Source organism: Jeotgalibacillus campisalis (assembly GCF_000829515.1).
Lineage (GTDB): Bacteria > Bacillota > Bacilli > Bacillales > Jeotgalibacillaceae > Jeotgalibacillus > Jeotgalibacillus campisalis.
Map to the genome: position 1 here is coordinate 230,687 of NZ_JXRR01000008.1, position 57,671 is coordinate 288,357.

Here is a 57,671-nt window from a genome sequence, read left to right on the forward strand (position 1 = left end):
TATCTTGTTATTGATTCACCTGAAGGCAAAGAAAAGCTTGCCCCAATCGCAAAATTTAATCAGTCTCAGGTCGAAACATCCTCTGCTGTGATCGCGGTTTTTGCAGATATGAAAAGCGATGCGTATCTAGATGAAATCTATTCAAAAGCAGTAGAAAAAGGAATGATGCCTGAGGATGTAAAAGAGCAGCAAACCACTGCCATCAGCGACTACTTTAAAATGATGAGCTACGATCAGCTGAAAGAAATGAATTTGATTGACAGCGGACTTGTCTCCATGCAGCTAATGCTGGTTGCACGTGCACATGGCTATGATACCAACCCAATCGGCGGCTATGAAAAAGATAAAATTGCCGATACGTTTGGCATGGACAAAGAGCGCTACTATCCAGTCATGCTTATATCAATCGGAAAGGCTGCGAACCCTGGCTATTCATCTGTACGACTAGATGTAGACCAGATCACAGAGTGGGCGTAAACGATGATTATTACACATGCTCAATTTCAAATCATGCCCGAAAAAGAAAGTGAATTTCTGCAGGAAATCGCGTCCCTGATCGAAGCGTCGCGTAAAGAAACTGGCAACATTCAATACGAATTGGTGAAAAACTTAGAACAGGACTTCACGTACACGATGATCGAATTATGGGAGAACGAAGAAGCCGTTCAGTCTCATAACGAAAGCGGCCACTTCCAGGCATTCGTGCAAAATGCACCAGCCTATCTTGCGGCAAGATTAAAGGTAGAAAGCTATTCAGGAAGCTTAATTGAAAAATAATAATGAACGATCGGACTAGAGTCCGGTCGTTTTTTTTTTGACAATTGATATTTCTTCCCCACTCTAGAAATTTTTAATTCTCTTTTGTTAATGCGGAGAATATTCGAGAGTATTTGAACATAATTTTAGCAATAAACTGTCAAAGGGTGTGAGTGAATATTAAGAGTAGGATGATAACTATAACTTTTGGCTTAGTAATAATTTTTGTAGCGATTCTTTGTGGAATTTTTTTTTACTTTGAAGGATATGCGGAAGCAACTGTTTCGAATGAAAAACATCAAACAACGATTGATGAGGTAAACAATCTCTCGGTTGAAATTGAAAATAAAAAATTTCTAGAAAAAACAGAAGATGAGTTAAAGGAGAGGGGTTATGAACATAGGGGGTTAATTTTGTTACTGCATTCTAAAAATAATAAAACCTTAGAAGTAAAAAAAAAATCAAGTGCTGCTAACACAGATAATCACCAATTGAAAAAAGACATAGAGGAAATAGTGAATAGTATTGCAGAAAAAAACAATCTTGGGACATTTTTATTGAAGATTAATTAAAACTAAGCAAGTCCACATTCAATTGGTTGAAGTGGACTTGCCTTTTAAAATATTTTTTTGTCATTTGGTTAAACAATTACAATAGTGAATGGTTATGGTGGTTTTACAGCTATGATAATAATGATACTCAACATAGATTTGATAGATTCTTAATTTAATACAACTGGCTGCCAGAAATAGACGAATAGAACAATCACGAAAATGGCAAGGATATTCATCCAGAATCCGGCTTTCACCATATCGTTAATCGTTAGATAGTCCGAGCTGAAAACAGCGGCATTTGGCGGCGTTGAGATCGGCAGCATAAAGGCGCATGAAGCGGTTAATGCCACGATTGCCATTATGGGATAAGGATCAACACCTATGGCAAGTGCGAGCCCAATGCTTATCGGGAGGAGCATATTCGATACTGCCGTATTGGACATGATTTCAGTCATGAATAGAACAATAGCAGCAAGAGCAATCAAGATGACGATGAAAGGCAGAACACCAAGCCCTTCTAATAATCCGCCGAACCATTCAGTCAGGTTTGAAGATTCAAATGCTGCAGCAAGCGATAGTCCGCCTCCAAACAGCAGCAGAATGCCCCACGGAAGCTCCTTCATATCCTTCCATATCATGAGTCCCCCTTTTTCCTGTCTAGCCGGGAAAAGAAACATGGAGACAGCGCCGATCATGGAAATTGAGGTATCAGAAAGCGTATACGCTTCCGGTAAAAATCCGCTGGACATCCAAAGGAAACCAACGACAGAGAAAACGGTTAATACGGCTTTTTCCTCGTAAGACATCGGTCCAAGCTCTTTTAACTGATCTTTCGCAAAGTCGGAGGAGATCTCCTTTTGGTTTTCTACTTTAAATTGAATTTTCGTCATGTAAAAGTACATTCCCGTAAGTAAAATAAGCGTCAGTGGAAAGCCGAATAAAAACCAGTCAAAGAAGCTTACGGTGCGGTCTAAGCTGTTAGAAGCAACCGCAACAAAAACAGCGTTTGGCACAGATCCTATAATCGTCGCAAGACCACCGATGGAAGCGGCATAGGCGACCGTCAGCAGCAGACTCTTCGCAAAACGGTTAAGCGAGGCCTCATCAAAAAAGTTTTTTTCTTTAATTTCTTCTATTAATGCTAAAGCAATCGGGAGCATCATAAGTGCTGTCGCTGCATTCGAGATCCACATCGACAGTCCCGCGGTGGCGATAATAATGCCGAGGATAATCCGCTGACTGCCGGTACCGACATAAGATAAAATAAACATGGCTATTCTTCTATGTAAATTCCATTTCTGAATCGCGAGCGCAATCGTAAAACCGCCCATATACATAAAGACAATCGGATCGGCATAGGCCATCGCTGCCGTACTCTGATCAGCGCCGCCAGCAATCGGAAGCAAAAAAATCGGCATGAGAGACGTTGCGGGAATCGGCATTGCTTCTGTAATCCACCAGGCAGCCACCCAGAGCGTCACCGCAAGCACAGCCCTTGGCTCATCCCCTAATCCCGTGATAGAGGGGATAAAATAAAAAATAGCAAACAGCAAAGGCCCTAAAAACAGTCCTATTTTTTGTCTGGTCTCCACATGATACTCCTCCTTTTTTTGAAAGCGTTTGCGAAAAGGTAAAGGTACCATATAGCTGGAAAAAAGTAAATATACCTGAATACTAGAATGCTAGAGTTGGAGTGCTTAACAAAGGAGATGCAAAAGAATAAAAGATGAAACATTACCGAGATTAGACCGCACGAGCGAAGACTAAAATATTTTTTCCATAAACTGGTATTCTCTTGATTTTGGTATGATAAAGTCTGGGTATAATGACTTATTTTTCTAGTTTGATAGGTTCCTGATTGCCTGCCTAAACCTTCCAATTATAAAATGGAAGAAAATAGTCCAGGTGGTAAAGGAAGTGAAACAATGTCTCAAACTGTCCGATATGATGCTGAGGCTCTGCAGACGACGATGGAGGAACGTGTGAGCCAGTATGAGAGTTTCAAGGAAAAGCTGGTGGTACTGAGGGAAAAGATGTTGGCGGTGACGGAGCTTGGTGATGCGTTCGAAGGAGAAAGCGCAACGAATATTAAGAATCTTTACCGTCACCAAAGTGAGATTGTGACATTATGGATTCAATTAGCAGAGCAACAGATTGCGTTTATGGGTGATGTGGGAGCAATGGCAGAGGACCGAACTTTAGGCGGCAATACCTTTATTGATGTTCCTTTTGCAGACAGTGATCTCCAGACTGCTCATATCAGATCCACCCAAATGGTCAGTCTGCAGCATGAGGATTTATCCGCTATTCTATCGAGCATCAGCGACCTGATTTCGCTTGAGCCCTACTCTCCAACTGAGGTGGAAATGGCCCTTGAAGACGCCAAACACTCACGCTTGGATACCGTGGAGGCAGTAGAGGAATACGATCAGTCGCTCACAAGTGAATATGAGCTTTCTGAAGAAGGACAAATCTATCTTTCTGGTCGCTTTAATGAACTTGTGAATGCTACGATGCAAGGAGCATCCATTGTTCCCATGTCATTTAATGCAGCTTCCATTGAAGCAGGCGAGTTATATCAGGTAAAGGATGAAGTTCAGCAGCGGAGTGTGGACTACATTACCTATAAAGAAGAACAGCAGCAAGTGCGGGAAGCGCAGGCAAAACAGGCAGAACTAGACGCCCGTCCATGGTATGAAAAAGCGTGGGACACAGGCACCGTATTTGTAGGGGAAATCAGCGGGTATTATGACAGCAAACGGGCAGCAACTGGAATTGACCCTGTAACAGGTGAAGAACTGACAGAAACGCAGCGCGCAACCGCAGCAGCACTAGCCGCCGCAGGATTTATCCCCGTCGTCGGCTGGGGAGGCAGGCTGGTTAAAGGCGGAAAAGCTATATACAATACCTCTAAAGGAGTCAATGCAGCCACTCATTCTTTGGATGCCTACAAATCGACTAAATCATTAAGCGCACTCGAAAAAACCGAATTTGGTATCTATGGTCTCGTCAGTGCGAATGGAATGACTGAATATATGACAGGACGCGACCTGATGGGCAACGAACTGACAGATGAACAGCGGAATGCGAGTTTACTTCAAAGCACGCTTTTACTGGGCGGAACGGCATTTGCTATGAGAGGGACTACAAACGTCCTACAGGATATGAAATCTGCTGGAAACACGATCTCATCCGGCTCTAAGCACGTCACTTCGCAACTGAGTAATGCAACTGCCCATTTATCGACGCTGGCTAACCGAGTCGCTCCACAGAATAGTGAAAAAGCGGAGCAGGTCTTGATGGTGAATGGACAAAGACAACATCTGACTAACGTTGATGGTAATCCATCAACATCTCGTGCCAATGATGCAGCCGGAGATATTAAAAGAATTAGTGAAGCAGATCAAAAAAAGCTAGAAAGCTGGAACTATGCTCCTAATGAAGAGAAGTATCTAAAGTATAAGGAAACATTTGATAATCCGAAATATTATAATCAGGAAACAGGAGATATTAACTGGCCGCCAAATGATGGTTTTGAAGGAGAACCAGCAATTATGAAGATTGAAACAGGTACTTTAATAGATCGATATGGCGGACCAGGCGGTAACTTTTTCTCACCTGAAGGAGTACCTTATGACAATAGAGCTTTAGCATTACATAGTGATGAAGCTGACTATTATGTATACAAAGTAATAGAAGAGTTTGAGGTAACGGGTGGAAAAGCAGCTCCTTGGTTTGATAAACCTGGGGGGGGAACTCAATTCATAAAGTATCATGAGAACGGAGAAATGTATTCTATAGCCGAATTAGTCAGAGACGAATATATTGAGTTAGTCTCAATAAGAAAAGGTGGTTAATCATGAAGTTTATTGATCTTGAAAACACTATTTCCGGTAAATACAGTGTAAAGAAAAGAGAAGGAAACGGAGAAACAGTCATTCTACTTTACCCTAATAATCCGGATGGAAGTCCTAATCTTGATGGAGGTTACCATCTGGTAGGAAATCATTCAGAGAAAGATTGGAAACTCTATGAAATTCAAAGAGATAAGAAGTTTTTAAAAGCAGTTTTTCCTCGTGAGGAACCAGGATTATTAGGGCTTTATTTAGCAGTAAAAAAAGTGTATGAACATAAGCAATCCGACTTTGACCGGGAAATGAAAAACAAGTTGAGAAATATAAATCAACCTGGAGAAGGCATTGATTTATTAGAGCAGCAGTTTGATAAAAACCTATTTTCATTTAATAAAGAAACAGAGGGAGCAATTACTATTTTTCAAGAAGGTACGGAATTTAGTGTGTGCTATATTTCAACTTTAGGAGAGTGTGTTCCGATCACGAAGAACAGACCCCTGCAGAGTGCATTTTCGGCTGCTTATAATTATTGCCAGCTGCTTACCGTGTTTTCAGAACTACTTAAAGATTGGAAGGGAAGTCTTCAGCTAACATTGGCCGAAGAAGAAAAAGTGAAGAGAATTTTTCTGGGTAAATAAATTGGCAACAAGGCGAATCAGGTCACAATCCCTTTTCTAACAGACTGTAAGTGATTATCCAGAAAGCTTTAATCGCTATAATAAAGGTTGACGTTAAAAGCTCCCTATGGCAAAATAATTGTAATTTTAAGAAAAAAGGCTGGGAAGAGAAGAGTAGGCAAGGCTGCGTTGACAAAGAGAACTCCGGTTGCTGGGAAGGAGGGAGACGGGCTTGCTGAACAAAGACTTGGAGCTGCGCAGGGAATCTGTTTTTGCAGAGGATGATGCGACGGGATCTCCCGTTATAGAGATAAGGTATACGCTGAAACCTGGCCGTACCTGATGAGGTTGATATGGCGATGTATCAATAAACTGAGGTGGTAACGCGGAAACTTCCGTCCTCAAGATAATTTTATCTTGGGGGGCGGGAGTTTTTTGTTGTACAAAAAAAGGGAGGGATTAAGTTGAATCCATTATTAATTGAAGTACCGGAGAGAATCGAGACAGAGCGATTGGTATTGCGGATGCCACGGCCGGGTGACGGAGAAAAAGTAAATGAAGCGATCAGGCATTCGATCCATGAGCTGCGGCCCTGGCTGGGATTTGCACAAAGCATGCCAACTGTGGAAGAAACGGAAATCAATACACGGGAAGCGCATATAAAATTTTTATCCAGAGAAGCACTAAGGTATTTGATTTTCTTAAAAGACACAGGGGAGTTCGTTGGTTCCTCCGGCTTTCACAATATCAGGTGGGAGATGCCGAAAGTGGAATTGGGATACTGGATGGACACCCGTATGAGCGGAAAAGGGCTTATGACAGAGGCGGTCGGGGCATTGACACAATTTGCCCTTTCAGACCTGGGATGCAAAAGGGTGGAAATTCAGTGTGAAAAAGAAAATCTGAAAAGCCGCAACCTGGCAGAAAGGCTTGGATTTGATCTGGAAGGGATTCTTAGAAATGAAGACCTTTCTGTGGACGGAAAAAGACTGACGGATACTTATATTTATGCAAGAGTACAGGATTTAAATCTTTAGATTTTAAGCTTAGCTATTTCAATTAACTGCAATCGTTTATTTCAAGAGGTTAACAAAATAAATTTATAGATAAAATTATTTCATGGCATACAAATATATAGTAGTATGCTATATTATATCTAAAAGATATATCTTTTAGATAGTAAGGGTGATAGGATGAAAAAGGAAAATTATACTCCATATGTAATATTGGGATTACTTACGACAGGTTGTTCAACGGGTTACTCCATAAAGCAAATGATTGATAAAAGCCTTAACCATTTTTGGAAGATCAGTTATGGTCAAATCTATCCCACATTAAAAAAGTTAGTGAAAGAAGAACTTGCTACAGTAAGTGTCACATCTCAAGAAGATAGACCAGAAAAGAAAGAATATAAAATCACTGCTAGAGGGAAACAAGAGTTGCTTACATGGCTTCAAAATCCTATTAGGGAGCTAACCACTGAAAGAAATGAGGTTTTGCTTAAAATATTTTTTAGCCGACATCAGGAAATAGATAACTCAATCGAACTTCTTGATCATCATTACTCTATGCTTCTGAATCGATACAATATATTAGTAAGCATAGAAAAAAATGTGAGCACTCAATCTAACAATGATGAAGATTCTGTATATTGGATCATGACTCTTGATTACGGATTAAAGACAACTAAAGCTGCGATGGAATGGTGCGAAGAAACGAAGGTGAAACTACTTCGTAATAAGGGGGAATAGTTTTGGGACCAAAAGTTTTTCCAGGGCGTTTTACCGTTGAAAATGAAGGTGATTTTACAGTATTTTTAATTGGTATGCGAATTAATAAATTGAGTGCTATTCATAAGTGGCTGCCTGTTGTGTTAGCAATGCCGCCAATGATTCAAGAACTTTACACAAATAAAAATATAGGCTGCTTAGGTATGGAGAACTTTGCAAATTTCCGCACGGTGCTTATGGTTCAATATTGGCGTTCTGAGGAAGATCTGATGAGCTATGCGAAAAGTGGTAGACATTTAAAGGCTTGGGCTAATTTCAATAAAAAGGTAGGCAACAATCATGCAGTAGGAATCTATCATGAAACATATAATGTTACAAAAGAAAATTTTGAAGTATTTTATGGGAATATGCCTAGATTTGGATTGGGTAAGGCGATGAATCACACACCTGTTACGGCTGATACTCATACTGCAAAAGATCGCTTAAGAAAACAGCGTATGTAACTTTATTAATGATAAGAGACGCATATCCTTATAGGATATGCGTCTTTCTTGTGGTTCACCGATTTACTAAAAGTTCGTTGAAAGAAACTTCCTCGAACGACGCAGGAGGATATACCACGCCACTGCATATAACTAAAATGTATTTATCTGAATAATAGTAAGTATTAAAATAATAGTTTACTCCTTGATAACAAAGCTCATTTGTTAAAAACTTCTCTTCTTCGTGATAATGAACAACCGAAAAAGAATCTAAAGATAGGGATAACCCTGCGCCAATATTCTTTATAAGGCTTTCTTTTCGAGTCCAAATTTCAAAAAAAGCCTGCTTTTGATATTGCGAAGGTAAATTTAGAATGTAGTTCTTTTCAAGTTGAGTAAAATTACTAATAATTAACGGGATATCAATAGACCTTATAAATTCAATATCTATTCCAACAGCCATATTAGAATAGCAAACTGTCACGATTTCATGAGAATGAGAGATATTAAAGTGTATATTATCGTGACTTAACAAATAAGGTTTTCCATAGTAATTGTATCCAAAAATTAGTTCTCTCCTTGGAATATTTAAGTGTTGACTAAGCTTTTCTTTTATAAGTATCTCACCAAGTAATGTTCTAATTCTATCTTTTTTGTTATAGTATTTCAGTACTTTTATTTTTCTTGAAACAGGAATTTCATCTAAAAGGTAGTCAAATATCTCATCATTTATATCACTGATCTTCATTACAAATATTTTCATTGTGTAGACCCTCTACTTTACACCACATATAGCCAAAAGGATTGTTGTATTAATATTATTTTCATCCTGTTCATACTATATCCATGAAAAATAATTCAAGAGACGTTTGATTCACTCTTGTTTTTGTGTTCCTTAAGATACCAGTCAATCGTTTCATCAATGGCTTCTTCATATGGGGTTACATGAAACTCAAATTTACGTTTAAACTTGTTGGAATCTACGGTAAAATCGTTCACATGCTGGTACATTAATTCCTTAAATTCCTTCATATCGGCGTTGAATAATCCTCCCATTGTGACGATAAACTTGTTGGCCACACGATACTTGGGCTGTTTATTTAATTTGTGCGCCACTTGTTCGACTAATTTTCTCGTCGTTGTCGGTTTAGGGTGCGGTATATGCCAGATCTCTCCATTTGCACTGCTTTGATCCCCAAGAATAACTAACCCTCTAGCAAAATCTTTAATGTAAATATGAGCATGTACGGTATCGGGGTCACCGATGAGTTCAACGGGTTTGCCCTCAAGAAGATGGGTGAAAACCCGTTCCCCAAGCATCGCATTTTTAGCTCTTGGTCCAAAAAAATCAGATCCTCTGCCAATCGCGGCCTGAACTTTTCCTTCCTCTGCAGCTTTCATCAGACTGGCTGCAACCTCAGCTCTAACTTTTGTTTTTTTACCAACTGGCTTATACGGCATTTTTTCGTGGAGGGCACCTTTTTGAGGGCCATAGCCATAAAGATTGTCTCCATATACAATTTTAGCGTCAATTTCTGAAGCCGCCTGGATAATATTTTCCATCATTGCAGGTAAATGAGTCTGCCAATCGGGATAGGGGAGACCGAGACAATGGTAGATCATGGTTGCATTATGTACGGACCTTCGTAATTGATCGGGGTCTCTTACATCACATTTTATATACTCAACCCCATTTGGCAATACGGGCTTGCCGCTCTTATTAACCACTCTCACTGATTTTCCCTGCTTAAACAATTCCTCCATTACAGCCAGACCAAGCGGACCTGTACCTAAAACCACATGTTTTTTTACCAAGTAAATTTCCTCCTAAATTTTATTTATTTCAGGTTCATATAAATATAGTACCAGAAAATATTGGATAAAATTATAAATTTTTTGTATATTGTAAATATTTTATTTAATTTATCCAACTCTATTGTATTAAATGGAATTTTTAGTTTAATATGTTATTGAATATATGTTTTTACATTTATTCATAATAAGGGGGGTTTCATATGTTGACAAATGAACCAATTGCGGTAATTGGAATGGGCTGCAGATTTCCGGGTGGTGCTTCGAATCCAGAAAAATATTGGGAGATGTTACTGGCTGGAAAAGATGCCATTACAGAAATTCCTAAAGACCGTTGGAATATTGAAAAGTATTACGATCAGGAAACTAGTAAACTAGGAAAAACCAGAACAAAATGGGGTGGGTTTTTAGAAGACATAGATCAGTTTGATGCAAACTTTTTCGGAATATCTCCCCGAGAAGCAAGTTTGCTTGATCCACAACAAAGATTATCATTGGAAGTGACGCACCAAGCTCTTGAAGACGCCGGTCTAGTAAAAGATGAAATTAAAGGCTCAGATATCGGGGTATTTATGGGTGCCTTTACTCTAGACTGGAAACTCCTTCAATTTTCAGAGAGTAATAGAAATAATGTTGACTCGCATTCAGCAACTGGTTCAATGATGACATTGATATCTAATAGAATTTCTTATCACTACGACTTCAAAGGACCTTCAATGTCGATTGATACGGCTTGCTCCTCTTCCTTAGTTGCTGTGCACCTTGCTTGTCAAAGCATTTGGCAGAAAGAATCTTCTATGGCGATTGCTGGCGGAGTTAATGTAATGATTAAGCCAGAATATTTTATAGCAGAATCAAAAGCAGGTATGTTATCTCCGACAGGACGCTCAAAAACCTATGATAATAGTGCAAATGGCTATGTACGTGGTGAAGGTGCCGGTGCAATTGTTTTAAAACCTTTAAGCCAGGCTATAGCCGACAATGACTATATTCATTCTGTCATTAGAGCAACAGGATGTAACCAGGATGGACATACATCAAGTATTACTATTCCAAATGGTAAAGCTCAAGAACAACTAATGAATACTATTTATAAAAAAGTGGACATTCCTACATCTGAGGTTCAATATGTTGAAGCTCATGGCACAGGAACTCCAGTAGGAGATCCAATTGAAGCCAATGCGATAGGAAACGTTTTTTCACAAGGAAGAAGAGAAAACCAATATTGTTACATAGGATCTGTTAAAACGAACATTGGGCATTTAGAAGCTGCAGCTGGAATAGCTGGTCTAATTAAAGCGATTCAATCTGTTAAAAACGGAATCATTCCACAACATTTGCATCTCAAGGAACACAACCCTGATATATCTTTCGATAAATATAACCTCAAAGTCCCTACAGAAAAAACTGCTTGGCCTAAAATATCTGGTCTTCGCCGTGCAGCCGTAAATTCTTTTGGTTTCGGTGGTACAAATGCGCATGCAGTTATTGAACAATATGATACCCCGTCCCTGAAGATTCCTAATGATATTGAAAACATAAGCATTAATCAACAAGCTATACTACTTCCATTGTCTGCGAAGAATGAGAACGCATTAAAGGAATTTGCTGGAAGTTTAATAACGGAAATAAATGAGAGTCCTGATCATAATCAATTGCCACGATTAGCCTATAGTTTGGCTAGGAGGAGAGATCATTATCTTTCACGCTCAGCCTTCGTTTTCCGAAATAAAGAAGAATTGATTGAAAAATTGGAAGAGCTTAGGAACGGAAATTCTTCAAACCTTCCAACTATAGGCTCAGATCTTCCCATCGTTTTTGTATTTACTGGAATGGGTCCGCAATGGTGGGGGATGGGTCAGGAGTTATACAATAACGATTCCGTTTTCAAAAAGACACTAGATGAAATTGATGAAATATTTCAAATGAAGTCTGGTTGGTCCATTCTTGAACAGATGCTAAAAAGTGAAGAAGATTCAAAAATGGTGAGAACGGACATAGCACAACCTGCCAACTTTTTGTTGCAAATTGGATTACTTGAACTATGGAAATCAAAGGGAGTATTCCCATCGGCAATTATCGGTCATAGTGCAGGGGAAGCAGCTTCTGCATTCGCTTCCGGAGTATTAAGTCTGGAGGATGCAGTCGAAGTTATTTATACACGTAGCAGGTTACAGCAACTGACTTCTGGTGAAGGAAAGATGATGGCAGTAGGTTTATCTGAAGAAAAAGTAATATCTTACATTGAGAATCATGCTCAAAGTATTTCTATAGCAGCAATTAACAGTCCTAACTCAGTAACTTTGGTTGGAGAGGAAAACTCTTTAAATCTTCTGCAAGAAGAGTTAACTGTAGCTGGTGAATTTACAAAATTTTTAGAAGTACAAGTTCCGTACCACAGTCATTTCATGAATAAGATTAAAGCTGAGTTATTAGAATCTTTAAAGAATTTGAAAATAAATAAACCAATCATACCAATCTATTCGACTGTGACAGGAAAAAAGTACCAAGAAGATGATTTTAATCAGCTATATTGGTGGAGAAACGTACGTGAACCAGTACGTTTTGCAGAGGGATGTTTTGAGCTGTTAAACGAAGGTTATAATGCTTTTCTTGAAATTGGTCCTCACCCTGTTTTACAAAACTCTATCAAAGAATGTATGAACAGTTATGGTGCAGAGGGGTTTACATTGTCTTCATTAAGAAGAAAGAGCCCGGAAATGAATGAGATAGATGCTACATTAGCCAATTTGTATATTCAAGGTGGAAAGATAGCTTTTAATCAGCTATTTGATAATAAAAAGTTTGCAAAATTTCCAATGTACCCTTGGCAAAAAGAAAGGCATTGGATAGAAACAGAATTGGCAAAAATAGATAGATTAGGTATCAAATCACATCCCTTGCTTGGTCGCAAATTAAACTCTCCACTTGATGTATGGGAAAATGAATTTAATTTAAATGGTTTGCCATTTATTGAGGATCATAAGATTTCCGGCACAGTGGTATTCCCGGGAGCTGGTTATGTAGATATGGCTTTGTCAGCTGTTAAAGAGCTCTTTGGTGGAGAGTCTAATGTGTCTGTTAGAGAGATAAAATTTAAAAAAGCGCTTTTTCTAAACCGGCACCAAAATATTCAAATGAGGCTTGAGTATAAAAGGGAAAACGGGGAGTTTCGTATTTTTAGCCGTTTAATTCAAAAAGATGAGAGCAACCAATGGGAAGAGCATTCCTCTGGTTTTGCTCTGCCTTCAAGTAAAAGCAATAATGAAAAGTTTCAATTGGATTCAATTAGAAAAAGTATGGAAGAAACAGTTTCTAAAGAGAAGTGCTATCAGCATTTCGGTAACCTGGGACTGGAATATGGTCCCACTTTCCAAGGGATAGAGCAGTTATGGCGAAAATCTAATGCAGCAATGGCCAAGGTTAAAGTGAAAACAGAATTTATTGATCAATTGTCAAACTACACTACCCACCCTGCAATTTTAGATTTATGTTTTCAGGTTATGGCTGCAGCACTGCCTTTTGATGAAAATCCTAAAGTCTATATGCCAACTGAAGTTGGTGATGGATGTGTATTTAATAAGTTAAGTACGGAAATGTGGATCTATTCAACTGTGAAAGAAAGCAAAGACTCTTATTTGTTAGGAGATATATACCTTATCGATGAGCAGGGTGAGATTTTAGTTCAGATTAAAGATTGTATGGCTGTTTCCTTGAGCAATGAAAAGGAGAGGTTCAATAAGCAACAAGAGTTATTTAATGTTGTCTGGGAAGAAAAAGAAAATGTGAAGTCGATTGCTGAGACCAGCAAGGAGACATACTTAATTTTAGCTGATAGTCAAGGATTTGCTCATAAATTGGCAAGTGTATTAAAGAATAATGGACACATTGTTAAATTGGCTGGTCATACTTGCGCAACTTCAGAAGTTGACTATGAAATCGACCCCCAAAATGGAAATGATTATTATAATATTTTGCTTCAAAGTGGATGCACTAGAGTTATTCATGCATGGAGTCTTGATATCCCGTCTGTGGAAGATTTAACGGTAGATGGACTTTTGCGATCTGAAGAGATCGGTGTTAATTCTGCATTATTATTGCTTCAGGCAATGGATAAGGAGCGGATCGGTCCTTTTGGAGAAAATTCTCTTTGGTTTATTACAAGAGGAGGACAAAAACTGAGTCAGTACGAGGATAGCATAGAGATTGGTCAGTCCAGTCTTTGGGGGATGGCCAAAGTTATAGGCCATCAGGAGTATTATCACTTATTTGGGGGAATTATTGATTTGCCATTGAAGGATAATGGAGAGGAAGAACTAGTTTATAACGAATTGACATTCAATGATAAGGAAGATCAAGTTGCCATACGCGATGGGAAACGCTATGTTGCCCGTCTTGCTCTCTCGGAAATAGAGAAGGAACCTAATAAGATGTATCCCCTCACCTTTAAAGCAGATGCAACGTATTTGATAACTGGTGGTTTGGGTGCTTTAGGGATTGAAACCGCGAAATGGATGATACGAAATGGGGCGAGACGTTTTATAGTAATGGGGAGAAGTCAATTGCCTCATAGAAAAACATGGGCAACCATGGAAACGGATCACTACTATTATTTAAAAGTACAATCCATTTTAAAGCTTGAACAATTAGGAGCCAATATTCATATTGCTGCTGTAGATATTACAAACCAAACAGAATTAACTGAATATCTAAATAACTATGAACAAGAAGGCTGGCCTGAAATTCGCGGGATCATTCATTCTGCTGGTGTAGCCACACCTCAATTGATGAATAAGATGACAGTTGAACAGTTTAATCAGGTCCTTCGCCCAAAAGTGTTGGGAAGCTGGAATTTACATCACTATTTTGAGGATCGTCACTTAGAGTTTTTTGTTCTTTATTCTTCTGTGGCATCACTTGTTGTTTCCCCAGGCCAAAGTAACTATTCTGCTGGAAATGCCTTTTTAGATGCTTTATCACAATATCGCCAGGCACAGGGAAAGCACTCACTATCAGTGAACTGGGGTCCATGGGGCGATATTGGAATGTCCACACAACTTGATTTAAATAAATTTTTCGTAGAGCGTGGTTTATATCCAATGAGTACTTATGAAGGATTGAACGCTCTTCAAATTGCATTATCTCATAATGATCCGCAACTGGCTGTAATAGGGGCCGACTGGAATCGTATTAATGAGTATAACTACCCGGTAGGCTTTCAACCCAATTTTTTAGATAGTGTGAGCTCTAACGGTGAAGAAACAGATTCAAAGAGTGAGACAAGCTCTTTATCTGTATTGGAGAAGCTCAAAGAATATACAAATGATGAAGATCGAATTGATACGCTCAGATTATATTTGATTGAATGGGCATCAGCAATACTTCGAATAGAAGCCAGTAAACTAAATCAAACAGAACCTTTAACAAACTGGGGACTCGATTCAATGGTAGCCATTGAATTAAAAAACCTTATAGAAAGAGAATGTCATGTAAGTATTCCTGTCGTTGACTTATTGAAAGGAACAAATATCCATGATTTATCTATTACCATTTATGGGAAATTAGCGGAAAGTTATCATGGATCTGAAGATGAGGAATTATCAGATATCTATGACCAATTAGAAGGATACTCTGAGGAAGACTTACAAAAAGTTTTACAATCAATCAGTGGTAAAGAGTAAGGGGGAAGAAAATGAATGAACTCACTAACAAATTGATAAATTTGTCAGAAGAAAAAAGAGAACTTTTGAAGAAACAAATTGCAATACAGCTTGCAAAAGCAAAGGAAAAAGTTGTTCCAGTTTCACGCGAAAAAAATGAGTATTCCCTTTCTCTTCGTCAACAAAGACTGTTCATTCTAGATCAAATGGATCAAGGCAATCCTTTTTACAATATCCCCGCAGGTTTAAGAATAAAAGGGGATCTGCAGTTAAAACAATTAGAAAGAGCGATAAATATCATAATTGAAAACCAGTGTGCTCTACGTACCATATTTAAATCCGATGAGGATGGTAACCCTTTTCAATTTATAAATCAGTATGTACCATATAAGTTAGAAGTCTTTCCAACGAAAGATGAAATGGGGGCAAAAGATACTTTGATACGTGAGATCGTCCAAACTCCCTTTAATTTAAAAGAAGGTCCTCTATGGAGGATCTCTCTTTTAAAAGAGGGTGAAAGAGAGCACCTGTTAATACTAAGCTTTCATCATATTCTATTTGACGGTCGGTCTTTAGATTTGTTTATTAAAGAACTCAGCACTATTTATAATAAGCTTACAAATGGACAACGTTTGAATAATCATATACAGGATATTCAGTATGTGGATTATGCGGAATGGGAAAGGAAGTATTTTAATAACACTATCATGGATAAACAATTATCCTATTGGAAAAATGAACTGAGTGGCTGTACGGATTTTCTCCAACTACCGTTGGACAAATTACGTCCTAAAACTCAATCATTTCAAGGAAGTATTTATACAATTGAATTACCTGCAGCTATTCATCGCAGTTTAATTAGAGTGTGTCAAACTCACAAGACTACTTTATTTATGGTGACGCTTGCTGCTTTTCAAACACTATTAAGCAAGTACTCAAACCAGGAAGATGTTATAGTCGGCTTTCCTATTTCATGTCGTGATCAACCAGAGTTAGAGTCATTAATGGGTCTATTTGTAAATACACTTCCTTTAAGAGCCGATTTATCTAATAATCCATCTTTTATAGACTTATTGGACCAAGTTAAGGAAAAAAGCTTGCAAGCGTTTAATAATAAACATATTCCTTTTGATTTAATTGTAGAGCACTTACAACCTAAAAGAGATCTAAGTTTCAATCCTATCTTTCAAGTTCTTTTCTCCTACCAAAATGCTATTTTACCTATGGAAATTGGAGAGCTCAATCTTGAATTTGAAAATATAGATCCCGGAACCTCAAAGTTTGACTTATCCTTAGATATTTTTGAAGGAACAGATGAGATTCCTCCAAAATTAGTATTCGAATATAATACTGAATTATTCAATAAAGAAACCATTCACCAGTTTGCTAAGCATTATATACATATTCTCAATCAGGTTTCTTCGGATCCCAGCCAACGTATTGGAGAATTGTCTTTGCTTACTTATGAGGAGCACGAAGAAAAACTTAGCTTTTTAGCTGCTGAAGACCATTCTATTGATTCATCAATTGTTTCTTTATTTGAAAAACGTGTATACGATTCTGGTAACTTACCTGCAGTTACCCACCAGAATAAGTCATGGACTTACAATGAAGTAAATAATAAAGCCAATGCTTTAGCAAGGTTTCTAAAAGAGCAGGGTGCTGAAGAAAATGATTATATTGGTATATGCTTAGACAAATCCATTGAAATGGTGATAAGTGTCCTAGCAGTATTGAAGTTAGGTGCTGCATACGTACCGATTGATCCCCATTATCCTAAAACCCGTATAAACCATATGATAAAGGAAAGTCAAGCAAATTTATTCATTACTAACAGCGGGTTGAATACACCGGAAATAGACGCACAGGCAATAGTAAATATTGACTTAATAGAAGAACAAATTAAGCAATTTTCTGAGGAAAACTTGAACATGGGAATTAATGGAGATCAGTTGGCGTACATTAACTTTACATCAGGAACGACTGGTAATCCTAAAGGTGTGATGATCTCCCACTACAATTTAGTAAACTCGTACAATGGCTGGGAAGAAGCTTATGAGCTTTCTATTAATACTACTAGTCATCTTCAAATGGCCAGCTTTTCATTTGATGTTTGTACTGGTGATATTGTGAGGGCTTTATTGTCAGGCTCTAAGCTTGTCTTATGTAATAAAGATGACCTGTTGGATCCTTCTAAACTCTATCAACACATACTTGATCACGAAATAGATTTTGCTGAATTTACTCCTATAATTTTCCGACAGCTTGTTCAGTATATAGAGCAAAAGGGATTTAAGCTTGATATTGCTTGTATTGTTTTAGGATCTGACAGTTGGTACATGAGTGAATACAAACACTTTCTTTCTCTTATGGAGCCCAAAACACGCTTGATTAATTCTTATGGTTTGACAGAAGACACCGTTGATACCTCTTATTTTGAATGGAACCAACAGGATGTAGCCAGTGATACTGTGCCTATCGGGAAAGCTCTATTAAACAAACAGCTTCTAATAGTAGATCAGTATGGTAATTTAGTGCCAAATGGAGTCCCAGGCGAAATATTCGTTGCTGGAAAAGGAATTGCACGAGGTTATATCAATCGTCCGGATTTAACAGAGGAGAGATTTATTCCGAATCCATTTGACGAAGGCAAAACTAAAGTATATAAAACTGGAGACATTGGACGATACTTGCGTGATGGAAATGTTGAATTGATTGGCCGTCTCGATGATCAAGTTAAAGTTCGTGGTATTCGAATAGAAATTAGTGAAGTAAATAGCATATTAATTAGTCATCCAAACATTAAAGAAAGCTGTGTAATCGAGCAACACCGAGATGGTGTGAATCATTTGATAGGCTACTATACAACAAGAGGAGAAGAGTTAACGAGTATCGACTTGAGAAAATATATGAAAAAAACCCTCCCGGAATATATGATTCCGTCTCATTTAATAGAAGTTAATCATATACCTATGTCTCCAAATGGGAAGGTTGATAAAAAGTCTTTACCGAGTCCGGATTTGTCTGAAATACGAATAACCAATTATGTAGGAGCTACAACACTTGTTGAAAGTATGGTTCAAACTATATGGGAAGAAGCTTTTAAAACTTCACGCATAGGAATAAATGAAGACTTTTTTGAGCTGGGAGGACACTCACTTCTAGCAATCCAAATAAAAAATCAGATCCAACAAACATTTTCTATAGAGTTACCTGTACAAACATTATTTCAATCACCAACCATTATGGAAATAGCAAAGATTATCGAAATAAAAAAGAGGCATGTTAAAGAAAATGTCCTTGATATACCGATTGCGGTTCCTGATCCAGTTAATCGTTTTGCGCCCTTCCCTATGACTGATATTCAACAGGCTTACTGGGTTGGAAGAAATGATGTATTTGAATTTGGAAACATTTCTACGCATAGTTATGATGAAATGAAAGCATTAGATTTAGATATTAATCAATTTGAGTATGCTTGGAATACAATGGTTCAACGTCATGATATGCTGCGTGCAGTAATAAATGAAGATGGTACTCAACGAGTTCTAGAAGAAGTTCCTTACTACTCTATAAAAACGTATGACCTAGAAGAGGCAGATGAAAATATAATAGAAGAAAAGATGAAAGAAATACGTAATGAAATGGCCCATCAACAGCTGCCTGCTGTCTCATGGCCGACATTTGATGTCCGTATTACAAAATTGCCTGGTTCAAGAAGAATTCACTTTTCAACAGATGCTATTTTTTGGGATGCCTGGAGTTTTGTTACCGTGATTAAGGAATTAGTGATGGTTTATCAGAGACAAGAATCAGAGCTTAAGAAACTGGATTTTACGTTCCGTGATTATGTGTTAGCTGAAAAAAATATAAAAAATACAGTAGCTTACAGCAAAGCCAGAAATTATTGGAAAGCGAAGATTAGTAGTCTTCCACCTGCACCAGAGTTGCCTTTAGCTATAAATCCAGCATCTATAAAAAGGCCAACCTTTACTAGGCTTCACAAAGTGTTAAATAAGGAAGCATGGGCTGAACTTAAAAAGAAATCAATGAAACATGGCTTAACACCTACAGCTTTATTGCTTGCAATTTATGCTGAAGTGTTGAGTGAATTCAGTAAGACCCCTTCTTTTTCATTAAATCTAACATTTCTTAATAGGCATCATGTACATCCACAGGTTAATGAGGTCGTGGGAGAGTTTACCTCACTTATGCTATTGTCTGTTACGAATGATTTATCAACTTCTTTTGTGCAACGCGCAAAAAAAATTCAAGAAGAACTATGGAATGATCTTGAGCATAATTATATTTCGGGAGTTGAAATTCTAAGAGAGATAACCCGTATACAAGGATCAGCAACACAAGCAAAAATGCCTGTTGTATTTACATCAGCTTTGGTTGTGCCAGTCCCGGATCAAGATGAAGCCCCAATCCCTTTTCGCCCTATTAATGAGGATGGTGTAACACAAACATCACAAGTATGGCTTGATTGTGGGGTTTGGGAAGATACTAAACAGCTAATGTGCAATTGGGATGTTGTTAAAGAAGTTTACCCTGATGGTTTTGTAGAGGAAATGTTTGAGGCGTTTTTTAACTTAATTGAACTTCTAGCCGACAGTGATGAATGGTGGGATCAAGTGTCACTTCCTATACTTCCACGTTCTCAAATGATAATAAGAGAAGAAACGAATGCAACAGAAAAGGAGTACAATGCTCAGTTTCTTCATTCTTTCATGGAAGAGCAGTTAAGAGTTAGGCCTAATGAGGTATTCCTTCAAACAACAAAAGAACAATTGACATTTGCTGAAGTAGATCGAAAATCTAATCGTGTGAGTCAATGGATAAGTAGTCAGGGAGTTAAACCAGATCAATTAGTAGCGATCGTGATGGAAAAAGGATGGGAGCAGATTGTCGGCATCTTGGGTATTTTAAAAGCTAATGCTGCCTACGTACCCATAAGTCCTACGCTTCCAAAGGATAGAATTCATAACCTGATAGAGATTAGTGATACTAAGATAGTTCTTACTCAATCAAAATTAACGCATTTTACAGATGAACTATCTGATATCAGTCTTATATATATTGATGATGAAGCAAGGTATTCTCAATATGATGCTACTACTCCAACTAATTTGATTCAGCCAAGTAATTTAGCCTACGTCATTTTCACTTCTGGTTCTACTGGCACCCCAAAAGGAGTTATGATTAGTCATGAAAGTGCCGTTAATACAATCCTGGACCTAAATGAGAGATTAGCTGTTGATGCAAATGATAGAATTCTGGCGCTATCTAATCTTAACTTTGACTTAAGTGTGTATGATATTTTTGGAGCATTACAAGCAGGAAGTACAATAGTCATCCCTGACGAAGAGTTGACGTTAGATCCCGGCCATTGGTATAACCTAATCGTTAAATATGAGGTAACAGTTTGGAATTCAGTACCTCAATTAATGTCTTTGTTAACGGAGAGTGTCTATAGAAATGGCAAGGAAATCCCGTTGTCACTTCGTATTGTTATGATGAGTGGTGATTGGATTCCGCTGTCTTTACCAGATCAAATCAAGAATGTATCAGCAAATAATAAAATGGAAATTTTTTCATTAGGAGGAGCAACTGAAGCGTCTATCTGGTCTATTCTTTATCCAATACAAACAATAGCAGATGAGTGGAAAAGCATCCCCTATGGAAAACCAATGAAAAATCAACAAATTTTTATTTTAAATCATAAACTTGAATACTGCCCGAATTGGGTGCCAGGTCATATATATATAGGGGGAAAAGGACTGGCTCAAGGCTATTGGAAAGATAAAGAAAAAACCAGAGCAAGCTTTATTTTTCATCCGAAAACGGGGGAAAGACTCTACCGAACTGGGGATTTAGGACGGTACCTGCCTGATGGAAATATTGAATTTCTTGGTCGTGAAGATAGTCAAGTAAAGATACAAGGTTATCGCATTGAACTTGGAGAAATAGAGTCGACACTTTGTTCATTTCCAACAATTAAAAAAGCAGTTGTATTAGTTCAACAACAACATAATGGAAATAAGGGTTTAATAGCATTTTATGAAAGTGAAGATGGAGAATCGAGCGATAGTATTAAGCTATTTCTTGAAAAGAAGCTACCTGCCTATATGATTCCAGGTCAATTTATCGAAATTAATGAAATTCCTCTCAGCGCAAATGGAAAAGTGAATAGACAAGCATTATTCAAACTTGTAAAAAATTTCGCTACTTACCAAAAGGTATGGAAAAAACCATCAACTGAATTGGAAAAAAGTCTAGCTTTAATCTGGTCTGAATGGCTCGATGTAGAAATTGAAACAATAGGAATAGAGAATAATTTCTTTGAATTGGGCGGAGATTCGATGCAAGCAATTAGAATGATATCGGACATTCAGAATAGTTATTCTCAAAGTATTCCTTTGCGACAATTTTATCAAAAACCTACAATCAAAGATTTAACTGAATTGATAAGCAGCAGTCAAAATGTTCTACTATAATATTCATTTTTTCCAAATAAAATAGTGAAAAAACTGATCACTACGAAGGAGTTAATCATCTTGTTAGACAATAAGTGGATTACAGTAAATGATTTGAAGCCGGAGGCCAAGTATCGCATATTTTGTTTTCCATACGCTGGAGGGTCTTCTTCAATCTATAATAGTTGGTACAAGCACCTGCCTGATGATATTGAACTCTTTTCTATTGAATTGCCGGGCAGGGGCCGCAGAATATCAGAGCCCCCAATACGCAACATGAATCTATTAATAAGAACCATGGTCAAGGAGTTATTACCTTACTTTAAAGAGAAAAGGTTTATATTTTTTGGGCATAGTATGGGGGCATTAATCAGCTATGAGCTAGCAATTACTTTGTTGAACAGCGAGGGGATTAGTCCTGAGAAATTATTTGTCTCTGCTCATCGTGCTCCGCACATTCCAAGAGTCTCTTCTCAAACCTTTAAACAATCTGATGAAATATTAATTCAAAAGTTAAAAGAATTAAACGGAACTGCAGAGGTTATTTTAAATACACCTGAATTATTGGATTTAATACTTCCCATAATGAGAGCAGATTTGGAGTTATGTGAGACTTATAAATTTAATCATTCCTATCCACTTCCTATACCGATTACAGCATTTGCAGGTGATAGTGACAAAAATGTATTAATTGACTCTGTAACAAAGTGGGATGATGTAACCTCAGATAAATTCAATCTAGAAATAGTGAAAGGCGATCACTTCTTTATCAATGAACAATCAGAAGAAATTACTAAGAAAATAGTGGAGCTATTATCAGTTCAAAACTATGTTAAATAAAGTGTTAGGTCCTATTGTTTAGTTGAGCGATTTTGTAACAGCAAAGATAAATCTTAAAGAATGAAAGAGGATCTAAGGAAACCAATTTTCACTGTAATTGTAAAGGATGACTTGCTTCAATTGTATAAGATCACTGACGCACTGGCTTTACCGGGGCTGCTTCTCTTTTTAGCAGTAAACGTCACGGACTACAAAGTAGCTAAAAATATGGCAACGCGACTCCGCAGTGGTTAATAGTCGGTTCAGTCCTGCTTGTTGCAGTACTTATGACCCTTTGATGTAGAAGCTTAAGTATAGGTTGTCCTATTAGATTTAATTGAACAAACAGAACTAAGAAAAAGCGCAAATCCTCAGAGGGTTTGCGCTTTTTTTAAGAAATTCTTAAAGAAATAATACAAGTCATCCTATCAGCCAAATTCAAAATACGCGGGATCAACTGCATTTTAAAGGAAATTGGTTCTGTTTTTGTCTTAAAATAAGAGCTTCTGTCGAGTCTATTCCGAAATGTTCAGGTTCAATTTATAATTGGGTTAACGGGTTTGGGGGAACGAAAGGCAAGGGGAAATCTTATAAATAGAGAAAATGGTGCGAACTTCCCTTTTGGTATTAGAATTAGCAACACAACCACTAAAATCAGCAAAGGCGGTGAAGAAACATGGAAATGCGTCCTGTTAAATCTTCTCTAATTACAGCAATCGGCTACGATCAATTTAATGAGATTCTGCGCATCCAATTTCGCACGGGAACATTCGATTACTATAGAGTGCCCAAATACATTTTTGAACACCTGATGAGTTCATTTTCAAAATCACGCTACTATGCAAGCTATATAAAAGATTCTTATACCTATTTAAAAGTAGTAAAAGAGCGGGAACTTACGTATTAGATAAAGAGAAAAAAAGGTTCGTAAATGAGAGAGAGGGGCTCTCGTTTGCGGGCTTTTTTTATTGTGAGATTAGTTATGAAAAAATGGTACAATTGAATCATGGAATTGAAGCTTTCTTTAGAATGAAAGGAGTTATGTTATGCCTAAATACAATAAATTAGTTAGAGATTATATTCCCCAAATAATAGAGCAGTCTGGAAGTAAATATTCAGTCAAAACCTTGGGTAATGAAGAATACATAATAGAGTTAAAAAAGAAAATGCACGAAGAGATTGCTGAGTATGAGGAAGCAAAGAATGATCAGGATGCGGTAGAGGAGCTGGCAGATTTACTGGAACTGGTGTATGCAGCTGCTGAAAGTCATGGTACTTCTGTTGAGCATTTGGAGAGGGTTCGTATGACGAAAGCTGAGAAGCGTGGAGCCTTTAAGGATAAAGTATTTTTGATTGAGGTAGAGGATGAGTAATCTTAAGCTAATTACCAATCAATTGCTTGATGAGTTAGTTTATTCAATTGATCGAGCAAAGGAAATCTATATACTCACTGCCTTTACCATGCGTACGGGCATTGAGAAGTTGTTGCCAGAGCTGATTCAAGCTTCTGAACGTGGTGCCGATATTAAGATTTTGACTGGAGACTACCTTTGCATTACACAGCCTGCTGCACTGCGCAAAATTCTTACGGAGCTGCCGGAAATAGAAATCAGGCTCTGGCTGAGCAAGGGACGATCTTTTCATCCGAAGGCTTATTTATTTGGTTTAGAGCAGGAAGACCATGTGATTGTCGGTTCATCTAACTTATCAGCTTCTGCTTTAACACATGGAGTGGAATGGAATTTATCTTCGCGATCAGAAGATGGCAATTTATTTGATGAGTCTGTCATGCAGTTTATGTCTTTATTCTACAATGATCAAACGGTGCCTTTAAACATGGAAACAGTTGACCTCTATGAAAAACGATACGAGAGATTTCATGAAAACTCTAACACTGCGAGAGATTGGACTGAAATAGAAGAAGTAGAAGTCATGTATGGGGACTCGGAAAATAAAGATCTTATCGTTATTGAACCTCAAGAAACCTATAAATTGCCGACGCCTTCTCCGCGTCCTGCTCAGGAAATGGCACTCTCTAAACTGGAAGAAACCAAGGTGCTTGGTTACGAAAAGGCATTGGTCGTTATGGCGACTGGACTGGGAAAGACGTACCTTGCTGCGTTTTTTGCAAAATCATTTTCTCGGGTTTTGTTTATCGCTCATAGAATAGAGATACTAGAGCAAGCAAAAAAATCTTTTAACCACGTGATGCCAGATAGATCTTTGGGAATTTTGAATGGCTCTTTAAAAGAAAAAGAGACAGAATGCGTTTTTGCCTCGGTTTCAACGCTATCTTTGAAGAAACATCTAGAATCGTTTGATCCTGATCACTTTGATTTGATTGTTGTGGATGAATTTCATCATGCAGCAGCAAAGTCTTATTTGAAAATTATAGAGCACTTCAACCCTTCGTTTATGCTTGGTATCACTGCGACACCGGATCGGCATGATGGAAAGGATGTATTTGCTTTATGTGATGGGAATGAAGCGTTTCGTCTTAACTTTTGGGAAGCGATCCAGCAAAAGTGGTTAGCACCTTTTCATTACTATGGAATCTACGATGAAACGGATTATTCTCAGATAAGATGGCTTGGAAATCAATACGATGAAGAACAGCTTCTTCAACTACAGCTTCGGGAAGAAATGGCAGAGAAGATTTTTCATGCCTGGGAGAAACATAAGCAAACTAGAACAATCGGTTTTTGTTCTTCTATTAGACAAGCTGAATATTTAGGTTCCTACTTTAAGCAGATGGGAATGCGAGTTGCAGTTCTGCATTCCAGATCGGTTGTTTCCAGGGGAAGTGCGATTGAACAGTTGCATAACGAAGAATTGGACATTATTTTTACAGTAGATTTGTTTAATGAAGGCGTGGATATTCCCCCAGTCGATACCTTGTTATTTGTCCGGCCAACGGAATCATTAACGGTATTTACTCAGCAATTAGGCCGTGGCTTGCGTTTATTTGATAACAAGGAACATTGTACAGTTATTGATTTAATCGGAAACTATCGAAATGCTGACATAAAATTAAAAGTATTGGATCGCGATCCGGAGAAATACGGCGAAAAAACAAAAAAAGTAGAACCATTCATTCCTGATTTGTGTGAGTTAAATCTGGATACAAGATTAATTGATTTGTTTAAAGAGATGAGAAAACAGAGGTTAAACGCTAAAGAAAGATTATTGCATGAGCTCAGTGAGCTGACACTTGAACTGGGAAGAAGACCCTCGTATCTGGAGTTTCACCGATTATCTGGCGGTGATAGTTCAAATGTGAAAAGAGAGTTTGGATCATACCCTGCATTTTTGATAGAATCAAACTCTTTATCTCAAAACGAAAATGTAGTGGCTGACAATTACAGATTGTGGTTAGAGGAAGTAGAGAAAACGATAATGACCAAAAGCTATAAGATGGTTCTTCTGCTTGCGATGATGGAACGTGGGGAATCAGAGTGGTTCAAACCGATAACTGCAACAGATGCAGCTTTCTTTTTCCATGACTATGTTACGGCGAAACGATACCGTTTAGTTGATTTCAGTGATAAACAAGGTAAAGATCTGATTGAGTATAACCAGAAGAAAATTGCTAATTTAATTAAAAATATGCCAATGGATAAATGGGCAGGTTCATCGATAGGAATTGCTATGAAAGATGGCGACACGTTTTGGTTTGAACTTGGGGAGGTTAAAGAAGAGCATAAACGATCATTGTATGAGTTCACAAAGGAGATTTGTGAGTACCGAGTTGAAAATTATTTTGAGAGAAAATCTGAAAGCCGATAGTTTCCACATTCTTTAAGCTCAACCAAGTGTATAGTACACCGCAAGAACCTTTCTCCTTGTGCTTTTTGGCAATTGAAGAAAGGTTTTTTATGTTTATTGCTATAAATAATGAAATTTTTTTATTTCAGGACTACTCATTTTACCTCTTTCTCGGAGTCTCAGGAATCATTTTGGTTTCATTGGTCATGACCATCCTGTTTATAACAGACCGCTATGTGGTTCCGCAAATGGAATCCTCACCTGTCGGGAAAAAAGGGTCCATTTCGAGTGTGTGGCATATTTATTTACAAGTGCTGAAAAATAGGGTGTTTGCTGCGCTGGCCGTAGCCAATCTGCTTTTTATTTCTGTCGACGAGCAGCTGACCAATTTTATTGGCATCCGCTTATCCAATGAGTTCGCGGATCCGGTTCCATTGGTTTCATTTCTTTCCATGCAGGTGAAGGGGGTTAATTTGCTAGGGATTTTAAAAACAGAGAATACATTGATCGTCGTTGCCATGTCATGATTCATTGCCTTTCTATTGAAAAAGCTGCGGGATCGTTCAGTGCTGCTTTGGGGTACGGTGCTGTATTTTCTTAGTTTTGCAGTGATCAGTTTTCATAATACGCCGATCGTTTTAATCATTTCGATGCTGATTGCAACAATTGGGGAGTTGATGCATATACCAGTGAAACAGACCCTTTTGGCCAATATGATTCCAGATCATGCAAGAGGGGTATACTTATCCCTATATGGTCTAATGGCAATCGGCGGTTCAGCTTTGGCGGGGCTGTTTTTTTCGGGAGTGGGCTCATTTCACCCTATGAGCTTACTGGATTCATGTTACTGTCAGGGATTTCGGTGGTTGGGATCTATGGTCGGCTGATGAAGAATGAGCGAAGGGAAACTGTGGCCAGCCTTCAGCAAAAGAGCGCATACAAAAACACATAAAAGTAAATTTAATTAAAACTTTTACAAATCCTTTATAAATTGATCGAATTGTCTGATATAATAGATTTACTTTTCAGTTAGAGGAGGATGCGATTATGACAAACGGTAAAAACTTCGTAGTAAAAAAGCAGTCCGGTCACCTTAGAGTGAGTAAGTCCTCGTTTGATTTACTGAAGGAACGACATGAAAAAGAAATGAATGATCTATATGAAAGGCTCCAGGAATTACTGGAGGAGTTTAAGACGTGCCATTACTTTCACGAACAGCGGGAAGTGCAATAGTTAGAAGTGTAGAGCCTGGGGAGCACCGGGCTTTTTATTTTGGATTGTAAGAGGTGGCTTGTAATGATTATGGAACAATATTGCCCAAGTCTTACTCCCCTCCTGCCAACAAGTAATACCGTATGTTTTTGTTACGCCATATTTTTTTATAAATAACCATCACCTCAAGCTCTATCATAGAGGGAGATCAAGGGTGCGTCTGTCCGATTATTGCTGTGAAAACAGACAATTTTTCTAACAGGTCAGCCACTGCGAATTGGAAGGTGAAACCATTTCTGTTCTCAGTCGTAGGTTAACTATACATACCTAAACGGATAAAAGAAGGGAGTTTTACTTGGATGATCTGGTTTCAGGCGATTATTAATATCATCCTGCCCGTTTATTTTTTGTGGTGGGCGTATAAGACCGATCAAGTCAGCAGGCGGTTATGGTTTGCAGAAGTGCTTTCTGGAGCGATGTTCATCGGGTTTATTTTTGTGATCAGCCCATGGCATATCTATTTTTATTATTTACGTTACGTTTGGCTTCTGCTATTTGTCATTGCAGTGGTTTTATCGTATCAAAAGGTGAAAGATAAACCTTTAAAAGGTCCGAAAAATGACGGCAGCTATAAATTCTCAATGGGTCTAAATGTAATACTTGCGGTGTACTTCGGGGTATTTTTAAGTCAGGGTATTTCCGGGTATTTCCTTAACAGTAGTGATCGGGAGGAAGCCATCGAGCTTGATTTCCCTTTAAAAGACGGTGTTTATTCTGTTGGGCAAGGCGGAGCACACACAGCAATCAATTATCACCATTCGCATCCTTCCCAGGCCTATGCCTATGATATTCTTCAAATTAACGGATGGGGCTTGCGCGCGAATGGCCTGACCCCGTCAGAAAATAGCGCGTACCATATCTACGGTCAGTCTTTGTATAGTCCCTGCACAGGCACAGTCACAGCGGCAGTGGATGAATATGAAGACATTCCACCTTTAGAGCCGCCTTCTGAGGTGGAGGAGCCAGCCGGCAATCACGTTATTATTAACTGCAAGGATACAGAGGTCCTGATCGCGCATATCAAACCGGGTACTGTTGCTGTTGAAGAAGGCAATGAGGTAGAGAGCGGTGACATACTCGGTGAAATTGGGAACACAGGCAATACAACAGAGCCGCATCTGCATATTCATGCGGAAAGAGACGGCGAAGGGGTTCCTATCACATTTGATGGGCGGTTTTTGAAGAGAAACAGTCTTATTTTTAATTAGTCTGTCTGATTTAAAAACTATGAGACTGGATATCAATTTGTAGAACATTGGTAGATAAAACTTGGATCGAATCCTTTGAGACTATATTTATTAAAGGGAATGAGAGAGGGAAGCATCATCACATAATATTGGAGGATATACAGTATGGAATTTAACATTGGAGACGCTATTACGATCTTCCTTCCCTCGTTACACATTACCATTATGGCTATAATAATTATCTTCTTATTAGTAAGGTGGAGTAAACAAGTAGAGACAGGCCGCTTCAAAATTTTCTTTTACTTTCTGATCAGCACTTACGTTGCTCCAGTTGTTAATCTAAGTACAGAAGATGGTGTCTTTAAACTATGGATACCCTTGGGGTTTACAATCGTTTTTATATACCTGATTCGCAGCAAAAGGAACCATCCATCTAAAATAAAAGCAAGTATTTTAGGGCTTTGTATATCAATTTATCAACTAGTTCTTCAGTATGTCGGATAGTTTTTAAAAATCATTAGGAATAAGAAGCAATCGTTTTTACTACGTCTTTTGCCTCGTCTAAAATAGTATTCATAAAGAAAGGAAGAATAATGGTGACAAAATTACTTTACAGTGGTTTAAAACATGGAGAAACTGATGTAGAAGTGAAAATACTGGTGGATATACAAAATGATTGGTTTGAGGTGACGCATACAAAGGAAGTGTCTCAAGTAATGAATAAATCAACAGGTAAATACATCATAGTAAAACGAAACACTCTGAAATTTGAGGTTGTTTCATAGGCTGTTATACATTGTACTTTTAGTAACGGGGGCATTCCTTCAATAACAAATGGAGAGGAGACTTACGATTAAAAAATCAAGGTTCCGTGGAATAGGAATTGTCCTTGGTATAGCGATTGGTACCAGCGTAGTAGTATCTGTTGATTAAGTAGGAAGGCAGGGAAATACATAATGAAAAAAACTGCCATTTTATTATATCCGCAATTCAGCGAATATGAATTAAGTGTAGCGTTATCAATTTTAATGCAAGGTAATAAACCAAGTGTTACTGTTGGACTGAATCATCAGCCGATTAAAGGTGAATCTGGATTGTCTTGTTTAGTTGACTCTTCTGTTGACGAAATTAAATTCTCGGAATTTGATAGCCTTTTGCTGCCAGGTTGTATGGATGTAATGACGTTTATTAAGGAGCCAAAACTAACTGAATTTGTAAAGCAAGTGAATTCGAGCGAAACAGTAATCGCAAGTATTTCGAGTTCTCCACTTCTGTTAGCAAAAGCAGGTTTGTTAAGAGGTAGAAAATTCACCGTTGGCTTGACAGAGGAAGCTATTGAGAATTTAGGTGTTTTTGAAAAAGAAAACTACTCGGAAGATGTAGTAGTTAAAGATGGAAACATCATTACAGCGAGAGGTAGAGGGTTTATTAGATTCGGCATTGAGTTCGGTAAAGCATTAAAGCTTACATTCGATGAAAGTTGGTATAAAGAATAAAAGTAACTGCTCCTTTGATGAACAAACAAGGTATGAATGTCCAATTCAAGGGGGGTTAATGCAAAATAAAAGTAAAGGAACTTTGTTCTAATACTTTTGAAGTATGAGGTGAACGGAGCGGAAGGTGGCGACTCCTGCAGGATATGACGGCAAGCTGAGACCCCGCAAGGCAAAGCCTGAGGAGGGCTCAGCGCCGTCCCTGCGGAAAGCGTACACCTGAAGCGCAGAGAACCGGGCAAAGAGTTTGAGACACATTTGTCCCAAACTCTTTTTTGTGAAATGAGGCTAGTAAAAATGTAGAGGCAGATTATATTTACGTTTTTCATCCCCCGGATATTTTATTGTGCTGTTGAGTACTAAATTTCTTTGTGTTGGGAGCTGGATTTATTAACCAAGCCCATTTACCCATAATAGAATGTGTGGAAATAACTAATTATCGGAATAATGGAAATTTAATCTCTTGTAATGTACACTTCATGCTACACTAAAGGTGAAACGTTTCGACCCATTATACTATTGAATCGAAAAGGAGCTAATCATGAAAAAATCAAAAGTAGTCGTTATCTTGTTAATGCTTATTTTGTTCCTTAACGTCACTTCACCGACGAATGTTTCGGCTAGTAATTTCGGAAAAGAAAAAGCTTTGCAGGTACAATTGAAAGCGATTGCAAAAAAGACGTTTAAGTATTTTGAAGATAATACAGATCCGAAAACAGGGATGACCTATGATGAGATTCGGTACACGGAAGATGGCAAAGTAGAAGCGGCGCATACGTCTCCTACAAATATAGGAATGTATATGATGAGCACCGTATCGGCTCACGAAATGGGCTTTATTTCCCGAAAAGAAGCGGTTGATCGTATTCAGGTAACAATAAATACATTGAAAAAGTTAGAGAAATGGAACGGGCTTTATTATAACTGGTACCAGACAGAGGACGGATCGCTTAAAACAGATTGGGGTCAATTCATTTCTCAAGTAGATAATGGATGGCTTTCAGCAGGCTTAATCGTGGTTGGACAGGCGTATGATGAATTAAATGGACAAACGAGTGAGCTAGTTGAAGAGATGAATTATACGACATTATATGACGAAGAAGTTGGGCAATTCAGAGGTGGATATGATGTAGAAGAAGGGAAGCTGACTGATCATCATTATGGTTTGCTTTACACTGAGCCGCGTGTGGCAAGTTATATTTCGATTGGTAAAGGAGACGTGCCGTCAGAACATTGGTGGAAGATGTACCGTACGATGCCAAAAGAATGGGATTGGCAGGCACAAACACCAGGTGGATATGATCAGGAGTATGACGGCATTACTGTGTTTGAGGGACATTACGAATACAACGGTGTGAAATTTGTACCAAGCTGGGGAGGAAGTATGTTTGAAGGGCTTATGCCAGGGATTGTTATGAAAGAAAAAGACCTGGGAATAAACGCGCTGGGATTAAATAATCAGCGCCATGTAGATCTTCAAATTGATTATGCAAAAGAAAAGGGATACAAAGCATGGGGCTTTTCACCAGCAGCAACACCAGACGGTTATAGTGAATTCGCTGCTACGCCGCTTGGAACGTCAGGTTATGATGATGGAGCAACTGTGACACCACATGCAACGTTTCTTGCGTTGGATTATGCGCCACTAGAAGTCAGGGAAAATATTAAAGCGTTGAAAAAATTAAAAATGTACGGGAAATATGGATTCTATGATTCAGTCAATGTTGAAACAGGTGAAATCGCAAAAGCGTATCTTGCTCTTGATCAAGGAATGATTATGGTTTCAATTGCTAATTATTTAGAAGAGGGAGTCATTCGTGAGTTCTTTCACCAGGATCCAATAGGTAAAAATCCAGAGGGATTATTGGAAAGAGAAGTGTTTTCTATTCAATAGGTTGAGTAAAGAAGAATGATCTATGAGGTGAACGGAACGGAAGGTTGCGGCTCCCTGCAGGAGATGACGGTTGCTTGAGTTCAAAGCTCCCTTCCTTGCGGAAAGCGCTCACCCGAAGCGAAGTGAACCGGTCAACGAGTCTGAGATAGACATTTGTCTCAGACTTTTTTTAATTTCGCTAAAATACGAAACATCATCGTGCAGTTTCGTTCTTTTACGATTCCATCATAAGCAAAATCAAGGGAGCGTCAATTTCCTGGACTGGAAAGTGAAACCATTTTCGTTCTTAACCGTATGGTAACTGTATAAAATTAGAGGGATAGAAGGAGGGGAAGTAGTTGGAAAGCAATCCATTTTTAACGGTTTGGACGAAACCGAAAGAAACGGTTCGTCAGGTGCTTGAAAGCAAAGGCTTTGGTTATACGATTTTCATTGCAAGTTTAGCGGGAGTCGGAACGGGACTGGTAAATGTACAGGACTCCGGATTTGAACAATCTCTTCCGCTTAGCGTAGTTTACTTATTAGCTGTCCTTCTTGGAGCTGCCGCAGGGGTTATCGGTGCATTTATTGCAGCAGGGCTTTATACCATGGTAGGGAAGTGGTTCGACGGAACAGGAAATTACCGCCGGATGGTGACTGCAATAGCGCCGTGTTACATTCCACAGGTCGTCATTGCCGTGATCTATGTCATCGTAGCTGCTATTTACGGAGAACAATTTATCCAGGCTCCGGATCCTGATACTTTTGATATGACCACGTTGCCGATGAGCACGTACATCATTACGATGTTATTATCTGCTGTTTTTGGGGTGTGGGGCGTTGTGATTACCGCCAAAGCCATTGGAATCGTTCATGGATTTTCAAGCTGGAAAGGTCTTGGCGTCATTTTATCTGTCGCTGCTGTCATTTTTGTCGTGGCATTGGTTGTTGGTATTATTGTTGCTTTTTCTTTTTTTAACTGAACATAACAAAAGCCTGCTGCCTCGACCGCTTTTTCAGCGTCAGGCAGCAGGCTTTTTTCACATCACGTATCTTACTTCATCAAAGTGATTCAACAGCTTATTCCAATAATCCGGAAAAATGTATTCATATTGATTGAAAACGTCAGCTGAATATAAAAGCAGGACGTCAATGGTTTGATTTTTTCGTTTTAAATCATACAGCAGCGCATCCGGAATCGTGTAAAAAGGATGAATCTGATGAGGGTTTAACACCTTTAGGTGAATCTGATGTTTCTGTACAAAGTCAACCAGCTGCATGTGCTGATAGGTGACACTGCAGGGCGTAAACGGAACGCTGTATTCTTTATTAATTAACATAATTCCTTCCATATAGGTCTCTCTCCTTGTTCAGCTTTTACCTGCCAGTATGGGCACGCGGAACAGGAGATAAACATGGAGGGAACTAAAGGAGGTTCAATTTCTTGAGCACTCTGTAGTAGCCATAGACACCGGAATAGCCTGTTACGTATTCAACAGCTGTCCAGCCAATATTCCAGTTGTTGTAGTATCTGATCAGATCGAGAGTAACAAAGAACCATTCAAGCAGAGTTGAAAAAAGAGTGAAGCCAAGGATCCACGCAAGTGAATAGGCATGACGTCTGACAAAATGAATGAAGATCGAAGCGCAAACCGGCATCACGCCCAGTGCCATGGGAAGAGAGGCAAAGTTGCTTTCCATTGAAAAAGGGTACACCGAAGCAAAGCCGTAGAGAATGGTCCACGCGTCCAATGTAAACGTCAGCACGGCAGTTATTGGAGCAATAAGAACAATGATTTTTACATCAATCTTTAAAACAAAAAGGATAATCGCCCAGGGAACGATAAACGCAAATAGAGTTGTAAATAACACGAGAAATCACATCCTTCTTTTGTTAACACTGTTTATAAGCAGTATTCGCAAAAAATGGGCTGAGTAGACTCTTTGCAGAGCAGATACCTCAAAGCTAAGTGCTTATGTGTAGGGACAAGGGACAGGATGACTAATATTTCGCTTAAAACTCAAGCAATAATAGAGGATTCTCCAGCTTTTGTGTTGAATGAGGGAAAAGAGTGCTCATCTTGAACGTGCATATCAAGATTGACGTTCGAGTCATGAAAGGAGTGTGGAGATGAGAGAAGTAACGCCATTGCAAGAAGTCTACAATCAATCTGCATATAAGCTGGCGAATCACGGCGCGCGTTCTGTTCATGTTCTAAAAAAAGCCTTCGAAGAAATGAATGGTGATGTGGCAGGTGATTTGTATGGAACTGGACAAATCATTGACGACTTTCAAGATAAAATGGCCGCGTTTCTAGGAAAAGAGAATGCGGTTTTCTTTCCCAGCGGCACCATGGCGCAGCAAATTGCTTTACGCATCTGGTGTGATGAAAAAGGCGATAAAAAAGTGGCCTACCACCCGCTTAGCCATCTTGAAATTCATGAAGAGGATGGGTTAAAAGAGTTACATAATATTGAAACGGTTCTCCTGACAGATCGTGATCGTGTCATTGATCTTAAGGATGTAATGAATATGGAGGACGGAGTGGCGGCTGTGCTGCTGGAATTGCCTCAGCGTGAAATAGGGGGACAGTTGCCGAGCTTCGAAACGCTCGAAAAAATTTCGCAGTATTGTAGTGAAAGGGGAATCAGGCTGCATCTTGACGGAGCGCGGTTACTTGAAGTTCTTCCTTACTATCAAAAGTCCGCCGCTGAAGTTTGTGCCCTGTTTGATAGTGTTTACCTATCTTTATATAAAGGCATCGGCGGAATTGCAGGCGCCATTCTTGCAGGTGATCGCGACTTTATTAAGCAATCGAAAGTATGGAAAAGACGATATGGCGGAGATCTGATTAGTTTGTATCCCTATACCGTTCCGGCAGATTACTATTTAGATTTGCGGTCATCTAAAATGGAACAGTATTTCAGAGAAGCAAAGGAAGTGGCTGAACGGTTTAATTCTTGTTATGGCATCTCCACACTCCCGGAGGTTCCTGTTTCTACTATGTTTCATGTCCACTTTCAACATTCCAAGGAGCAAGTGGGACCACTTTTATTACAAATAGAACAAGAAACTGAAATCGGACTAACCAACCATTTAAAAGAAATAAATGAGCAGTCTTGTTATTTTGAAGTTCATATGGGAGATATGTATTCTGAGATTCCGAAAGAACTTGTGACACGGGCTTTTGATTTACTTGATAAAAGCATGAAACACCTCTAAAGCTATAAATAACCTCAATATGGAGGCAGGTTTTGCAATGAATAAAATTTTCTTTGGTGTTCTATTGGTCTTCTTTAAAACAAATGTAAGTTTCTTAGAAATTGGTGCTGCGTATTATGTTACAAATAGTATTGGGTATCTGTTAATCTTTTTTGGAGTGAAAGAGCTCGGGAATAAGGTTGAAAGGGTACTGAAGGCTCAGCCTTACGTCGTCTTCATGGTGATTCACAGTATAATCTTTTTGTTATTGAATACTTCTGGAAATTCACCTTTGACTATCGCGATGGACTCTTATATGGCAGTGATCTCTTTCGTAGGGCTTTGTTTTGTCATTGCAGGGATGTTTATGATATTTGTGATCATTTCCCTCCTAATTGAAGGGATGGAGGATGAATTCCATACGAAAAGATTAAGTATCCTATGTGTAGCTATGATGATGATCTTCACGCTAGCAGGGCTGTTCTATTTCTTTACTCCAGGGCTGGCTCAACTCTTAATGAGTGTTTTATTGTTTTTGAAGGTTCTGTTTTTGATTGTGTTTTATCACGTCTATCTTCGTAATAGCGTAAGGAATGTTGGGCAGGAGGGATCGTGACAGAACGAACCGCCAGTCTGATTGAATACGAGACTAGCGGGGGGAAAGCGGATAATCTATGGATGTAATCAGCCTATAAAAAAGGGAACCACAAAGAGGCCGACAGCAATCCCTGCTATAAATAAAATAATTCCATTGATCAGTTTCTTGTTTCCCATTTGTTATCCTCCTTCATTTGGATGGAATATAATACTAAATCCCTGTCGTTTTAGTATTAAACAATTATAATTACGGCGTCTTGTTATTAACGTTTACAGTTATGAAGGGGATGGGAAAGTAAAATACCTGGTTCTTGGCTGCAGCCTTAGAGTCTCACTGCGATCACCAGCAGCATCTGTCCATTGAATTGTAAGAAGAAACTGATCACTGCGATTTTCCCAACCATTGCCCATGGATAAATACTCAGTTTCTTCTCCGCTTTTCATTTTTTTGCTAGCTTCCCAGTCATGGATCACATCTCCATTTTGAGTCAGTTTCACATTTTTTAATGTCGCCTCGCTGTCTCCATTCCACTGAATCGATCCTCTCCAAATGTCTTTAGGAGTGTACTCCGATTTATAACTCGTTTTCCACAGTCCCTGATCCGAGTGACCGGTCCATTGTGGTGCCTGCTGTATGGAATACACCATCCATGCTATAAGAAAAAGTGCGGTGGCTGCAGCCAAAAGCGTTCGATTCTTTTTCAAGCCAAAGTCCATGTCAATCCCTCTTCCCATCAGGCTTTTTACAATGTAAAATAGTCTTATCTTTATTATAGTTATTTTTTTCTTTAAATTCTATTAAAAGTAAATTTTCTAGTACCAATACTGGTGTAAAAAAGAAGGGGCTGTGAGTGATCGAATTCGTGATCAAGATCGTCGTCTGGTGTGTAATGGTGATCCTTTTATTTCAGACCACTTTTACTAGTAAGTGGAAAGAAAGCTGGGAGGAAGTGATTGATGCAAATTCCACGCTCGTGCTGGTCCGTTACCTATACTTAATTGCAGGACTTTCCTTTATCAGTTCTTTTCTATTCGAGATAGACTGGCTAAGCATTCCTGCTTTGATTTCGATAATAGGCATTCTGATTGCTCATAAGAAAGAGAGAAAAGAAGCGCCAGCACAGGTTATGATCATGGTGGGCCTTGTTATGCTGCTGACCATTTTTTTCGTGCCGACTCATCCGGATTCCTTCATGAAACATGTTAATTCAAAAGGGACTTACGAGTGTTTGTACGATTTTGAATGCGTAAAAATTACATCCACCATAACTTCAGACGGTTTGGTAAAAACAGAGGCGGAAGTCATACCGGTAACTGATTATTCATCTCACTGGTATGGTATTACGGCTACAGGATCCATGGTGATCGGAGAAAGTAATCAACAGCAAGAAACCATTCAAGCATTCAATATCGCGGGTTTTTGGATTGAATATTAGTTGTGAGGGGGGTTCACATGTATTTGCTATTAACCATCATTTTGTGTGCAGGGGCAGGTTTATTTCTTTATGCAATTAATCCTGTGCTCGGAATCATTCTTGCGGTTGGGTTCACTCTTGCCTGTTTGTTGAGAGTGATTGATTTGCTTGAAGATATACATAAGGAACTTGTTTTGAAGCCTAGGGAATAAGCTTATGCAAGTGATTGAAGCCGGAGAGCTTGATCATGGCAGCAAGATGTTTTTCCGTCATCAGGCCTGCTGAAGTGGCTTTAGGAAGTGTAAAGTAGTGAAAGACTTCTTTTGCCGGGTCAAACCAGTCCTTTCTTTTTTCAGGAGGATGAAGTTGATTGGGCCATACGCTGGTAAGTGTGGGGCTATAGAGATTCTGTGACTTTTTTTGAGCTGTAAACAGATCAGGGAAATAGTCGGCTCTTGAACCGGTGTGTGGATTTTTTTCAGCGAAAGCAAAGCCCCCTTCAAAAACGTCAGGGCTTTTAAAAAGCAATTGGTAAAGTGCTTTTCCAATGTCAATTCTTGAAGAAAGGCTTGAAAACTGCTGAACCGTCATACCTGCAAGCTCTATGCGTCCGGACTGTTCGAAGGGAAAGAGGATGTGTGTAAGACCAAGCAGTTCCTGCAGCTGAAAAGAAAAAGATTGAATGACTTTTTCCTGAAAAAACACATTTTCCATTACCTGTTTTTCCAGAAAATGCTGTTCATTTAGAATAAGTGCGACTGTGAGCAGATCCCGATCTTTGCCTTGATGTTCAATGAACAGCTCCCAAATCGGCGGCATAAAAGAAGACACACCAAAATGAGGGAGAAGATAAAACCAGTCATGGCGGTCCTTTTTGCTCCTTTCATACAATAATAATTGCGGGAAGGCGTCTTCAAAGATCAGATAATTGGCTTTTTCAAGGAAGCGAAAAAAGACAGCGGTCTGATCATAGGAAAGAAGCTGCTTTAAGATACTTTTTAAGTCGGTCATGTTCCAGCCCGCGTTTCGTGAGACCATATGCGCAAGAAAAGCCCAGTGAAGTTCCGGTGATCGGTTATAAAGTGTCCAATAAGCGTTGGTCCTCGTGACATTATTCAGATTGTGCTGGGAGGTTGCTTTCGAGATGGTTTCGATAATGGAGCGTTCCTGCCGGGTGAGTATAGAAGCCGAGGGTGGTTTCAGCCATTTTTGGCTCAGCCGCACCTGATCATGACGGGAGACAAGCTGAGATTCATGGTTCTTTTTTGGAAAATGGAATATAGAAGTCAGCCATTTTGGCACCATCTGATCACCTCCCATAAAGTCTATGGCAGGCAGGGGGAGAACATGAGTGGGATGGATGAAAGTGGCTTAAACAATCGTTTGTTTAAAGTACGTCATGAGGCTTATCCCAGGCGTTTGGGGAGTTATGCGGAGATCCTCCTCCCATAAAGATGGGAGGACTGTTAATACAAAAATTTAAACTGGGCAGCGTCTTTTTTCATCACGTTGTTCCAGTCTGTTAACCGGTCAATCTGTTTGTGTGTGGTCAGTGATTGAACCACATGTACATACACCTGCTTTTTTTGATCAGCTGTATTGGATGAGGTTCTGTATGCCCGCTTATAATGAGTTAATGCCTCTTTTGTTTTATCTTTATGCATGAATACATCCCCGACCATCAGCAGGAGTTTAACATATGTAAATGGCGGAAGACCTTCTGTTTTTAATTCTTGAACTTTTTTAAAAATAGCCAGAACCTCACTATGGTCTCCTCTATAGAATTGCGTTGCAGCAAGCTCGTAGCTGGCGTTCAGCTGACCGAGTGAGTCATCCAATTTACAAAAAACATGGTAGGAATACGTCAAGTGGCGAATCGCTTCATCGTAGTTATGAAGCAGGCGGTGAACGATTCCGATGTTCGTCAGGATGCCGCCCGCATTTAACAGGTCTGACCCGGCTTCATAGTGATGCAGCGCTTTTTCATAATGCTCCAGTGCACGCTCGAAAAACCCTTCCCTCTTAAAGCAGATGCCAAGGACCATATGAACTTGTCCCGGTTTGTAATCAATTTTCGCTTCATGCTCAGCTTCAATCGCACTCGTTAACATTCGGATAGCAGAGCGGTGTTCACCGATTTTGGCATGAGCCATCCCCATGTTCACCATTAGTCTGATTTTCTCAATGCCGTCCATTTTAAACTTAATCACTTTCTTATAAGCCGCTTCTAAATATAGAAAGCTTTTATCAACTTGATTAAGCTCAATCAGCAGATCTGCCAGCTCATTTGCGCAGCGGATTTTTTCATTATACAAACTCGTTTGCTCATAAAAGCTGAAGCTTCGCTCGAAGTACCCGGCAGATTCATGAAGCTCCTTAGTATAATACCGGCAATAGAAACCTCTGCAATAATACAATAAAGCTTTTTCCTGATTGGATAACTGCTGTAAGCCGCTCTCTAACAAATATAAATCTGCATCCAGATGGGTATAGGGATTCCGATTCGTCAGGACAAGCTCCAGCTCTGAAAGCGTACTCATAATATCAATCAGATCCAGCTTAGGCTCCTCTCCAATCAGATCTTCAAGCGTGCATTGGAGACGGATGCTATATTGCCGAAGCAAGTAAAGGGAGGGCTGTACCATTCCTTTTTCAATCTGACCGATCAAACTGCGGTTGGAAATGCCTTTTGCCAGCTCTGCCTGTGTCATCTTCCGTTGCTTTCTGTATTCTTTTATTTTAATGACAGCCGTCACGATGTAGGTCACCTCAGTCGTTTAAATAGTTGCCCACTGCTAGATTTCCCTCTGTACAGACTTTAAATCCTCATGCGCTCAATTACATAGAATGACAGAGAAAATGAATGAAAGATACAGAAAGGGGTAGACATTCAGTATAGCCGAAAGGTTTATCGGCTTGTATTTTCAGGACAGTCCGCCTGTAACGATTAAACGGGAATTTAATGAAGTACTAGTTAGTTTAACGATTAGGTGTGCGCTTTTATCGGGCACCCCTCATTTGAAATGGAGGAGTTATCCATGGACGTTCACTTGAAAAAAATCAGCCGTGAGCAATGGGAAGAGAAGGCTCAATCATATGACCCGGAGAAAATGCCGCAGGGTGACAAAGTGGAGACGGTGTTTTTTGGTATTTACGATGAAGATACACGGACAGGTTCAATCTTATATGCGTACGATGAAGAACTGACGAATTTGTACTGGATTCACAATATAACCATTGATGAGCATCATCAGGGAAAAGGATACGAAAAAGCGGCACTGACGTCTATCATTACATGGATTAGGGAAAATTTTAAACACTGTACAGAGATTCGCTTGAACGTTTCAAAAGAAGACGACGATGCCAATGAGCTGTATAAAAACTTCGGCTTTGTTCCAACCGGAGAAGAACTAAATGGAGAAGACGTTCTGTATTTATCTGCTCAGATGGCGAGTGACTAAAGAGGGAAAACCTTTTACCTACCCGTCTGGCCTGCTTCAGTTCAATTCACTTAATTTAAAATAAAAGTAAAATGAGGTTGAGACTTTTGTCTCAACCTCATTTTACTGTACGGTCATAAATCAGGTTTTCTTTTCATTGACGGTGTGAAACGGTCTTTTTGGTATAATTATATAAACGATCCAAACAGGAGGCGGCACCCATGAAAGGAAAATCGATTTATCTTCGTCCGTTCGAGGAAAAAGATGTGAAAGCATTAACTGACTTTCAAATTAGAAACCGGCTTTTTTTTGAAAAGTTTTCGATGCTTAGAGAAAACACCTTTTACACGGAAAAAGCGCAGCTCGAGCGGATTAATCAATTTAAGAGTGACCGTGAGCTTGATTTGGGCTATCACTTTGGCATCTTTAAAAATGAAGACGGGGAACTAGTTGGGACCATTACCCTTTTTCACGTGATTCGCGGATCTCTTCAGAGCGCCATTGTGGGGTATTTTCTGGATCAGACCCATAATGGCATGGGCTACACAACAGAAGCGGTTAAGCTGCTAGTTAAACATTCATTTGAAGAGCTGAAGCTTCACCGGCTTGAAGCAGGTGTCATGCCTCATAATATTGGCTCCATTCGGGTACTTGAAAAAGCAGGCTTTCATAAGGAAGGCATTGCGAAAAAAAATGTATTGATTAACGGCAAGTGGGAGGATCATCAGGTGCTTGCGATCATTAATCCGGCTGATTCTTGAAAAACAGAATAGGGGTCTTTACCAAATCGATTGTACTGCCGTCTGCCGCGCTTCTTGCGTACACCCATAGCTGACCGGCTGATGTTTGTGGAGTGCGATTAAACTGAATGGGGGTAGAGAACGTACCAAAAGCAGGTCCGCCGGCTGAAGCTTGAATAGGAGCTTCACTTGTTACCGTACCCCCTGAGGAATCCTGGATTTGATAAAGAAGGCTTCCTTCAAAAGCCCGGGCAAAGCCTGATAGTGTCTGCCCGGCTGTAATAATTGTTCCGGGCTTTGGTGAGGCAACGAGAATATTTGCTGAAGAGGGCAGTGGAATCAGCAGGTGGTAGCCGGGATAGATGACATCTGGTGATAAGCCGGGACGATTCTGGTTGGCACGAAATAAAGAAGAGAGTGAGATGCCGAATTGTTCGGCAATCTGAGCTAGAGTATCACCTTCTTCCACCTGATAAACATAAACAGGAACAAAAAGCGGCTGATTTACATAAAGAAGACCAGGGTTTCCGACCTGCGGATTGATCCCATACATCATTTCAACCGTAGAAGAATAATCCTGTGCATATTGAAAGAGGGTATCGCCTCCTTGAACAATCCGATAAACCATAGAGAGACCGTCCTTTTCGACCACCAGCTTCTGTCCGGGGAAAATCAGGCCTCGATCTGTAATAGGAGGATATAGCGCATTTGCCTGTTCAATGGCAGATACGCTGCTGCTGAACCGATAGGCGATGGCAGTTAAGGTGTCACCGGGCTGAACGGTATAAATAAAATACGTGTTGTCAACGATGGGCATGGCAAACGCTCCTTTTTTTTAGGCTTCATTTACTACCATATGCAAAGGAAGTAAAGATGATATGAATCACACTGCCAATTCTCCGTTTCCTGGATGTGCTTACGCTTGTTCCTTTTTAAGAGAAAAGGGTAAAGACTTGTAAATGGAAACAAAAAGGAGCGTAATAGGATGACAGAAACAAAACGGCCAGTAGTGGCGCTGACAGGTGCCAGTGGATATATAGGAAGCAATTTACTTGAACAGATAACAAAAAAAGCAGACGTTATTGCCCTATCAAGAAGCGGTGATGATAAAGAAAATTCAGCGCATGTCACCTGGCGTTCCTGTGATTTTTATTCGAAAAGTGATGCGGAAAAAGGACTGGAGGGAGCGGATTATGCGATTTATCTGATCCATTCCATGAAACCTTCCGCAAAATTAACGCAGGCAAAATTTGAGGACATGGATGTTATTTTGGCGGATAACTTCGCACAGGCTGCAAAAAAACAAGGTGTCAAACAAATTATTTATTTAAGCGGGATTATACCGAAAGACACAAAAGAACTTTCCCGGCACTTAAAAAGCCGCCTGGAAGTGGAAAAAATACTTGGGTCATATGGGGTACCGGTTTCAACTATTCGCGCGGGACTGATTGTCGGTCCAAAAGGCTCTTCTTTCCCCATTCTTTCAAAGCTCGTTAAGCGCCTTCCATGGATGCTGCTGCCGAAGTGGACGCGTACAAAGACACATCCGATTGCGCTAAAAGACGTCATCGGCTCATTGAAAAACAGCATAGGGAATAAGAAAGTTGAAAACAAATCGGTGGATGTCGGCGGTCCGGAGATCATGTCTTATAAAGAGATGCTAATTCAAACCGCGGAAGTGATGGGTAAAAAACCGAAAGTAGTGGATATTCCTTTATTGACTGTGAATCTCTCCCGCCTATGGGTGACCCTTGTAACGGGCTCACCGAAAGAAATGGCGTATCCGCTTATTGAAAGCCTGAAGCATCCAATGGTCGCAGAAGATACGATTGAGGGGATCAGTGACGGCAAAACAACGTTTAAGGAAGCAGCTCAAGAGGCGCTCAAAGCTGAAAAAGAGGAAGGGGCGGATAAGCCTGCTATTCTCACAGCTACTCCAACAGGCAGCGATGTGCGATCAGTTCAGCGGGTCATGCTGCCGGAGGGGAAAACAGCGAATTGGGCAGGGGAAGAATATATGAATTGGATATCCCGTCTTGCCCGTCCGTTTTTAGCAGTAGATCTGGATGAGGATAAAAACTGTAAAATCAGTTTGTTTTCAAAAGCAGCATCAATTCTGGAATTAACCTACTCCAGCGAAAGAAGCACCGACACACGTGCCCTTTATTTGATCACGGGAGGATTTTTTGCCAATGTGGGTGAAGATAGCAAGGGCAGGATTGAGTTCCGTCAGATTCCCAATACGCAGGAGTGCATCATTGCCATTCATGGCTACAGACCCGCACTGCCATGGACGATCTACAAATTTACGCAAGCTAAAGTTCATCTATGGGTAATGGCACTGTTCAAACGCCATCTGCAGCATTTAATGAAAAGCGACCAGCATGAAGAAAAAGAAGGACGCCAAAAAACAATCGCAGAAGCTTAGAAAATGCCCGTCTTTGCCCCATTTGGGTGAAGGCGGGTTTTTGCACGGCTGTTTATTTTTCTATTATTCTTTGAGCGTTCTTTTGTGAATAAATCTATTAATAAATATGTACACGACGGTGATAAATAAAGGAGTCAGAAAAAGATAATTTCCTGTTCTGTACAATGTAAGATAAGCGATAAGACTGACTTCTCCCCATTCAAGCGCCACACGCCAGCCCAGTCCGGCAGCATTTAAGAGGAAGGTCCAGGCAAATACTTTCAACCACTTGTTCGTTGGATAAAGCCATGCATAAAAAAGACTGATATAAGACCCTGCCACAGCCATTAGGGTAAAAAAGAAGAAAGAAAAACCTTCCGTAAACGGGTGAATAAATGTAAAGAGGATGCCTCCTAAAAAGAGTAAGGATAATGAATTAAATAAGTGCAGAAACTTACGGTTATTTGCTATAGGCTGATCTTCTGGTGAAAAAAAAGACATAAGCAGCGACTCCATTCCAAGATTGTCTTCTATTTTCTCACAGATCTCTTCCCTAGTTCAGACCATTTTAAAAATAGATTGAGTTTTCTTCCGTTGTTTGAAATAATTGGAATTATGTAAACGAGTAATTACTGGAGGCATCGTATGTGGTTAGTGGGAATTTCGATTCCAATCGTGCCGGTCATCGCGACTGGAACAGTTGAAAAATCATTGAGTTCAATAGAAAAGCAGAATGAGCAGGTCATTGAATGATTAATAGAAATCCGTGACCGGTAAGGGGGAAATTGTATGTTTGTACACAAAATAGATGAAGAGCTGGAATTGAAATTACCTCAAAAGCATGATGCGGAAGCTTTGTTCCGATTAACGGACCAGTCCAGATCGCATTTAAAGGAATGGCTGCCGTGGCTTGATTTTACGACAAAAGAGGAAGACACGAAAAACTTCATTGCAGGAAGCAACAAGCTCTATGCAGACAATCAGGGTCTGAATGCGCTGATCTTCTTTAAAGGAGAACTGGCAGGTGTTGCAGGCTATAACCAGCTTGATTGGACAAATAAAACAGCCAAAGTCGGCTACTGGCTCGGGGTAGGTTTTCAGGGGCACGGTATTATGACAAGAACAGCTCAGGCACTGACACAGTATGCTTTTGAAGAACTGAATATGAACCGGGTTGAGATCCGCGCAGCGGCCGGCAATAAGAAAAGTCGCGCAATCCCGGAAAGATTAGGTTATACATACGAAGGGCAAATTCGTCAGGCGGAGTGGCTGTATGATCATTATGTGGATCACGTCATGTATGGGATGCTGAGCGACGAGTGGAAAAACAGGTAAGGTCTACTCTCATTGTTTATACGATGCTAATACATTAGGAGTCTGCTGAATTTATTTAAAATAGTTCTTTATGCCTTAATTTATTTATTATTTATGTAAAAAGTCACAAAAAAGTAGCGCTTTCTCTCTTTAATAGGCTAAAATGAAAGTAAACAGAGTCGATCTTAAAGGGGAATGTGCATGAGAGAAACGATGACAGTAGTTTCAGATGAATGGGTGGTAAGGGCATTAGAAAGCAATTTGGCGATGATCCGGTTTGACCGCTCTCAAAATGTGGCGTATGTGAATGATCTATTCGCTCAATCAATGGGCTATACAACGGAGGAAATGATCGGCATGAACCATCGCGCCTTTTGTTTCGATGCTTTTACGAGGACGCTAGGATATAAAACGTTTTGGAGAGATTTGTGGGCTGGAAAAAGTTTTCAGGATAAAATTGAACGCAAAGATGCATCCGGAAACCAAATCTGGCTTGAAGCGACGTATATGCCCATTTATGATGATAATAAAAAGGTCATCGGTGTGTCAAAGGTAGCTACCAATATTTCATCCCGTCAAAAGGCTGTTACCGAAATGGTGGTTGATTTGCAGGAGATGTCGGATAGAATGACAAGCAGTGCGGGTGAGGGAATTAAGCGGAGCGGAGAGCTTTTGACCAGCATCTCAGAGATGGCAAAGGTATCATCAGCGAATATTCAAACACTTGCAAGCCTGCAGGAGCAAGCGCAGTCCATTCAAAAAATTGTTAATACGATTCGCGATATTGCGGCTCAGACGAATTTGCTCGCGCTGAATGCTGCCATTGAAGCAGCTCGTGCGGGTGAGCATGGCAGAGGATTTGATATCGTGGCAAAAGAAGTGCGCAAGCTTTCCGTGAGGGTGGAAGATTCGATTATGCAAGTGCGTAATACGATGGAAGGCATCTCAAAGGAAATTAAAACGATCTCTGAAGGAATTAACGAGGCACAGAAATCGATCACACAAGGCGAGCTGCAAATTGCCAATACGACACGTGATTTTAATGGAATTTCACAGACGTCAGCGAGCTTGGATGAGCAGGCGAAAAAACTGCTGGAAATCATTTAGACATTGTGTAAATAGAAAACAACCCGTCTCCGCTTATAAGAGAGACGGGTTTTTAGTTTACTCGCAAACAAGAATTTCTCTGGAAAACTTGCCTTTCCTTACAATGCAGCGATCGACTACGGAAAAGTCAGCTTGCTTGAGCATATGATCGATTGATTCAATGGTGACGACCACCAGGCGGGTCGTAAAATGACGTGCGTTCATAAGAATATCAAGCTGTTCTTCCGGTGTGGCATGGGTGTACAAATTGTAAGGCATATCAATAATGGTCGCATCATAGCTTCCGGTAACTTCCTCAATCGGTCCAATGGTGACCTCTCCTGAAAGGCCAAAGTGAGCGATGTTTTCTCGGGAGCCTGTTACGACAAGGGGGTTAATATCACGGCCGACAATATCGATCCCCATAGACAGGGCCTCAACGAGAACGGTTCCAATCCCGCAGCACGGATCGATCGCTCTTTTTCCCTCTGGATCAGGCACGGCAATATTGGCAACGGCTCTGGCTGTTCGGGTGCTAAGAGCGGTTGAGTATTCACGCGGCTTTTTCACATGACGCAGCCAGACTGGTTCAGCCTTTTCATAGATCCCAAAATGCCAGCTGCCCTCACATGGGACTAATCCGAAAAAGACATCCGGCTGGTGTAGATCCAGCTCGCCTTCTATAATCATGCCAAGGTCCCGTTCAATTTTTCTTTTCTGGTCATACTCAATTTTATGGGGACCGGCTAAATCATTAATTTTCACAAACAGCACCTTAAACGTGGATTCTCCCATCTTTACGTTTCGAAGCTTATCGCAAAGTTCATCCAGGGTGCGGCCTTCCATTAGCACCCGGATCCGCTCCTTCACGAATGGACTGCGGCTTGGGTGTATATCCCGGTCTGTTTTCAGTATTTTTGTATCGGACTGCCTTCCAAATAATGAGCGCATCTCGAGGTGACAGAGATCTTTTTCTTCATCATTGTAGGCAAATGTATAAATAAAATCTCCTGTAGCAGGCAAATTGTTCAAATCATTCCCATCCTTTTACCTCTTACTTTATAAAGAGCTATGAGGATTAGTATATCAAGATTCTAGGTAAATGGGGAAATGCTGCGGATCTTTGGCAGAAGCTATATGGGATTTTACCTCATTTTAAAAGGGAATAGCTGTTTACCTGTGGAAATAAGAGCAGAGAAGTAAAAAAGGAGTGACCCATTATCGAAAAGACTAAAGTGATGGTTTATTTTAAACTCGAGGCAGAGGATTTTTCTTTAGAGGAAATTACAGCACGTTTAGGCATCTCCCCTACATTAACCTATAAGAAAGGAGATCTTATCCATCACATGGAGGGATCATCTCCAAGTTTTCAGCGCAGTACCCGTTGGCATTATGGAACAGAAGAAGAATCATTTGATGTGAAAGTGCAGCTTGATAAGGTATTAAGCATGCTTCATGGCAAGGAGGAAGTGATAAAAACGGTAAAGACCGAACTAAATGCAGCATGTAAGATTGTAATCGTTATTTATATGGAAGAGGGAATTACCCCAGGACTCTATCTGGATCTTCCACAAATTAATTTTATTCACAGCATTCAGGCAGAGGTGGATGTTGACTTATATGCACACCCCTATGCTGATATGGAGTAGAGTTGTTATGGAAAGAGGTGGATGAAATGAGCAGACGAACATGGGGCATTCTTGGAATTATTCTTGTACTGGCTGTCTTTTTCGGAATTGTCGGAGCGGTCGCCTTTTTTCTTGAATCGTAGCAGCTGGCTTTCTTTTTACCAAAGCGGCGCGTTTTCTTTTGCCAGTTTAACGAAAAATGGAGTCAGTAAAAAAGCAGCGGCATAACACAGAAGCAGCAGGGGCAAATACAGGTCAAATAAAACAAACACGGGAAGCACGAGAGAAGGGGCGACAATCAGCATGGACGTTTTTTGTCTGGATGATTTGGCTTGATATTGTGATTTTTTACAATAAGGGCATACCATTTCATTTTTAAATGAAGCGATTCTTTTAAACGTATCTTTCCAGGTCCACTTTTCTCCGCAATGTAAACAAGCAGGCATCCTCATTCTCCTTTCAAGCATCTTCTACTCTTTTCTACGTATAATGGACAGAAAAGTTTCGTTTTCCTCTGGTTTGCATTTCCAAATTTAGATTGTATAAGGAATCGGGATAAAGTAGGATATTAGTAGGGAAAAAGGAATGAAGGGAAATGGTAAAATGAGTTCGATTTCAATGAGGGATCGCATCCACACACTGGATATGATCAGAGGATTTGCGCTGTTTGGAATTTTAATAGCGAACATGATTGCTTTTAAGACCCCTGTTTTTAATAGTATGAGCAGTTTAGTAGAAGGGGAAAGTCTGCCGGAGGGCGGTTTGAATAGTGTCCTGACCATTCTTACTGCGCTGCTTGTTGACGGCAAATTCTATCCGATGTTTTCAATGTTATTTGGACTGGGTTTTTATATTTTCTACACCCGCTTAATGCAGCGAAATCTGCCCGCAACAAAACTGTTTATGCGGCGTCTTGTATTTTTACTGTTTCTTGGAATCATTCATCTTGTGTTTATCTGGTCGGGAGATATTCTTCATACATATGCTATTACAGGATTTTTACTGCCGCTCTTTATTCACCGTTCGCCTAAGGTCATAAAAATCTGGGGGATTGCCTTATTTCTTGTTGGCAGTTTGTTTTTCACCCTTCTGCTGATCGGCAGTGGTTGGAGTATGGAATACTCGATTGCGGAAGGGTTTGAAACCATTGAATCCCTTAAGGCAGGAGAACTCGCAGGAGCATCTGTGATGGCAACAGGCAGTTACGGAGAAATACTTGAGTTTCGATTTTTTAACGAAGTTCTGTTTATTTTCTTTCAGGTCCTTCTGCTGGTTCCGACGATTTTACCGCTGTTTCTAATTGGTCTTTATTTCGGTAAAACCGGGATGTTCAAGGATATTGAAGGCAATATCAAGAGGTGGAAGAAAATTTTTTGGCTCGGTCTTGGCATTGGCGCACCGCTTGTTGGTCTTTCTGCAGCAGTGCAATACAATGTGTTTGACTGGCCGTCTTACTTAACTTCTCCTGTTGCAGAAGGCTTAAATATGATCGGCGGACCGCTTCTTATGTTGTTCTATGTGGCATTGATTGTTCTTGTGACACGTAAAGCATCTGTTGAAAAGATGCTGATGCCTTTTGCATCAGTTGGCCGTATGGCGCTGACAAATTATTTGATGCAATCCATTATTGCGGTGATCATTTTTAATGGCTATGGCTTCGGTCTTTTTGGCCAGGTATCAAAAGCGCAGGGTGTCGGAATTGCCATTGTTATCTATGCCGTGCAGGTTGTACTCAGCTATTTCATTCTTAAAAAGTTCAATCAGGGTCCGCTTGAATTTATATGGCGAAAGTGGACATATGGAGGAACCGAAAAGCAATCAAAAGCGGCTTAAAAGGAAAACCCGGCAGGTAATTTGCCGGGTTTTCTTGAGTTGGATGAAGGTATTTAGATTGATTTTTTATCTGTTAATTGTTATATAATAAAACTTTTGTATTATTTAGTAGTTTAATGTATTGTGAGTAAAGGTATAGAAATGAAGAAGTAAATACCATAAATGTATTTGGTGGTAAAGAAAGGAGGGAAGAGCATGCAAAATGAAACAACTTCAGAGTACTCTGCACAGTACAATCACAAGGAAATGACCACGAAAAGCTGGGTTGGCACTATTTTATTATTAATGATTCCATTGGTTAACCTTGTGCTGTTATTTGTCTGGGGATTTGGCTCTGAGAATAGCCAGCGAAAAAATTACTCCCGCGCGACACTGATTGTCATGGGCATTGTTCTGGCTGTTTATCTCGTAATTTTCGTTATCTTTTTCATTTTGGCTGGCATGGCTGGCGGATTTTCCACTTCTCCTTAGGTAAATGTAATAAAACATTAAAAAAACCTCTTTTGAGAGGTTTTTTAAAATGGTGATGATGAATCTTCGTGATTAATTATTTTGGAATTTTAGGTTTATATCGCTTTCTCACCTGACTCAGCGTTTCCAATTTTTCTATAGCTGGTTCGCCTAAAAACATGGCGATGCCAACGATAAGGGATTCAATAATCATCATGGGAGGGACCATGGAGTGAAATTCCCATATCTCCCCCCGGCGGGCAAACAATTTACTTACTGCCAGACGATTCAAGTCTGAGTATAATTGGTCTGTCACCAAAACGACAGGGCAGCCGACCTCTTTTGCATAATCTAATAGTACATCTGTTTCTGGCAGTGTTTGAACAAATTGAAAGATCAATAGCACGCTTTGAGAGGATAAGTGAATCATTGACTCAAATAGTTCATGCCCGCTCTTTGGCATAACCACTACAGGCACTCCTAATCGTGATAAACGGAAGTGCGCAAGACAGCCAAGCGACTCAGATGGTCCGGGGGCATAAATGAAAAGAGGTTTTGCACGGGAAATGAGGAGAACAGCTTGATTAAAATCTTCTCTTGAAACATGCTGGTTGGTTTCAGCTAAATGGTTCATTTGTTTTTGAACCATGTTTGTGATTAAATCCTGCTGCTGTACTTCGTCGACAGCATTTTTAAATTTATTCTCAGGTGTTACTTCCAGTTTTTTCTTCATGGATTTTTTATAATCCTTAAAATTCACGTACCCAAGAAGTCCCCAGCATCTTGAAACAGTCGCAATGCTTACGTTTGCTTCATCTGCCAACTCCTGCTCCGTCATATACGCCACACTCGTTCCCCGTTTCTCCAGTATCTGGGTCACACGGAGTTGTTTGGACGTTAACTGTCCATGCGTTTGAGAAATTGAGTTTTGCATAGGGATCACTCCTTTTTAGTAGAGTATATCCAGACAAGAGATGGGTGTGTAAGAAAACTTTCAATCTTATAAAAAACTTAAATTCTTTTACAATACCTCTATCTTATTTACATTTTTTTCATCTTAATTTTTGTACGATAAGTGTGTAAGAAAACTAGTTTTAAATTCAGGATTATGATTTTTATATTGGCAATGTCCCTTTTTGGACTAGCTAATTTATTCACGGGATTGCTACCGGGGTTAACATTTGGCCCAGTGGAATTATCTGTTTCATATTTTGCTTTTATCCCTCTTACTCTTTGTGTTTTGTTTAATCCGCTTTATGCAGCGCTTGGTGCTTCTGTTGGTATGTAAAAATGGAACTGAAGAAAACAGCTTTTGGCAATCGTGATACATTTTTGGCGAAAATGGATCCGCGCATTTTGATTATCTGTTACCTCGCTGTCAGCATCGTTCCATGGTTTACATTTAATGAATGGATTCTGTTGACTCTGGTTCTATTCACATCCATTTTAGCTGTCATTTGCAAGGTAAGTCCGCTGATTCTGGCCTTGCACAGCTTTGGGGTTGTAAGTGAGATTGGGTGGATTACAGTAGTCATGCTAAATAGCCTAACGAATGAAAAGTTGTTCATTCATTAGGCTATTCTTATGTGTCATATAATTATTGAAACCAGTCCATTTCACTAAAAGGAAAAATCCGCACCTTTACTTCTCCCAGTACCGCTTCTTCTGAAATGACGCCATATTCCCGGCTATCCATGCTCTTTCTCCGGTTATCTCCAAGAACAAATAGAGAATTTTCCGGAACTTTAAGATAAAAATCACCTGTTAAAGGTTCATTAAAAAGAAGTTTTTCCTTATTTTGTTCGAGGTAAGGTTCATGATATGGAATTCCGTTAATTGTGAGAATGTCTTCCTTTATTTCAATTTCGTCTCCCGGCAATCCGATTACCCGTTTAATATGCTGATCGGATGAAATCGGAGAGTCAAAAACAATTAAATCAAATGCTTGAATATCACTTATTTTTGAAATGATCACGCGATTTTGATCTTCAAAAGTAGGCTCCATCGAGATGCCTTTCACCATTACAGGTGAAAATAAAAAATGTCTGCATAGTAAAACGACGACGAGAGCCAAAAGGATCGATTTTGTCCATGAGAGCCATTCTTTTTTAGGGCTTTGCTTCAACAAATGTCCCTCCTGTTTATTAATGGGTTAATTTCAGTTAATCGGAAATATATTCTATTGTCAATCTTCATTTCTCAAATAGAGGGTTTTTCCTGCTACTAATTGAATAATTTAAAAACTTAATTTTAAGTGAACCTCTGTTTCCTTTCACCGGTATAAAAAGTAAACAAGCAGAAGGGGGATTTTGCATGGGGGCAGGGTGGATTGTATCACTGATCGTCGTCGGGGTGATGGCGATTGTGATTCTTGCGATTTCCATTCCAATGGACCGCAAACATGTAGTTCGTGAAAATGGAAAAGTTAATTATAAGAAAACGAAAATTTATTTGAGGTGGAATGTGTTTGATACATTAACGCTCAGTTTATCGATTTACGCCATTATCTGTGTGCAGGCGTTGAACCTTTTAGTGTCCAATGGACAGTCTGTGGAAAATGTATATGTACAGTTTTTTACGAATCAGGCACAGGTCTGGACACTGCTAAGCATCCTTTATCTGATCAGCCGTGTAACGATTACGCTGAAAGCAATAAAAGCGATCTTGGGAGAGGACCTTGTTTGAACGTGCAGATGAGCTGATGATTGCTTATCAGCAAGGTGACATGGACGCGCTGGATCAGCTCTATCTGCTTTTAAAAGGACCGATTTATTCATTTGTTTACAGGTACAGCAGAGACGAACAGCTAAGCATTGATATTGTTCAGGATACTTTTATTAAACTGCATCGATCTAAACATTTATATGAGAAGGAAAAGGGGAAGATTAGCTCCTATTTATATCAAATTGCCTATCGGTTGATGGTTGATAAGCTAAATCGGAGAAAAAAGTGGAGGTCATTTCTTCCTTTTTTAACATCAGTAGATCAAAAAGAGGTGGATCTTGCCGACAGGATGAGTGTCCGTGAAGCAATTGCTGCGTTGTCAGATGTCCACAGACCAATCGTGCTGCTATTTTATTACCATGATCTGACACATGAAGAGATTGCCAATGTGCTTAATATTCCAAAAGGAACGGTGAAATCCCGATTGCACTATGCAATCAAAAAACTAAAAGAAGAACTGGGCGGTGAAGAAAATGTCTCAAGATCCCTTTAAAAATGAACGTTTTTTACAATCAAAGCTGGATGAATATCATGTCAACGTACCGGACATCCCGCTGTACCTCCGCAAAAAAAGGTGGGAAAGATTCATAAATTACCTGGCTTCTCCGGCGAAAAACCCTATGGAGCCAATGGTGTCTACAATAAACGGAATAATGCTTGTTAAAGCAGGACCGGTAGTATGTGGTACAGTGCTGTCTGTTTTGCCGGTGCTGATTTTTGTGTAGTAACACTAACATCAAATCAAAATAACCCAAATAGAGCCGCTTCTTTAAAGATGCAGCTAGTTGGATTTGAATGGAGTGCTTGTCTTCTTTTCTGCGAAATCATATTTAGTTATGCGCGACAGCACTGATTTTAAATACAAGTTCAGGGAATGCCAGACAGTTTACTCCAATCAAGCAGCCGGCAGGACGGAATTGTGAAACATAAAAAAGTATTCCCTGGTTCCTCCTAAGGTGAGAAAGCAAGACACTTTACCTATGCTGGAGTAGGTATGTCAGTAGGGAGATCGCAACCTTCCATTGAAAGCTCAGTGAACCGGTTAAAGAGCCTGTGACACATTTGTCCCAGACCCTTTCACATCGTTTAGTCAATCTGTATACGGTTCTTTTTCTGCAGCAGGCAAATCACCTAGCAGAGACATGATATTTTCCTCGTCCAGAATGTCTTCGTACCGTTCATGCTGTTTGTTTGGATAAATCGTCACATTACCTTCAAGATCTACCCCGACAAAATTTTCGTATTCCTCTGTATAGCCATGATTTTCTTCCCAGTCTGCATACGTATTTTCATACTCTGAAGGAGGAGTTTCCAGGTCGGATGGGGAGTCTGAACTCCCGAATCGTGCAACATCCTGCCAGGAATCTTCTGAATCGTATACGGCGCTTTCCCGTTTTTTGTTGCGCTCGGTTTTTCTGAAATCAGCTGTCAGGATTTGTTCTTCAATAGGCCGATCATCTGAGCGATGTCGGTCCGGTGTATGCGCTAAGCAATATCGGGTGGCTGGCAGGGCTTCAAGTCTTTCATATGGAATTTCCTCTGTGCACGACATGCAGCGGCCATACATTCCAAACTCCATTGCTTGCAGTGCAGCCTGAACTCCTTCCAGTTCCATTCTTTCATGCTCATTTAGGGCAAGGTCTTTTTCTCTTTCATATAATTCAGTTGCGAGATCTCCCGGGTGATTATCATAAGAAGAAAGCTCACCGACAGCGTCCTTCTGGTTTCGCTGCAGATCAAACTGATCACTATGGTTAAAATGTGTTTCCAGTGCTTTTTTTCGTGCAAGAAGCTCGCTTCGCAAAGATTGCAGCTGCTGAACAGTTAACATGCTCCTCATTCCTTTACTATTTCGCTGTTTTCTTAGCGTTTCCTAAACATTGTTTTTAACACATGGAAAAAAGAATGGGATGAGGACAGCGGTTAGAAGTTCGAAAATTTAGAAATATCATGTATTAAAATGATACACTTAAGTCCTAACAGAGAGGGGAGTTTGATCATGAGACAAGCCATTCCAGAAATTACGTTAAATGACGGCATGAAAATGCCAGTCGTTGGGTTGGGTACATATAAGCTAAAAGGAAATGAAGGAGTTCAAGCCATAACGAGTGCCATTGATCTCGGGTATCGTCTGCTTGATTCTGCTTATAATTATGAGAATGAGGGAACGGTAGGAAAAGCGGTTCGGCGCAGTCCGGTTCAAAGGGAGGAACTGATTATTACGTCTAAGCTGCCCGGACGTTATCAGCCATATGATAAGGCAGTGACTGCCATTCAGGAATCACTGTACCGGGCAGGATTGGACTATTATGATTTGTATCTGATTCATTGGCCAAATCCGAAACAGGATCTGTACGTGGAAGCATGGCAGGCGTTGATGGATGCGAAAAAATGGGGATTAATCCGTTCCATTGGCGTATGTAATTTCCTTCCTGAACATATGAGTAGGCTTGAAAAAGAGACCGGTATGCTGCCTAGCGTAAATCAAGTAGAGCTGCATCCTTTCTTTAATCAGGCGGAGCAGAGAAAATGGCATGAAGACAATGGGGTTCACACTCAATCCTGGAGTCCGCTTTCGAGGGCGAGTGATGTTCTGCATGATGATACGATTCAATCAATCGCTTATACGCATAATAAAACGGTTTCTCAAGTTATTTTACGCTGGCATTATCAGCTTGGCGCGATCACCATCCCGAAATCTTCTTCCCCCATCCGACAGCTCGAGAACCTCTCTATTTTTGATTTCTCGCTGAATGAAGAGGAAATGGACCGAATCCTGGCGCTTTCGCATGCCGGTGGTAGAATGAACGATCAGAACCCTGCTTTTTATGAGGAGTTTTAAAAAGCCTGTCTTCGTTATGAAAAACAGCTAAATAAAAAAACTGCTCAGGATCAGTAAAATAGACTGATGATCCTGAGCAGTTCACTGTATCGAATTTTCACCGACTCCATCTTTAAGAAGATGAGCTTAATAATTCGCGGCAATGCGGACATTTTGCATAGTGCTCTTCACGTTCAAGCTTGGTAACATACGATAGATTGGTCGTGAATTCCCGCTTTTGTATCGGCGTATCAAAAAAATCGCATTGGGTGCCGGCATGGCTGCTATGATGGATCCGTTTCTTTTTATGATCAATAAAATATTTCATCAATGACCCAATCCTTTCCAATAAAAAAACCGAAAAACCCGCAGCTTGAGCGATGGTTTTTCGGCTTTGCCATCGGTTCAAAAGCCCGTGGCATAATACCTGTCTATTTAAAAACGATGTATGTTAAAAACAATTTGTTATAGTTCGTTTACAGGATTGAAAACACAAATGTTTTTCAATTAGTCCAAGTATAAAGGGAAACGGGGATGAAGTAAACCTCGCCCGACACTTCCATTATTTTTAAGCGACAATTTCCGCCTAATGAATGGATCGGAGAGATTTTGTTAATAAACTGATTTGAGCGTCTACCATAATGCTGAATCGGCTTTCTCCAGTAATAGTAGATCTCATTTTCTTCAGCCGGTTCAAATCCCGTTGAAATAAAAATTGTTCGTCATATTTTTTCATTTGAACCTCCTCCTCAATGGTGTTATGCCTCCTATATCCCCGATTTTAAATGAATCAAACAAAATATACGAAAATTCGATTTTTTCTTTATTGATTTCCTCATAGTATGGAAAATAGGACGCACAGAGCTTATACTAAATAAAACTTTGTAGATGCAACGTGATGCATGTTAGCGTATATCTTTTAGTAAGAGGAGTGGGTTTTATGTCAGATTTGAGCCAATCAAGCATATCTTTTTTTATCGATGAGTTTTTTGAGAAACATTTTGGTGAAAAGCCCGGCAAATTATCAGTTATAAGCCATTCTCAAAGTATCGTTATTCATCTGGAAGATTTTTTATTAGCAAGTGAAAAAATATTGTTCAAGCAGGGCAATTCGAAGCAGGTACTTGAAACAAGAGATTTTATGATATTCACTTTAAAATCTGAGATTTTACAAGAGCTTGAAAAAATAACAGATTTGCATTTCAGTGAACTGTACGCAGATTGGAATCTTGAAAAGGGGAGCGGGATGCTTTTGGCAGTGACAGATTCCTCTCAAAAAGCGGATCCCCTTCCATGGCCTTCTGATGTAGATGAAGAAACTGTTCGAGAAATTTTCCTTATAAATAGTATTTATACAGAAAAGAAGCCTGATTCAATTCACTACTACTGGCTGAATGATCAATATCTTTTAATTGAGCGTTCAGGCATTCTGGTTGATATCGAAAAAGAACTAATAAAAAACGGCAGTGAAGAACAACTGAGATTGGCAAAAAGACCCATGGAACATCGGATTTTTAAGCTGTTTAATATAGTTGGGTCATTAAATAGGGCTGTTATAGAATTATTTGCTGACTGGGATTTTCATAAAGATAAAGGCTATCACGTACTGGTTTTAAAACAAATAGAATAAAGATTTTCGCTCTTCATATTCCTGATCAATG

57 protein-coding genes and 1 pseudogene (1 of these 58 cut by a window edge) are annotated in these 57,671 nt (G+C 39.7%); 41 read left to right on the top strand and 17 right to left on the bottom strand.

The window, feature by feature from the left end:
- The 3 genes from KR50_RS04590 to KR50_RS04600 form a co-directional block, all read left to right on the top strand.
- Positions 1–477: the 3' portion of a nitroreductase family protein gene (locus tag KR50_RS04590; protein WP_041055441.1), read on the top strand. Its footprint begins 159 nt before the window's first position; only the last 477 of its 636 coding nucleotides appear in the window; its start codon lies off the left edge, out of view; its stop codon occupies positions 475–477.
- 3 nt (positions 478–480) lie between these two features.
- Positions 481–777, top strand: coding sequence for a putative quinol monooxygenase (locus KR50_RS04595; RefSeq protein ID WP_041055444.1), 297 nt, complete (start codon positions 481–483; stop codon positions 775–777).
- 152 nt (positions 778–929) lie between these two features.
- Entirely contained in the window at positions 930–1,328 is a 399-nt protein-coding gene (locus KR50_RS04600) for a hypothetical protein (protein ID WP_198134228.1), read from the top strand.
- Positions 1,329–1,477: 149 nt separating this feature from the next.
- Here KR50_RS04600 and KR50_RS04605 read toward each other — a convergent pair whose 3' ends face one another.
- Complete coding sequence (locus tag KR50_RS04605) at positions 1,478–2,902, bottom strand: SLC13 family permease (RefSeq protein ID WP_041055449.1); 1,425 nt, start codon at positions 2,900–2,902, stop codon at positions 1,478–1,480.
- Between the two features lie 333 nt (positions 2,903–3,235).
- Here KR50_RS04605 and KR50_RS17915 point away from each other — a divergent pair, with 333 nt between their 5' ends.
- The 5 genes from KR50_RS17915 to KR50_RS04630 all read left to right on the top strand — a co-directional run bounded on the left by KR50_RS17915 (position 3,236) and on the right by KR50_RS04630 (position 8,014).
- Positions 3,236–5,167 (top strand): T7SS effector LXG polymorphic toxin, encoded by a 1,932-nt coding sequence (locus KR50_RS17915; protein WP_052476769.1) that lies wholly within the window; start codon positions 3,236–3,238, stop codon positions 5,165–5,167.
- A 2-nt stretch (positions 5,168–5,169) separates the two neighbouring features.
- Positions 5,170–5,802 (top strand): hypothetical protein, encoded by a 633-nt coding sequence (locus tag KR50_RS04615; protein ID WP_041055450.1) that lies wholly within the window; start codon positions 5,170–5,172, stop codon positions 5,800–5,802.
- A gap of 443 nt (positions 5,803–6,245) precedes the next feature.
- Positions 6,246–6,818, top strand: a complete 573-nt coding sequence (locus KR50_RS04620; RefSeq protein WP_041055451.1) for a GNAT family N-acetyltransferase — start codon at positions 6,246–6,248, stop codon at positions 6,816–6,818.
- 156 nt (positions 6,819–6,974) lie between these two features.
- Positions 6,975–7,532 carry a PadR family transcriptional regulator gene (locus KR50_RS04625; protein ID WP_041055452.1) on the top strand — a complete coding sequence of 186 codons (558 nt, stop codon included), beginning with the start codon at positions 6,975–6,977 and terminating at the stop codon, positions 7,530–7,532.
- Positions 7,533–7,534: 2 nt separating this feature from the next.
- Entirely contained in the window at positions 7,535–8,014 is a 480-nt protein-coding gene (locus tag KR50_RS04630) for a DUF4188 domain-containing protein (protein WP_041055454.1), read from the top strand.
- A gap of 55 nt (positions 8,015–8,069) precedes the next feature.
- On the opposite strand, the gene KR50_RS04635 is transcribed toward KR50_RS04630, so the two are convergent.
- Positions 8,070–8,756, bottom strand: a complete 687-nt coding sequence (locus tag KR50_RS04635; RefSeq protein WP_052476771.1) for a 4'-phosphopantetheinyl transferase family protein — start codon at positions 8,754–8,756, stop codon at positions 8,070–8,072.
- Between the two features lie 95 nt (positions 8,757–8,851).
- Complete coding sequence (locus KR50_RS04640) at positions 8,852–9,808, bottom strand: NAD-dependent epimerase/dehydratase family protein (protein ID WP_041055456.1); 957 nt, start codon at positions 9,806–9,808, stop codon at positions 8,852–8,854.
- A 200-nt stretch (positions 9,809–10,008) separates the two neighbouring features.
- Between KR50_RS04640 and KR50_RS04645 the strand changes: the two genes are divergently transcribed.
- The 14 genes from KR50_RS04645 to KR50_RS04715 all read left to right on the top strand — a co-directional run bounded on the left by KR50_RS04645 (position 10,009) and on the right by KR50_RS04715 (position 33,336).
- The gene (locus KR50_RS04645; protein ID WP_041055459.1) at positions 10,009–15,486 is read left to right on the top strand and encodes a type I polyketide synthase; all 5,478 of its coding nucleotides are present in this window, start codon (positions 10,009–10,011) and stop codon (positions 15,484–15,486) included.
- An 11-nt stretch (positions 15,487–15,497) separates the two neighbouring features.
- A complete protein-coding gene (locus tag KR50_RS04650) occupies positions 15,498–21,965 on the top strand; it encodes a non-ribosomal peptide synthetase (RefSeq protein WP_052476772.1) in 6,468 nt (2,155 codons plus the stop codon).
- Positions 21,966–22,025: 60 nt separating this feature from the next.
- Positions 22,026–22,784: a thioesterase II family protein gene (locus tag KR50_RS04655; protein ID WP_052476774.1), complete on the top strand. Its 759-nt coding sequence runs from the start codon at positions 22,026–22,028 to the stop codon at positions 22,782–22,784.
- Between the two features lie 655 nt (positions 22,785–23,439).
- Positions 23,440–23,670: a KTSC domain-containing protein gene (locus KR50_RS04660; protein WP_041055461.1), complete on the top strand. Its 231-nt coding sequence runs from the start codon at positions 23,440–23,442 to the stop codon at positions 23,668–23,670.
- Between the two features lie 139 nt (positions 23,671–23,809).
- Positions 23,810–24,136 carry a nucleoside triphosphate pyrophosphohydrolase gene (locus KR50_RS04665; protein WP_041055462.1) on the top strand — a complete coding sequence of 109 codons (327 nt, stop codon included), beginning with the start codon at positions 23,810–23,812 and terminating at the stop codon, positions 24,134–24,136.
- Positions 24,129–26,549, top strand: coding sequence for a DEAD/DEAH box helicase family protein (locus KR50_RS04670; protein WP_041055465.1), 2,421 nt, complete (start codon positions 24,129–24,131; stop codon positions 26,547–26,549). Before KR50_RS04665 ends, KR50_RS04670 begins: the two co-directional genes overlap by 8 nt.
- A gap of 89 nt (positions 26,550–26,638) precedes the next feature.
- Positions 26,639–27,055: a hypothetical protein gene (locus KR50_RS17920; RefSeq protein ID WP_052476776.1), complete on the top strand. Its 417-nt coding sequence runs from the start codon at positions 26,639–26,641 to the stop codon at positions 27,053–27,055.
- Positions 27,056–27,058: 3 nt separating this feature from the next.
- A complete protein-coding gene (locus KR50_RS17925; RefSeq protein WP_084215492.1) occupies positions 27,059–27,415 on the top strand; it encodes an MFS transporter in 357 nt (118 codons plus the stop codon).
- Positions 27,416–27,575: 160 nt separating this feature from the next.
- Positions 27,576–27,761, top strand: a complete 186-nt coding sequence (locus KR50_RS04680; protein WP_041055467.1) for a hypothetical protein — start codon at positions 27,576–27,578, stop codon at positions 27,759–27,761.
- A gap of 338 nt (positions 27,762–28,099) precedes the next feature.
- On the top strand, positions 28,100–29,008 hold the full coding sequence (locus KR50_RS04685) for a M23 family metallopeptidase (protein WP_041055468.1): 909 nt from the start codon (positions 28,100–28,102) through the stop codon (positions 29,006–29,008).
- Between the two features lie 575 nt (positions 29,009–29,583).
- Positions 29,584–29,772, top strand: a complete 189-nt coding sequence (locus KR50_RS04695) for a hypothetical protein (protein ID WP_041055470.1) — start codon at positions 29,584–29,586, stop codon at positions 29,770–29,772.
- Between the two features lie 171 nt (positions 29,773–29,943).
- Positions 29,944–30,483: a DJ-1/PfpI family protein gene (locus tag KR50_RS04700; RefSeq protein WP_041055472.1), complete on the top strand. Its 540-nt coding sequence runs from the start codon at positions 29,944–29,946 to the stop codon at positions 30,481–30,483.
- Positions 30,484–31,021: 538 nt separating this feature from the next.
- A complete protein-coding gene (locus tag KR50_RS04705; RefSeq protein ID WP_041055474.1) occupies positions 31,022–32,374 on the top strand; it encodes a glucoamylase family protein in 1,353 nt (450 codons plus the stop codon).
- Positions 32,375–32,712: 338 nt separating this feature from the next.
- On the top strand, positions 32,713–33,336 hold the full coding sequence (locus tag KR50_RS04715) for a Yip1 family protein (protein ID WP_041055477.1): 624 nt from the start codon (positions 32,713–32,715) through the stop codon (positions 33,334–33,336).
- Between the two features lie 57 nt (positions 33,337–33,393).
- Here KR50_RS04715 and KR50_RS04720 read toward each other — a convergent pair whose 3' ends face one another.
- Entirely contained in the window at positions 33,394–33,705 is a 312-nt protein-coding gene (locus KR50_RS04720) for a hypothetical protein (RefSeq protein WP_041055479.1), read from the bottom strand.
- Between the two features lie 73 nt (positions 33,706–33,778).
- Positions 33,779–34,225, bottom strand: a complete 447-nt coding sequence (locus tag KR50_RS04725; protein ID WP_041055482.1) for a CBO0543 family protein — start codon at positions 34,223–34,225, stop codon at positions 33,779–33,781.
- Positions 34,226–34,484: 259 nt separating this feature from the next.
- On the opposite strand from KR50_RS04725, the gene KR50_RS04730 reads away from it, so the two are divergent.
- Positions 34,485–35,576 carry a threonine aldolase family protein gene (locus KR50_RS04730; RefSeq protein ID WP_041055484.1) on the top strand — a complete coding sequence of 364 codons (1,092 nt, stop codon included), beginning with the start codon at positions 34,485–34,487 and terminating at the stop codon, positions 35,574–35,576.
- Between the two features lie 37 nt (positions 35,577–35,613).
- Positions 35,614–36,171: a hypothetical protein gene (locus KR50_RS04735; RefSeq protein WP_041055486.1), complete on the top strand. Its 558-nt coding sequence runs from the start codon at positions 35,614–35,616 to the stop codon at positions 36,169–36,171.
- A gap of 257 nt (positions 36,172–36,428) precedes the next feature.
- Here KR50_RS04735 and KR50_RS04740 read toward each other — a convergent pair whose 3' ends face one another.
- Positions 36,429–36,869, bottom strand: a complete 441-nt coding sequence (locus KR50_RS04740) for a hypothetical protein (protein ID WP_041055487.1) — start codon at positions 36,867–36,869, stop codon at positions 36,429–36,431.
- 134 nt (positions 36,870–37,003) lie between these two features.
- On the opposite strand from KR50_RS04740, the gene KR50_RS04745 reads away from it, so the two are divergent.
- Both KR50_RS04745 and KR50_RS18415 read left to right on the top strand, forming a co-directional pair.
- Positions 37,004–37,588 carry a hypothetical protein gene (locus KR50_RS04745; RefSeq protein ID WP_041055488.1) on the top strand — a complete coding sequence of 195 codons (585 nt, stop codon included), beginning with the start codon at positions 37,004–37,006 and terminating at the stop codon, positions 37,586–37,588.
- Between the two features lie 17 nt (positions 37,589–37,605).
- Positions 37,606–37,779, top strand: coding sequence for a hypothetical protein (locus KR50_RS18415; RefSeq protein ID WP_156969457.1), 174 nt, complete (start codon positions 37,606–37,608; stop codon positions 37,777–37,779).
- Here KR50_RS18415 and KR50_RS04750 read toward each other — a convergent pair.
- Complete coding sequence (locus KR50_RS04750; protein WP_052476780.1) at positions 37,769–38,872, bottom strand: DUF2515 family protein; 1,104 nt, start codon at positions 38,870–38,872, stop codon at positions 37,769–37,771. The two genes, KR50_RS18415 and KR50_RS04750, sit on opposite strands and share 11 nt — an antisense overlap.
- A 161-nt stretch (positions 38,873–39,033) precedes the next feature.
- A complete protein-coding gene (locus KR50_RS04755) occupies positions 39,034–40,323 on the bottom strand; it encodes a tetratricopeptide repeat protein (RefSeq protein ID WP_041055489.1) in 1,290 nt (429 codons plus the stop codon).
- Between the two features lie 282 nt (positions 40,324–40,605).
- Here KR50_RS04755 and KR50_RS04760 point away from each other — a divergent pair, with 282 nt between their 5' ends.
- Positions 40,606–41,028 carry a GNAT family N-acetyltransferase gene (locus KR50_RS04760; protein ID WP_052476782.1) on the top strand — a complete coding sequence of 141 codons (423 nt, stop codon included), beginning with the start codon at positions 40,606–40,608 and terminating at the stop codon, positions 41,026–41,028.
- A gap of 200 nt (positions 41,029–41,228) precedes the next feature.
- Positions 41,229–41,768 (top strand): GNAT family N-acetyltransferase, encoded by a 540-nt coding sequence (locus KR50_RS04765; RefSeq protein WP_041055492.1) that lies wholly within the window; start codon positions 41,229–41,231, stop codon positions 41,766–41,768.
- Here KR50_RS04765 and KR50_RS04770 read toward each other — a convergent pair.
- Positions 41,749–42,564, bottom strand: a complete 816-nt coding sequence (locus KR50_RS04770) for a LysM peptidoglycan-binding domain-containing protein (RefSeq protein ID WP_041055493.1) — start codon at positions 42,562–42,564, stop codon at positions 41,749–41,751. The genes KR50_RS04765 and KR50_RS04770 overlap by 20 nt on opposite strands.
- A gap of 168 nt (positions 42,565–42,732) precedes the next feature.
- Here KR50_RS04770 and KR50_RS04775 point away from each other — a divergent pair, with 168 nt between their 5' ends.
- Entirely contained in the window at positions 42,733–44,175 is a 1,443-nt protein-coding gene (locus tag KR50_RS04775) for an NAD(P)H-binding protein (RefSeq protein ID WP_041055494.1), read from the top strand.
- Between the two features lie 63 nt (positions 44,176–44,238).
- On the opposite strand, the gene KR50_RS04780 is transcribed toward KR50_RS04775, so the two are convergent.
- Complete coding sequence (locus tag KR50_RS04780; protein WP_041055496.1) at positions 44,239–44,655, bottom strand: hypothetical protein; 417 nt, start codon at positions 44,653–44,655, stop codon at positions 44,239–44,241.
- A 288-nt stretch (positions 44,656–44,943) separates the two neighbouring features.
- Here KR50_RS04780 and KR50_RS04785 point away from each other — a divergent pair, with 288 nt between their 5' ends.
- Positions 44,944–45,489, top strand: a complete 546-nt coding sequence (locus KR50_RS04785) for a GNAT family N-acetyltransferase (RefSeq protein WP_041055498.1) — start codon at positions 44,944–44,946, stop codon at positions 45,487–45,489.
- A gap of 180 nt (positions 45,490–45,669) precedes the next feature.
- Entirely contained in the window at positions 45,670–46,575 is a 906-nt protein-coding gene (locus KR50_RS04790) for a methyl-accepting chemotaxis protein (protein ID WP_041055500.1), read from the top strand.
- A 57-nt stretch (positions 46,576–46,632) separates the two neighbouring features.
- Here the strand turns inward: KR50_RS04790 and KR50_RS04795 are convergent, their stop codons facing one another.
- Positions 46,633–47,586: a TRM11 family SAM-dependent methyltransferase gene (locus tag KR50_RS04795; RefSeq protein WP_041055502.1), complete on the bottom strand. Its 954-nt coding sequence runs from the start codon at positions 47,584–47,586 to the stop codon at positions 46,633–46,635.
- Positions 47,587–47,792: 206 nt separating this feature from the next.
- Between KR50_RS04795 and KR50_RS04800 the strand changes: the two genes are divergently transcribed.
- Positions 47,793–48,203, top strand: a complete 411-nt coding sequence (locus KR50_RS04800) for a DUF4279 domain-containing protein (RefSeq protein ID WP_052476783.1) — start codon at positions 47,793–47,795, stop codon at positions 48,201–48,203.
- Between the two features lie 137 nt (positions 48,204–48,340).
- On the opposite strand, the gene KR50_RS04805 is transcribed toward KR50_RS04800, so the two are convergent.
- Positions 48,341–48,628 carry a TIGR04104 family putative zinc finger protein gene (locus tag KR50_RS04805; RefSeq protein ID WP_041055504.1) on the bottom strand — a complete coding sequence of 96 codons (288 nt, stop codon included), beginning with the start codon at positions 48,626–48,628 and terminating at the stop codon, positions 48,341–48,343.
- 157 nt (positions 48,629–48,785) lie between these two features.
- Here KR50_RS04805 and KR50_RS04810 point away from each other — a divergent pair, with 157 nt between their 5' ends.
- A complete protein-coding gene (locus KR50_RS04810; RefSeq protein WP_198134229.1) occupies positions 48,786–50,015 on the top strand; it encodes a DUF418 domain-containing protein in 1,230 nt (409 codons plus the stop codon).
- Between the two features lie 195 nt (positions 50,016–50,210).
- Entirely contained in the window at positions 50,211–50,486 is a 276-nt protein-coding gene (locus tag KR50_RS04815; RefSeq protein ID WP_041055509.1) for a hypothetical protein, read from the top strand.
- 76 nt (positions 50,487–50,562) lie between these two features.
- Here the strand turns inward: KR50_RS04815 and KR50_RS04820 are convergent, their stop codons facing one another.
- A complete protein-coding gene (locus KR50_RS04820) occupies positions 50,563–51,399 on the bottom strand; it encodes a MurR/RpiR family transcriptional regulator (protein WP_041055512.1) in 837 nt (278 codons plus the stop codon).
- A 174-nt stretch (positions 51,400–51,573) separates the two neighbouring features.
- Here KR50_RS04820 and KR50_RS18700 point away from each other — a divergent pair.
- Positions 51,574–51,747: pseudogene (locus KR50_RS18700) on the top strand (cell division protein FtsQ); the annotation flags it as partial.
- An 8-nt stretch (positions 51,748–51,755) separates the two neighbouring features.
- Positions 51,756–52,040, top strand: a complete 285-nt coding sequence (locus KR50_RS04825) for a hypothetical protein (RefSeq protein WP_041055515.1) — start codon at positions 51,756–51,758, stop codon at positions 52,038–52,040.
- Positions 52,041–52,062: 22 nt separating this feature from the next.
- Here KR50_RS04825 and lepB read toward each other — a convergent pair whose 3' ends face one another.
- On the bottom strand, positions 52,063–52,590 hold the full coding sequence (gene lepB, locus KR50_RS04830; RefSeq protein WP_041055518.1) for a signal peptidase I: 528 nt from the start codon (positions 52,588–52,590) through the stop codon (positions 52,063–52,065).
- A gap of 188 nt (positions 52,591–52,778) precedes the next feature.
- Here lepB and KR50_RS04835 point away from each other — a divergent pair, with 188 nt between their 5' ends.
- From KR50_RS04835 to KR50_RS04845, 3 genes are read left to right on the top strand one after another with little or no spacing between them, the layout of a single operon-like run.
- Positions 52,779–53,150, top strand: a complete 372-nt coding sequence (locus KR50_RS04835) for a group-specific protein (protein ID WP_156969458.1) — start codon at positions 52,779–52,781, stop codon at positions 53,148–53,150.
- A gap of 16 nt (positions 53,151–53,166) precedes the next feature.
- Complete coding sequence (locus KR50_RS04840) at positions 53,167–53,682, top strand: RNA polymerase sigma factor (RefSeq protein ID WP_041055772.1); 516 nt, start codon at positions 53,167–53,169, stop codon at positions 53,680–53,682.
- Positions 53,663–53,914 carry a hypothetical protein gene (locus tag KR50_RS04845; RefSeq protein ID WP_041055524.1) on the top strand — a complete coding sequence of 84 codons (252 nt, stop codon included), beginning with the start codon at positions 53,663–53,665 and terminating at the stop codon, positions 53,912–53,914. Before KR50_RS04840 ends, KR50_RS04845 begins: the two co-directional genes overlap by 20 nt.
- Positions 53,915–54,279: 365 nt before the next feature.
- On the opposite strand, the gene KR50_RS04850 is transcribed toward KR50_RS04845, so the two are convergent.
- Positions 54,280–55,020 carry a TraR/DksA C4-type zinc finger protein gene (locus KR50_RS04850; protein WP_041055527.1) on the bottom strand — a complete coding sequence of 247 codons (741 nt, stop codon included), beginning with the start codon at positions 55,018–55,020 and terminating at the stop codon, positions 54,280–54,282.
- Positions 55,021–55,188: 168 nt separating this feature from the next.
- On the opposite strand from KR50_RS04850, the gene KR50_RS04855 reads away from it, so the two are divergent.
- Entirely contained in the window at positions 55,189–56,031 is an 843-nt protein-coding gene (locus KR50_RS04855) for an aldo/keto reductase (protein WP_041055529.1), read from the top strand.
- Positions 56,032–56,143: 112 nt separating this feature from the next.
- Here KR50_RS04855 and KR50_RS18420 read toward each other — a convergent pair whose 3' ends face one another.
- The gene (locus KR50_RS18420; RefSeq protein WP_156969459.1) at positions 56,144–56,338 is read right to left on the bottom strand and encodes a hypothetical protein; all 195 of its coding nucleotides are present in this window, start codon (positions 56,336–56,338) and stop codon (positions 56,144–56,146) included.
- Between the two features lie 258 nt (positions 56,339–56,596).
- A complete protein-coding gene (locus KR50_RS18425) occupies positions 56,597–56,746 on the bottom strand; it encodes a hypothetical protein (protein WP_156969460.1) in 150 nt (49 codons plus the stop codon).
- A gap of 204 nt (positions 56,747–56,950) precedes the next feature.
- Between KR50_RS18425 and KR50_RS04860 the strand changes: the two genes are divergently transcribed.
- Positions 56,951–57,640, top strand: a complete 690-nt coding sequence (locus tag KR50_RS04860) for a Na-translocating system protein MpsC family protein (protein WP_041055532.1) — start codon at positions 56,951–56,953, stop codon at positions 57,638–57,640.
- The last annotated feature ends 31 nt before the right edge of the window (positions 57,641–57,671 follow it).

What these genes read in the sequence shown, in the direction of transcription:
- KR50_RS04820 (WP_041055512.1), bottom strand. Translation starts at nt 51,399, where the DNA reads ATGCAAAACTCAATTTCTCAAACGCATGGACAGTTAACGTCCAAACAA.
- KR50_RS04730 (WP_041055484.1), top strand. Translation starts at nt 34,485, where the DNA reads ATGAGAGAAGTAACGCCATTGCAAGAAGTCTACAATCAATCTGCATAT.
- KR50_RS18415 (WP_156969457.1), top strand. Translation starts at nt 37,606, where the DNA reads ATGTATTTGCTATTAACCATCATTTTGTGTGCAGGGGCAGGTTTATTT.
- KR50_RS04595 (WP_041055444.1), top strand. Translation starts at nt 481, where the DNA reads ATGATTATTACACATGCTCAATTTCAAATCATGCCCGAAAAAGAAAGT.
- KR50_RS04650 (WP_052476772.1), top strand. Translation starts at nt 15,498, where the DNA reads ATGAATGAACTCACTAACAAATTGATAAATTTGTCAGAAGAAAAAAGA.
- KR50_RS04760 (WP_052476782.1), top strand. Translation starts at nt 40,606, where the DNA reads ATGGACGTTCACTTGAAAAAAATCAGCCGTGAGCAATGGGAAGAGAAG.
- KR50_RS17915 (WP_052476769.1), top strand. Translation starts at nt 3,236, where the DNA reads ATGTCTCAAACTGTCCGATATGATGCTGAGGCTCTGCAGACGACGATG.
- KR50_RS04720 (WP_041055479.1), bottom strand. Translation starts at nt 33,705, where the DNA reads ATGGAAGGAATTATGTTAATTAATAAAGAATACAGCGTTCCGTTTACG.
- KR50_RS04740 (WP_041055487.1), bottom strand. Translation starts at nt 36,869, where the DNA reads ATGGACTTTGGCTTGAAAAAGAATCGAACGCTTTTGGCTGCAGCCACC.
- KR50_RS04705 (WP_041055474.1), top strand. Translation starts at nt 31,022, where the DNA reads ATGAAAAAATCAAAAGTAGTCGTTATCTTGTTAATGCTTATTTTGTTC.
- KR50_RS04785 (WP_041055498.1), top strand. Translation starts at nt 44,944, where the DNA reads ATGTTTGTACACAAAATAGATGAAGAGCTGGAATTGAAATTACCTCAA.
- KR50_RS04825 (WP_041055515.1), top strand. Translation starts at nt 51,756, where the DNA reads ATGGAACTGAAGAAAACAGCTTTTGGCAATCGTGATACATTTTTGGCG.
- KR50_RS04615 (WP_041055450.1), top strand. Translation starts at nt 5,170, where the DNA reads ATGAAGTTTATTGATCTTGAAAACACTATTTCCGGTAAATACAGTGTA.
- KR50_RS17920 (WP_052476776.1), top strand. Translation starts at nt 26,639, where the DNA reads ATGTTTATTGCTATAAATAATGAAATTTTTTTATTTCAGGACTACTCA.
- KR50_RS04625 (WP_041055452.1), top strand. Translation starts at nt 6,975, where the DNA reads ATGAAAAAGGAAAATTATACTCCATATGTAATATTGGGATTACTTACG.
- KR50_RS04845 (WP_041055524.1), top strand. Translation starts at nt 53,663, where the DNA reads ATGTCTCAAGATCCCTTTAAAAATGAACGTTTTTTACAATCAAAGCTG.
- KR50_RS04790 (WP_041055500.1), top strand. Translation starts at nt 45,670, where the DNA reads ATGAGAGAAACGATGACAGTAGTTTCAGATGAATGGGTGGTAAGGGCA.
- KR50_RS04860 (WP_041055532.1), top strand. Translation starts at nt 56,951, where the DNA reads ATGTCAGATTTGAGCCAATCAAGCATATCTTTTTTTATCGATGAGTTT.
- KR50_RS04645 (WP_041055459.1), top strand. Translation starts at nt 10,009, where the DNA reads ATGTTGACAAATGAACCAATTGCGGTAATTGGAATGGGCTGCAGATTT.
- KR50_RS04770 (WP_041055493.1), bottom strand. Translation starts at nt 42,564, where the DNA reads ATGCCCATCGTTGACAACACGTATTTTATTTATACCGTTCAGCCCGGT.
- KR50_RS04665 (WP_041055462.1), top strand. Translation starts at nt 23,810, where the DNA reads ATGCCTAAATACAATAAATTAGTTAGAGATTATATTCCCCAAATAATA.
- KR50_RS04805 (WP_041055504.1), bottom strand. Translation starts at nt 48,628, where the DNA reads ATGCCTGCTTGTTTACATTGCGGAGAAAAGTGGACCTGGAAAGATACG.
- KR50_RS18425 (WP_156969460.1), bottom strand. Translation starts at nt 56,746, where the DNA reads ATGAAAAAATATGACGAACAATTTTTATTTCAACGGGATTTGAACCGG.
- KR50_RS04810 (WP_198134229.1), top strand. Translation starts at nt 48,786, where the DNA reads ATGAGTTCGATTTCAATGAGGGATCGCATCCACACACTGGATATGATC.
- KR50_RS04840 (WP_041055772.1), top strand. Translation starts at nt 53,167, where the DNA reads ATGATTGCTTATCAGCAAGGTGACATGGACGCGCTGGATCAGCTCTAT.
- KR50_RS04700 (WP_041055472.1), top strand. Translation starts at nt 29,944, where the DNA reads ATGAAAAAAACTGCCATTTTATTATATCCGCAATTCAGCGAATATGAA.
- KR50_RS04735 (WP_041055486.1), top strand. Translation starts at nt 35,614, where the DNA reads ATGAATAAAATTTTCTTTGGTGTTCTATTGGTCTTCTTTAAAACAAAT.
- KR50_RS04635 (WP_052476771.1), bottom strand. Translation starts at nt 8,756, where the DNA reads ATGAAAATATTTGTAATGAAGATCAGTGATATAAATGATGAGATATTT.
- KR50_RS04850 (WP_041055527.1), bottom strand. Translation starts at nt 55,020, where the DNA reads ATGTTAACTGTTCAGCAGCTGCAATCTTTGCGAAGCGAGCTTCTTGCA.
- KR50_RS04660 (WP_041055461.1), top strand. Translation starts at nt 23,440, where the DNA reads ATGGAAATGCGTCCTGTTAAATCTTCTCTAATTACAGCAATCGGCTAC.
- KR50_RS04835 (WP_156969458.1), top strand. Translation starts at nt 52,779, where the DNA reads ATGGGGGCAGGGTGGATTGTATCACTGATCGTCGTCGGGGTGATGGCG.
- KR50_RS04670 (WP_041055465.1), top strand. Translation starts at nt 24,129, where the DNA reads ATGAGTAATCTTAAGCTAATTACCAATCAATTGCTTGATGAGTTAGTT.
- KR50_RS04765 (WP_041055492.1), top strand. Translation starts at nt 41,229, where the DNA reads ATGAAAGGAAAATCGATTTATCTTCGTCCGTTCGAGGAAAAAGATGTG.
- KR50_RS04815 (WP_041055509.1), top strand. Translation starts at nt 50,211, where the DNA reads ATGCAAAATGAAACAACTTCAGAGTACTCTGCACAGTACAATCACAAG.
- KR50_RS18420 (WP_156969459.1), bottom strand. Translation starts at nt 56,338, where the DNA reads ATGAAATATTTTATTGATCATAAAAAGAAACGGATCCATCATAGCAGC.
- KR50_RS04775 (WP_041055494.1), top strand. Translation starts at nt 42,733, where the DNA reads ATGACAGAAACAAAACGGCCAGTAGTGGCGCTGACAGGTGCCAGTGGA.
- KR50_RS04800 (WP_052476783.1), top strand. Translation starts at nt 47,793, where the DNA reads ATGGTTTATTTTAAACTCGAGGCAGAGGATTTTTCTTTAGAGGAAATT.
- KR50_RS04685 (WP_041055468.1), top strand. Translation starts at nt 28,100, where the DNA reads ATGATCTGGTTTCAGGCGATTATTAATATCATCCTGCCCGTTTATTTT.
- KR50_RS04680 (WP_041055467.1), top strand. Translation starts at nt 27,576, where the DNA reads ATGACAAACGGTAAAAACTTCGTAGTAAAAAAGCAGTCCGGTCACCTT.
- KR50_RS04780 (WP_041055496.1), bottom strand. Translation starts at nt 44,655, where the DNA reads ATGTCTTTTTTTTCACCAGAAGATCAGCCTATAGCAAATAACCGTAAG.
- KR50_RS04750 (WP_052476780.1), bottom strand. Translation starts at nt 38,872, where the DNA reads ATGGTGCCAAAATGGCTGACTTCTATATTCCATTTTCCAAAAAAGAAC.
- KR50_RS04855 (WP_041055529.1), top strand. Translation starts at nt 55,189, where the DNA reads ATGAGACAAGCCATTCCAGAAATTACGTTAAATGACGGCATGAAAATG.